Below are 57,671 nucleotides of genomic sequence, written 5' to 3'. Positions count from 1 at the left end.
TCGTTGACTAGAGCTATAAGTTGATACCGGATATTGAGGTTGTGCTTGTGATGGATCGACACCTAACCCTGGATCTTGGTAAAGGGTAATGCTAATGTGGCCTATAGTGCCGCAAGATGTGTTTCCAAGCCCCAATGCGCTAACATCTTCAACTACCCTCATATCTGTTTGATTATAGGGATTTTTCATGTTTGCAGCAATATCACCAAAACATGAGCCAGGACCGTAAGTGGCGGTTGGAGGTAAGTTTGGATCTAGACTTTGATATCCAGCCGCAGCATTTGCGAAGCTATTTGGACTGCAATTAGCGACTGAGGTAGTCAGACTACCGCTACGAGCGGCACCCTCAGCAGCGAGTGCTTTTAAAAAGTTTGCTGCATTAGCAATCGTGGCATTTCTTTTGGCGCTTTCCAAATACTTTTGGTAGCCCACAATACCAATCGCTGCCAAAACACCGATGATGGCAACGACTACCAATAATTCGATCAGAGAAAAACCTTTTTTTAGCGTCTCTGAATATTTTTTAATCACGTTCATGTTCCAACCTTCTTTAAGGGTTTTAAGGGGTTTATTTAGCTTAGTCTTCTATTAAACATGCTTATTTTTACATAGTATTTTTGACATTATTTGAAAATTTACTAGGAAAAACCCGCATTTTTTAACGCACTGATTATTTTCACAATACGAAATTTACTAATGCTAAAAAATAGTCCTATTTCTGACCTTAATCACCAAACTTTTCCGGACTTCCTAAATATTTTCTGTATGATCAACACTATTAGTAGGGATTTTTAGTATGATTCACACTATACCTAGTGGGGCCAAATCCGCCGCTTAACCTAAAACCATAAAAACTATTCATGAACCAGAAGTCATTTTCAGAATACGATAGCAAACTCAAAAAAACGCCTATTTTAGAAAAAGAGACTCAATCTAACTGGTTTGAATTTGTTTCACCACCGCAAACAAATCATATTCTTAAGCCAGAAGAGGCCACACTGGGACCGGAGAACATTCTGGTGATGCCCAATGGCGATCGATACTGGCGCATGCTTGAAAAAGACCTCATTAAGTACCAGGGACTCAGTCAAGAGCTGGCTGATTTAAGGGGCAGAATTTACGCCCTCACGGAAATAGTGGCTCAAGTTGAACTCAAGGTAAATCAAGCGGCTATAAGCCCCCAAGAAACAAGAAGGCGCCGCTCTGCAGAGCGTATTTTGCTGTGGATTCGCTCCACGCTACTCCCCTTCTAAGCACCCTGAGCTTTTTATACGCCTTAAGTAGACGTATAACTGCTCATCTACCTAGCCAACGGCATCGCCGGCATTGAATATCGGCAAATATAAAGCGACGACCAACATTCCAATCACTAGTCCGATGAACACAATCATCAAGGGCTCAATCACTGTCGTTAAACCTTTGACCACTGTTTCAAATTCTTCTAAGTAATATTTGGCAATCGAGGTGAGCATTTCATCCATACGTCCGGTCTTCTCTCCAACCTTAACTAACTGAGAGAGCTCAAGTGGAAAAACAGTTTCCTCTTCAAACAAAGCAGACAACTCTTTACCGGTAACAATCTCTTTGCTAATTCTTTGCATGGCTCCTACAAAGAGAACATTCTTAGTGGTCCTACTTGCAATACGCATAATTTCATCAATGCTAATACCTGCCACAAAGAGGTTCGCCATCAGTAAAGACATGCGCGCAATCGAGGCTTTGATGATGATGTTTCCAAATATAGGCAGTTTTAATAAAACTGTTGAGATCACTCTTTTATAAAGAAATGAGTATTTATTCAAAATTCCATGAGCTACATAAATTAAAAGCAGCCCAATCATTAATGCCAGCATATTCCAGCCATCTAGCATCCACGCACTAATATCCATAATGACCTGTGTAGGGCCTGGCAACTTAACCCCCATATTTCCATAGATGCCTACGAATGTGGGAACCACCTTAATCATCATAAAAGCAGCAATTGCTAGCGTGACAAGTACTAGCGTCATGGGATAAAACAAGGCGCTCTTAATGCCACTGCGAATGGTTTGCATACGTTCTAGACCCTCAACCAGTCTGTCCAGAAAGATGTCAAGTTTCCCAGTGACCTCCCCTGCCTCAATCATATTGCGATAGACCTCATCAAAATATCGAGGATATTTTCCAAGCGCTAAGGAAAATGACATACCAGAATTGACTGAATTGATGACCTCTTGCAAGGCTTTGGCAAAAGTCTTATTTTCAGTTTGGGATTGAATCAGAATTAATGAATCGAGAATGGGCAGTCCTGAGCGAATCATCGTTGCCAATTTTTTTGAAAACACTAACAACACCAAAGGGGAAATAGTATTAAAAAGGGAAATATTAAATTCTTTACCCTTCTTTCCTCTTGAGGGGCGCAATTCTTTAAGGGCAATTTCACTTAAACCCTTAGCCCGCAGTTCTGCCCTAGCTTTGGTCAGACTTTCTGCCTGAAAACTACCTTTGACTTTTTTTCTAACGCGATCTTTTGCCTGATAAGTGAAATTTCTCATGTCAGCAAGATTAACTGTCCATGTTCAGAGACCGTTGGAATTCCTCAAGCGAAAGGACTCCAGATTGAATCAATTGACGCCCAGTTTCTTGCAGCGTTTTAAAGCCATCCTTGCGAGCAACTTCTAAGAGCTGAGGGGCTTGATCGTTTCTAAGAATTGCCTCTTCTATGGCATTGGTATTTCTAAGTACTTCATAAATCCCTTGCCGACCCTTCACGCCAGTGCCCTGGCACATGGGACAGCCACTGCCTACCATCGGGGTAAAGGAACCAATCTCATGGTCATGAAAACCAACGCGTTTTAAAATATCTGCACTACCTGCCTTATCGGGAATACGACAATCAGGGCAATTTTTTCTGACTAAGCGCTGCGCAATAATCATCGTCAAAGCGGATGAAATCATAAAATTGGGAACGCCCATATTAACGATCCGCGATACCGTCGATACCGCGTCATTAGTATGCAAAGTAGACAGGAGTAGATGGCCCGTTAATGAGGCTTTAAGCGCAATATCAATCGTTTCTTGGTCGCGAATTTCTCCTACTAAGATCACTTCAGGATCTTGGCGAAGAAAGGCTCGCAAAATTGAAGAAAAGGTTAAGCCAATTTTTTCATTAGCCTGAACCTGACCAGCTCCTTCTAGGTAGTACTCAATCGGATCTTCTACTGTGAGGATGTTAATGTCCGGTGAGTTGATATGCTTGAGTGCTGCATACAAGGTAGTTGTCTTACCGCTACCAGTGGGGCCGGTGACCAAAATCATGCCTTGTGGTGATGTAATGGCTTCAATCACTTTCTGATAGTCATGTGGATCTAAACCGATACTATCTAACGATAAAGTCGAGTCCCCTGCCAGAATCCGCATGACAATGCGTTCACCATTTTTAGTGGGAACTGCACTAAAGCGAAAATCGATATCGTGATTCTTTTCATCTTTAATCGTAATGGCGCCATCTTGAGGTAAACGCTTTTCGGAGATGTCACAGCTGGCCATAATTTTGAAGCGGGCAGATACAGCGCCATAGTTTGCAAACAGATAATCCGAATAGTGGTCCATCACCTGCATGGCGCCATCTTTACGCATTCTCACCCGGGCGCTATTGCGAAAGGTCTCCACATGAATATCTGATACGCCATCGGCGATAGCTTCTTTTAAAATTTGATCACAGAATTCAACAACAATATCTTTATCATGGATATTCCATCGGGTTTTAAAGCCCCTACGAACTTGCCTGGCAGAATTAGTACTATTGGATACCTGCCCCTGAATGTGTGATTGCGCCTGATTAGAGCCGCCCACTGAATTACTAGCCTGATGAGGCTCTGGGTACGAGGAATCTTCTATATTTTTCTTGGTGACCACTTGCTCAGGCAGAGCTCTCCAAAAAGAAGATCGAATAACGCCATCAAATTCAGAAGGCTTAATAACGTAGAACTCGGGATTAAAACCCGATTGATCTTTAATCTCTGTAGCAAGCTTGAGATTGATGGGATCAACTACTGCGATTTTAATAAAGCGGTCTTCAAGGCCTAATGGAATCAACCGATGGTTTTCCATAAAGCTCTTTTTTAATAAACCCACTGTCGGCTCACTCAGTTGATCTAAATCTAGATTAGTACGTCGTAAATTAAAGCCTTTTGAAAAAATAGCAGAGAGCAATTCTTCATCACAATGGCCATTGTCAACACAATCATCTAATATGGAGCCCGCTTGACGACCTCCAGCCGATAACTTATCAAACTGTACTTGACTTAATTTTCCAATACTAATGAGCGCTTTTAAGGCTTTAGCACTGCTATCGTCAGAATACAAACTCATGATTTTCTCAATAGCTTATCGGGCTAAATTAGGTGAGCCTACTTTAGGTAAAAGCTTATCGTCCTTGGATAAATTTTTCTCATCGCTTGCCAAATTCTTATCTTCTTTAGCTGATCCAGGTGCATTAAAAGGAATTGTGTCGATTGGTAAAAAATAGATGCTGGAGTTGAGCTTCCCTAAATACACACCATCTTGGTTAATTTTGATCACCATGTATTCAGCTGCACCTAATTTCTCCCCTTCTCTGATTTTGAAGTTCGTTGAAATCAGCTTTTTAGGGTCATAAATCTGAGAGTCACTAAATTGACTAATAGTGGCAGAAGATAAGCCTATCAAAGCATTGCTGGTATAAGAAGGCTGCTCTTGGGAGGATGTGTACTCCTTCACCAAAGGACATTTGGTCACTGGGGGCGTCACATATTTTGTGAGGCGACCACAGGAGATCACAGCATGATCATAATCAGCAAAAGGGCCATAATCTATTTGGAATAAATTTCCGCCCTCCTTCCAGGAGGTTTTCCTGATCACAAAATTTGCGTCGATCAGAATTTTGTTAGCGGAAAAAAATTCCCACGCGTACTGTTTAGCATAACTTAGTTGATTAAAAGCCCCAAGCCTAATGTAGTACTGTAAAGGAGCCTCTCCCTTTTCAGGCATTGTCAAATAAGGGCCCACAATATTAGGTTTTTGGCTAACTGGCTTACTGGAAACTCCCACTAGGCGATAAGAGCTAACATCTGGAAGACTGCGCATATTATCGCCAGTAGTTTGTGCCGAGAATTTTGCCCTATTAGGGTTTTGTATATCTGGAATGTTAGGACTAAATATTTCTCCGTAAGCAAACGGTTTTTGTACGCCCCTTGAAAAAGGATCAGCTAATCTTACAGTTTGAGGTGATGAGTCAGCAATATTAGGCCCAATAGGGGTAGATTGGGCATACGTATTTTTCATAAAAAAAATACACATCACAAAAAAAGGATAGATGAGAGGTCGCATAACTTCTAGTTTTTCTCTTGATAAAAAGGCAAATTAATACCAACAACAATTGTAACGGTCGATTTATTGTTCTGCGAAGTCACCTTTTCAGATTCTATAATCACCCCAGGAACTAGATCTATTAATTGCTGACGAGCCGCTAAATAATTGAGATAGGCGCCACTCAGTTCTAATTTAATATAGTAGTAATTAATACCCAGCCTATTGGCATCATAAGGGATCGCCAGTTCGCTGTCTCCTGGCAAGGAGTGCACTCCGGCAGCATCAATATTAACTGGAGTGTTGTTTTTATCTACTTTATTTCTAGCCCCTGGCACAGCTTGATTGGTGGCTGGATTCGCAACTTGATTGGCAATGGGCTCTTTATTGGTTAAGACACGAGCCGCATCCTTTGCCCGGTCTGTACCAGGAGATGCCCCCTTTCCAGGTATTGCTGTTGGCTCTACATTCTTAGCTTCATAAACGGGGGTATTTGAAAATCTCGCAATGGAAATTTTTACAGTAATTCGATTATTTTCTAGCTCAGCAAGAAACTTAGTGACTAAGTCTTTGATTGAATTTTGATCGTACACTTGATCACGCAATTCAGTATAGGTTTGCTTTTTCTTTTCCAGAAGACCTCTTTGAATTTCAAGTGAAGAATTAATGCTATTTGTTTTATCAACAATATCTTGAATATTTCCAACTCGAGATTTAATCGAATTGACTTCAGATTTAAAAAATTTAAAGTCAGATAAAAATATCAAAACAAAACATAACAGGAGGATGCCAATTGCAACTAGCAATTGAAATGCATTAGAGCCCTTAGATTCTCGAATATATCGACTTTTAGAAAAAGTCTTATGTTGATTGATGCCAACAGTATTTAGGAGCTTAGAGAAAACATTACTTTTGAAGTATCTTGGTAGGGTTGGGCTTCGTACTGGAGCTTTCTTTTTTAATAGAGCCTGCTGGTCCAAATCTGGCTGAATCTCTACTGAGAACTTTGGCTGCGAAAAATCATTTTTTGACTCCGAAACAATGCGCTCTGACTCTAACCCATAAAATGATTTTAGGATCTTACGCGCCCTTTGTGATAGCGGACCTGAGAAGATTTTTTGTTTATCTACCATTACGGCCCTACCAATTCGACTTTAAAAGGCTTACCCGCTATTTTGAAACGGGTAATCAAGGATAGCGGCGTTTCTCGATCAACGACCATCCCAAGATTGGTAGCTAGTTCATTATCAGCAATCGCATTATAAAAAGCTTGTGCAGTTGCAGTGCTGGTGGCTCGTCCAGTAATACTAATGCTTGATGGAGTGACCGTAAAACTATCGAGCTCTACTCCAGCAGGAACAATTTTAGGCAACAAAGTCATCAATCTAGACTTAGAGGCACCTTTCTTGGTATTTAACAGTCCAGCAATGTATTCATCGTATTGCTTACTCTTCATTTGAATTGCATTGATCTCTTGCTCCTGCTTATTAAGAGCTTTATCAACTATTTGATAATCCTGCAATTGAGTCTGATTAATGATGTATGCAGGTAAAAGATAAATCACCATCCAGGTGGAAGCTAAAGCAACCATGCTTACTGTTACAAGGTGAAAATTTTTGGTTAATTTTGCAAGTTTTCGGTTATTGATAATGCGCTGGATATTGGGCTGAAGATTGAGTCTAATTAAATTGAGTGGGTCACTATCTTTATTTGTTAGAGTATTTTTTTGCATAGCCTCTTGTAGGCCAAGTCCCAAAATACTACTAAAAATAGAAGTGTTTTTAATGTTATTTCGCTCGGCCACGGGAATCATTTGGCCAATACTTTTAGATCCGGGGTATGACTTAAGATTACTTAAATTAAAATTGCGGCTCAGAAGCAATATCGTATTGTCATCTTTAGCCGATTCAGATACGACATAGATATTTCGTATGGGAGGAATACCCTCTTCCTCCTTCAGATAGAGAAATGCCTGCTTGAGTGCGTTTCCCAGTCGTGCTCCAACCTCATCCCAGAAGGGACCCTCTATCTCATCAATTTTTTCAATATCCTCTAATAAAACTTCATCTAATTCCGGGATATTTAATTTGGCATGTACCAAGCGCTCAGGACCAATCACCATGAGCTGAGAGCGTCCAGAGGCAAGATGTAAGATGCCAAAAAAGGCCTCCTTTTCAAGACGATCTAATTGACTAAAAAGATGGTTATAGATTGCCTGAGTTTCTGGAACAATCAGAATCGGATAGAGCTGAGCAGATAGCAAGAACTCAATACAAATGTTGATAGCTCTTTGATCAGCCCAAGTCGCATACATCAGTGAACTGCCCTCATCTTCTGCAGGGCCGGCATATTGATAACTAAATAAGGGAGATTTAAGGTCAAGAATTTCTGCATCAAATTCTTGCCAAAACGCCTTATCTTTACTATTGCTGAAAAATTCTTTTTGATCTACCTTAGTGCTCAAATCAAATGGAACCGTGAGCATCTTTAGATCCGCAATACTGCTTGCCAAGGAAAAAGCAACGTCATAGCCAACGAGGTCATGCTTTTTAACCAGTTCAAATAAAGAGGCTTGAAGCACTTCAATATCTACACTGGGTTTATTAGGATCAATCTTTTTAGGTAAGGGGTGCCAGATCAGCTTATGTATTGTGAGCTTGCTATCTTCATACGAAGTAACACCCCCAACCCACCCATCAACAGTTAATTTGAGGACAAAAATCTTATTAGGATGATGAATCCTACTTTTTATAAGATGTTTAACCTGTTCTATCAAAATATTAGTACTTCTTTTTTTGTTGGGCAATCAATCTAGTTTCATCTACATATTTTTGCGCGGAGATAAGGCGCTTTAAATAAAGCTCTTTGACAGCAAGCAAAGAATTTTCAATTTCAATTAACTGCTCTAGCTCGTCGTCTACTGGTGTAAGAAATTCACTGACTTTTTGAGGACTTGCAAAACCTTGAAAATGAACTGATTTTTCAATACTGCTATTAACGCTATCAGAGAAAATAAGAGGTCTATGATTTTTTTTTCGAAGTACTAGTAAAAAAATAATTAATCCAAGCGCAATTAAAATTCCTAAAAATATAAAAAATAAAGATTGGGATGAATTCATAAGAAAAGTTATCTAACAGAATTAATCTGAGTTTTACCCGCTACCGGCTCAATCACGGTAGGAGCAATAAATACCAATAACTCACTATTCCTGGTGCTTAAAGAATCAGATCCCATAATTAAACCTGTCAAGGCGCCAAAACCTGTTGTACCTGGTAAGCCAGTGGTGGCTCTACCGTTTGTTTCTTTGTACAGCCCGGCCAGAACGATGACATCACCCGGTGCAGACTCTAAAGTGGTAGCAATGCTATTAGAAATAGTCGGTGAAGTAATCGTTGGAGTTGAAGCGGTGTCATAAACTGTTTCATTAAAGTCAAAATCAATACTGACATGGTTATTATGATGATTTACCCGTGGCGTTACTTTTAAAACCAATGGAGCATTGAGATCAATCACATTTTGAGAGTTGGTAGTGACTGGTGAAGTTCCCGCAACAGTAGTTTGCTGAGTCAATATCTGGCGAACAACATTATCTCGATTGACTGTTGCAGTTTGTCCATCTTTCGCCAAAATTGTGGGACTCGATATTTTTCTACCAATATTATTCGATTCCAAAAGATTTAAAAATTGAGTTAAGTAACCCTTCCCAGGTATAAATTGACCAACAAATCCACCATCCGTTGTCGTATTTTTAACGCTAATGAGCCCATTAGTTCCTGTAGTTGGAAAGTTATTGGCGCTACCACCAACACCGCCCGAGCTATTTGGATTGGATGATTGGCCACCAATTTTGCTTTGAATTTCTCTTTGCCAATTCTTATCAACTTCAACCATAAAGACTTCAATCAACACTTGTTTTGATGTGATATCAAAAGTGGAGGCTAATCTTTTAGCGAGCTGCATCTGTTCGCGAGTACCAGTCACAATAATCCCGGTCGCATCCTCTTGAACCACCATCGCTGGTTGAGTACAAGCAGGTTTGCCGCCTGTAAGTTGACTTTGATATTGCCCAGGCATCTGACCTGAATATTGCCCGGGTACCTGACCTGGGTATTGAGCCGAAGGAGCTTGTCCTAAAGCTTGAGGCAATGGAGCGCCTGGATTTTGAGGGGTCCATTGGTTCAATGGGGGTTGTCCAGGCGTTTGCGCCGAAGGAGTTACACCCCCAGAGCCTGGATTTTGAGGGGTCCATTGGTTCAATGGGGGTTGTCCAGGCGTTTGATTTGCGACAGTTGGATTATTAGCGGGACGTACTTGGTTCTGAGCTCGATTATTTTGCTGCATTTTTGGATACTGCCCAGGCAAATAACCTAAAGCAGCATATCCCTCATCAACAACATAGCCTCTAATTTGCTCTGCGACATATTTTGGAAATTCTCTATAGACGTAAAGCTTTTCGGTATAAAACTCTTTACCAGGCTTAATACACTCATCTAAAGTTCCAAAATTCATGACATTTTCAGAAACCGCTTTTTGATCTTTCTTTTCAAATACATAACCTCGTAACTGAAGCTTAGTTTGACGATCAAAATAATCTAATTTAGCTTGAAGTTCAGAGCCATCCCTCATCATCCCTGAATGCAGTTTTCGCTGCGCCTCGGAGCTTGATTGAGAATTGGATGACTGTTGAATAGATTGAAAGAAGCTTGCTGCATTTTCATTCGAAAGTTTTTGAACCAAGTTTCGATAAAACCCAATAGCCCCATTCAGTCTATCAATATTGAGCTGATTATCCGAGGATAAAGTGTTAGCATTAATATCATCCCGAAGATTATTTTGTGCCTCTATTTTTGTTCGCAACTCATTTGGTGCGAACACTTTATACAAACGGGCCTCTCTGTCATAGCTTGCATTAAATTTATACTGCGCGACTAATTTTTCAAATAAAACGTCAGCCTGACCTTTAAGATCAGCCGTTATTAATGGTGACTTTTCTATAGCCTGAGCAGAAAAGATAATTTGGGCATTTTCTTTTTGCGCCAAATCTTCTAGCACACTTGAAAGTGGTGCATTGCGTAAATTCAACGCAACTATATTCTTAGTTTGGCTAAAGTTTCTTAATGCACGTTGTGCAGCCTGAAGCTGGGCTAGCATTTTTTGTTTTTCGCTTTGGATCAATAAGCGTCTCTGCTCAAGTCTTTCGGCGTCAATGTTGGCTCGCTCATAGTCGGTCAGCTTCTTTTTCTCTAGAGAACTGTTTCGCTTTACATCCTGCAAATTCAGAGAAGCTAAATAATCAATGAATTCTTTATCTTCTAAACTGTCAGGACCATATCGAAACCTCAGTAATACCGAATTAATCTTTTCAGAACCCTGCAATATAGCAATGCTCTCCAAGTCATCATCTTCTTCAATTTTGAGTCTATTTTGTTTAAATCGCTCCTTAGCCGAGCCCATATCAAAATCAATAGGCGGAGTTGAGCAAGCACTTAATAAAAAAATTGGTACAAAACTAATTGCTAGAAGGAGTGCCTTTAAACGCATAAGATTACTTTGAAAGTTTATCCCTAGTAATTTCATCGAGTTTTTTGGAAACAACATCCCTTGTGATTGCAGCCATATTTAATTCAAGCCACCTATCTATTGCTGGACGCAACATATTGGCCAAAGTTTTTTCAATAATGTCATCACTTACCTGACCCTCAAATTCAGCTCGAAAACGTTTAATTTCTTCTGCGATTAAAGTAATCTGACTCTCTGGCAGATGACCAGCGCTGAGTTGATCCAAATTATTATCTTGCTGCTTGGCCAATAACTGCGCAGCCATTTCAGCCTCATTAATTAGGCTCTGAATAGATTCACGAATTTCTTCTTTTTCTATATTCATAAGAGTTCCTTATTTAAGCTAAGAGTTGCCTTTGACCTACCAATACCGTACTAATCACTAAGTAGGTCCCAAACGGAATCGCTGAACCAAGCCCACTCTTTTTTCTCAAAATGGATGTAATCCCAAAGATTGCCCCAATCCAAGAGGCCATAACAAAAATGAATAGAACCATGATTGGATTAGTCCATGCTCCAATACCGGCTAATAACCAAGCATCCCCACCACCAAAACCATCTTTTTTTCTAAAAAATCGATACACCAGATTGCTGCCATAAATTAAGGCATAACCCAAAGCACCCCCTAAGATGGCATCAGTGAGCGCTGGAAGCGTTGAAACTGACTTTATGAGAATCCCTGACCCAATCAGGATCAGCATGGTGGGCATGTGCAGAACTTGGTCTAAATAATCAGTAAAAAAACAAATCCCTAATAAGCTATAGAAAAAACTCAGTGCCAAGGCATCGCCAAGGGGCAGGCTATACCAAACCATGGCTAGGAGCAATGCAAACCCCAATTCGGAATACAGATAGGCCTTATTCAGCATTAGCTTTGAGCAGGCGCAACGGCCTTTTTGAGATAGCCAAGAATAAATTGGTATAAGTTGTTGTTTTAAAAGAGTTTTATCACAGGATCTGCACCGAGACCTGGCAAAAAAAGGATCTTCACCAGCGACAATTCGCTGCGCGCAGGCATAGACGAAGGAGCCTAAGCAGGCTCCCAGTAAACACCCCAAAACAGCCATCAAGATAGGATTTGCCTGCAACACAAAAGATACCCTCAAATACGATAAATTAGACCTTTAGGGAATCAGTTTAGCGGAACTTGAGATATTGACTGTTTTTCTATTAAAACGCGAGCTAGGGTGCTTTAAGGCCTTATTTGGGGGTGCTAGTATTTAAGTGCCAATAGTTGGGAAAATGACCGCCTAGGGCAATATATTAAAACCAATGACAATCCCATCTTTTTCAGCCACTTTCCAGTCCTTACCAGGCCAATTGTCTTTGGCTAGACGGTTTATTCACGGCGCATTGGAAAAGCTCGAAATCCAAAATAAAACAGATATTCTGATTGCTGTTGGCGAAGCTCTACAAAATATCGTCCGTCATGCTTACATCAATACAAAGCCAGGGGATTTTTTGCTAACCATTACAAAGTTAGGCGATGTCATTGAAGTTGTTATTAAGGATGACGCGCCAACGAGCAATCCAGAGTTATTTATGCATCAAACACACTCCCCTTCGGAGTCGGGCGGTATGGGAATAGATCTGATTAAAAAAATTGCGCTGGAATTTAGAATTGATCCTCAGCCAGATGGGAACATCACGACCCTGAAGTTTCATTCATAGTGCTTCAGTTGTCTGAATTGATAAAAACTCCTCAATACAAATTCATGTATACCCGCTTAAAGCAAGGTTTAAGCATCATTGAGATACTGATCGCCATTAGCCTCATTGCTATCGCGATGCTCGGGGTTACGGGTTTTATACAAACCCAAAATATGAGCAGTATGAAATTGAGCATCAGCGCTAAAAATATTAAAGAGCAACGCTATCTAGAAAAACTCATTTGGGCAAAATATATTGGGGTACCTGGAGCGGATAGCAATTGCCAATTCATCACCAATGATTCTAATACTGTGACGCAAATTAGTCTCAGCCCAAATAAACAATGTAGTCAAAGCAAGTCGGACTTAGATAGCGCTACTGTTTTAGCAAATGTTTACCCACTCACGTGCAATTTATCTAGCGTAGCGCTAAGCTGCAGAACAACATCTTTGAATGCGGCGCAATCAGCTTTAGCAAAAAATGCACTGCAATCAGTTCCCGCTTTAGGTTCGGTGCTAGGGCCTACAGACATCAAGTGCCAAACAGCAGCTCAGGGACAAAATAATGATTCGGAAGTAATCACCGCCAATTGCCCACTAGAAAATGTCAACATTAGCCCGGCATTGCCAAACTATCTGTTAATTTTTCAAGGTACTTTAAAAAATCCTAGAAGCGATGGCTTTATAAAATACTACTACCCTGCAATTGACTATCAGAACTCTTCCTCCTGAACTAACTTTAAGCTGTTATTTTTCTGAGTTAAACGCCACACTGAAAGCGCGATATTTTCACCGCTAATATCGGATACGCAGGTGGTGATTTGAATTTGAGAGGGAGATAGGCAATCATCACACCAAACTAGAGTAAACACTTTCTTATTATTGGTAGAAGACTTCTGGCTGGCGAGTACCTGAGCATAAGCTTTACCAGTCGTAGGAGTAGGAGTGCACAGTGCATTTTGCGTAGCGTTAATATATCTAGAGCAAGCGCTACTTTCCCGTGAACACTGATCAAAGCTAGCTTGCGATTTAAATGTATCAAAGGCGTCAGTACTCGAAGTAATCAAGTGATTAATTTGCTGTGCTTGAGCCAAGTGTTTGGCGTAGATCACCGGCGCAATTTTAAATTTGGAACTGATTGAATCAGTCGTTATCCACTGCGATATAGCAATGGAAAAGATCACCACTATCACTAGTGCAGCTAAAATAGCAAAACCATCTTTGTTTTTTTTAAAATTATGAGAAATTGTAAACATTTAGCTCGGTGCGTACCAGGCATCTCTCTGGTAGAGACGCTAGTTTATATTGCCCTTCTCAATATCGTAATATTTAGTTTTTGGGGTGCTTATCAATTTTATCTAGATCAAACGAACAGGATCAATAAAGAATCAAACGAAAGCTATTCCAATAAAAAAATTGATCAGTCCCCTTTGCTCATTATTTTATCTGATCAATCTATATCGCTAGGATCGACGATAAATTTAAACACTTATGGCGGTAGCGGTCCTGGTAATGTAATTTATTCAACAACATCTCAAAATATTTGCAGTATTAATGGTGAAGTGTTGACTGCGATAAGCTCTGGGACTTGCATGCTCTTGGCTACCAAATCAAGTAGTCCAAGATTTAATGAAATTCAAGCCACTGCATCATTAATGATTAATCAATGATTTGTTATCAATAATAGTAAGATCTTGCAATGCTAGTACTTAGGTCGTAATCGTGTTTAAATTTTGTCATTAATACATCAATCTCTTGCGCACTAGGCTGGCCATTACCGAGCTCTATGAGAATTAACTTGCTCAATTGTGGGCATAGAGAATCGATAAAGCTTGGTGAGATATCAGCATCATTGACTAGTGATTGCATAAGAAATTCAAGATTTTCAGGATGATTAATATAGTTGGCTCGGTTTTGGGCCAAATAACTTTGCTCAGTTCCCCTAATGAGCTTGGCAATCAATTCAAAGTAATCTGATTGCAATTGATTAACTGGTGTATTCCTCAGCAACCTTATGGTCTCCTCTTCCTGACTGTGATCTAAGGAAGATTTATTAGCAGCGCCAACATGCCCAAAGTCATGGCAAAGCATGGTTAGCAATAGCAATAGCTTTTGAACATCTGAGAGATTTTTTAAATCTTGCAAATAAAAACCCATCGCCAGAATGGTATCGGCAAAATGCTGACGATTATGATAAGCAGGCTCTGTACCAAGCTTTTCCTGATGACTACCTTTACTCTCAACAAAAGCAATCATTTGCTCTGAGATTCTCAAGAGATTTTGGATTTCAGCATCATTTGATTTAGCTAAGATGCCAGCAATTGATTGCGCCTGATGAAAACTCTTAGCTAGAGAATGTTGCGAATATCTTCGCGACTCAATAACGCTTTGAAAGTGATGTTTTTTTAAATTAGACACTTTATCTTTGACGCTATATTAATAATGTCAGTAATGTGTTCATTACTGCCCTTTTACCTGATAGCCTGCTCGCATTACTCCAGATCCCTGACCAAGAGTAGTAGTTAGGGTTGACCACTTACCAGTTAAGCTACCTAGCGAGCCAAACTGGCCAATCATATTTAAGGTTGTTGAGCCTGGGCCAGCAGTGGTCCCCATGGGTAATTGTACGTTTTGAGCATTTGCTGCAGTTAAGGCACTAAAGTTCGAACTTCCAGAACTCACAATACTTCCAGTAGCGCCGTTAAAGTTGGCATAAGAAACGTTATAGGCGTTTGTCATCACAGATGTTGTGTAATTGAGTCCAACTGTTTGCGAGTTGATTGTTGCAGTAGCGCCAGTTCCACAGCTCGTATTTTGACAGGCCATCGCAATATTATTGGTACTGAAAGTTACGGTGCCTAATGGACCCATTCTGCTGTTAATAATGTCGCTTGCGGTATAGATGGTTGGAAATACTAAAAGTGCGTAATAGGTCGCAAAATCACTATTAATAAATTGCGACAAAGTACTAGCTGGGACTACAGTGCCTGGTGGCATACCAAAAGCTTTTACGATCCCTGCTGAAACTTCTGGGTTATTCGAAATAGCATCACTGAGTACACTAGCACTGAGCATATTGCTATTACCATTTAAAGCAGTTTGGGCATTGACTGCATTCGTAAAACTGGTTTTAAAGCTCTGAGCGGCCGCTGCACTTACATAACGACTAGCATCTACAGAATTAGCTAACTCAGCTGAAGATAGGCCTGAATTCGATTGGGCGTTTGATTGATTAGGGTTGTTTGAAGAGCTAGCTGCAGTCTGGGTATTTGACGCCGTATTACTAGATCCCACTTTTTGAGTAATCCCTTTAAGTGTCTCAATAGGTACTAGCGATGGACTAGAAAGATTTCCCTGGGCACCAACTTGTACCCCCCAACCAGATTTACTTAATGTCGCCGTTGAGCTAGCACCCTGATTAGTACTGGTGATGCCAACGACGCCATGCAATAAAACGACGGTAGAAGACCCATTGGGCGCAACTTCACCGGCAACTCCAGTTCCGCGCACCGCAATCGTCGCATTTGGAATTGAGACTTTCATAGCATCAGGATTGCCATTAGAAATCTTTCCCGAAACAAACTTAAATGCCCCGCGTTGAATACTGACATTCAACTCCGATTTATTGGGATCATAGACAAACTTATCAATGATCAAGACACTGTTGGGTCCGATATTGAAAACAGACTGATCCTTGAGTAGAATCTGCAGTCGGTTTTGGGAGCCAGTCTTAATTTCATCATTCAAATAAATAGGCTGGCCTGTTCCCGCGGTTCGCCCAATGATCTTACCCTCTAAAGAGATGGTTTTAATAGTTGCCGGCTCATTAGCCAGCGCTATGATGCCTGACTGTACTGGCATTTGATCTGCAAATGCGCTGCCCATCCAAATGAAAACAAGGAAAGAAAGGTAAATTACCTTAGAAAATAGGAGGCGATGATTTATTAAGCTCATAGTCAATTTCCCGCAAATTGATTGCCTTACTTTCCTAAAATTTTATATCCATTACCAACACCCATGTATGCACTACCGCTATTAATGCTGGTATAGACAGTGGCTAAGTTAGCCCTATTAGTCACATTTTGAAGCCCAACTGAAGTTAAAACGACATCCATTGCAGCGCTCACAGGGGCTGTAGAGACCTGACCTGATACAGGCAGACTAACAATTGTTGGCGAACTCCAATTGATTGCAGTTGCATTATTTGAACCGCTTACTGTTCCTGTATATCCATTGAAATGATTAAAACTAATGTTGTAGTTGTTCGTTACAGTTGAATTTTGAAAATTGAAAATAAATGCATGACTATTAATTGTTGCAGCTCCTCCGCCACAGTTCACCCCTGAAATACAACTCATTGCCACGTTGGTCGTACTAAATGTGACATTTCCTAAAGGGCCTAGGACCGTCGGGGTTGCAATCACTTGAGAAATAGTTTCATATGCAGTAAGCGTCTGAGCAGCTGTAAGTGCTGAGGCATAAGCACTTAAGGAGCTATTAGCAGCTGCCAATGCAGATGCAGATGCTTGATTTGCTGCTGTCTGAGCTGAGGTCACTGCATTAGTAGCAGCAGAATTGGCATTACTAGCAGAAGTAATCGCCGTATTCGCTTGAGTGCTGATGGTATTTGCTTGACTGACAATACTGGCTGCAGCGGTCTTTGAATCTTGAGAAGCACCTGAGCCATTAAGAACTAAATTAGCCTGGGTAGTTGCAGTATTTGCATATCCAATCGCCGTAGTAGCAGCTTGACTACTCGATGTCGAATTTTGAGAGGCGCTTGTTGCGCTTGTAGATGTTTGAGTTGAGTAATTGCTTGCTAAATTCGATGCAGAGGAAGCCGAAGCGGCGGCGGCAGCGGCTAATTCATTAGCGCGGATTGCAAGTTCAGGTGCTGTGCCAGTAACAGCGTTAGCTGCAATTGTCGCTTGATTTGCTGCAGTCGTTGCGTATGTCGATGCTAGGTTACCTTGAGTTGTAGCGTTACCTGCTTGAGTGACGGCACTAGTCGCTAAAGATTGGGAAGTACTTAAATAAGTATTTGCTGAAGAAAGCTGCGTATTTCCTAAACCAAGATTATTGCTTGCTTCCGCAGTGGAGTAACTTGTCGAACTTGCGCCTGCTAAGGCACTAGAGGTATTAACCGCTGTCGATGCGCTGTTTCCGATGGTAGATTGAATGGTGGAAGATGTTATAGGCGTACTAGTCGAAGCGATACTATTTGTTACCGCGGGAATAGCTACCGCCTCAGATGGCTGTGGAGTTACAACATTAGTGTTAGCACTTGTGCTTGTAGAAACCGCCGTTGCAGAAGAAATAGCAACTGCTTCAGATGCGACTGGAGTCGTAGTGTTGGCAGTAGAACTGGCAGTGCTTGTTGCCGGGGCGCTACTATTGGTATTAGTTTGCGTTGTCTGGGAAGACTGATTAGACGAGCCGCCTGTTGAATTGGCATTATTTTGGGCTGGTGCTGAAGATGAGCTAGATGCTGTTTGAGTAGTAGTTTGGTTTGTTTTTGAAGTTTGGATAATGTTTCGAGACACATCCGCAGGCAATTTCACTGGCGCGCTCACCACACCTGAGGGATTAATTTGTACCGCCCAACCTGATTTTGTTAAGGTTGAAGTGCTGTTATTAGCAGCGCCAGTAATATTAACAACGCCATGAAGCAAGATCACAGTAGCCGATCCATTAGGCTCCACTGAACCAGCTACTCCAGTTCCTCTAACGGCAATTGTGGCATTTGGCAAACTCACCTTCATTGCTTCTTCAGAAGAATTGGCAATCTTGCCAGAAAAAAACTTAAACGCGCCTTTTTTAACGGAAACATTCAGATCTGATTTTTGTGGATCGTAAACAAATTTATCAATCACAATCGTACTATTGGGTCCGATATTAAAAACGGTCTGGTCTTTCAGTAAGATCTGTGCCTTCGTCGTAGGGCTCGTATTAATTTCATCATTTAGATAAATTGACTGGCCCACTAGAACCTTCCGGTTCATCACAGGACCTGAAGTGGGCGTTGTTTTCACTGCGATCGGCTCCGAGGCTACCGAAATAATCCCCGACTGCAGAGGCATTTGATCGGCATAAGCACCCTTCACGATCATCAAGACAAGAAAAACCATGTATTGCATTTTCAAGCTCGAAGGGTGCATATTAATCAATTGCATGATTAAAAGCCTTTACTGAAAACCAACATATACTGCCTTGATTGGCTGGCATAGGTTTGTACATTCGAGCTTGAATTACTTTGCTGATAATTTACACTCATCGTTAAATCTTTGCGCTCAGGTCTTGTGAAATACGGGAGTGCTACTGTATATGAGCCACCAATACTGGCTGTTTGGATCTGTTTTTGAATCCCACTAATTGGGTCAACATCTGCATACTGATTGCTAAGATTACTCACAAATCCCGTGATCATGCCGTATTTAAAAAAATAACTAATGCTCGCTGACTCATAATTCATCATATAGCTTTCATAACTCACCTTGGCAGCATAGTTATAGTGCGATAGATTTGCCTCAGCTAACCAGTTAGCATTAATAAAGTATTTACCGCTCAAAATGTAGCCGGTCATCAAGTTACTTCTTGCGGCAGTTCCGGAATAGTTTTGCCCTTCTAATTGATTGTTATAGCCATAATTAAAACTACCATTGGCAAGGAAGTTCTCACCAACTGCTTTTTGGTAGGAGCTAGAAGCCCAATTACTATTCATATACCCCTTATTACTTAGAGTAGTTTGGGAACTATTCCAGCCTAAAGTAAAACGATCCGTGATATCGCCAGACTGATATGCAATTGTTCCTGTGTTGACCCCTAAATTCGCTAAGCCATAATTAATATCAGGGTTGGAATTTTGATATTGCTGGTTAAAGCGACTCAGCGTCACCACCATGGATTCATTCGCTTGATTTTCAAGAGAGCGCTCAAAACTCACCGAACCAAAATACATCAATGCTGTTGCATAGTTAGACGCATAGGATGGATTTGCAAGATCAAATCCTTGGATCGTCAAATATCTTGGAGAGCTTAGGGGGTTCATAGATCTCCCAATACCCCCCTGCAAAATACCGCTATATTTCCAAACTTTTTCGTCATACTCAAGAGTACTCAGCTCTGCCTTGGCAGCGTCCTTTTGCAATTGATTGGCTAAGGGATTGTCGATCACCTCTTGAAAATAACCCTTAGCCTCTACAGCATTACCTAAACGCTTTTCAGTTTGCGCCATTAGTAACTGAACTCTGGGCTCGTTAGGATATAGACTTAAAACACGATCTAAGGTAGCTGATGCGCCCTTAAAGTTCCCGATTTCGAGTTGCGCAAGAGCAAGCTCAACGTTTAGCGGTAAAGAGCTTGGATTTTGATAGACCTTCTCAAATAAGGCATCTGCTTTTTTTTGCCTACCCCCATCCAAGGGGGTAAATTGATCATTCGAAAAGTCTACTGAGCCAGGTGTTTGACTCTGCAGATTAACTAATGGAGCCGGACTTTGAGCCAATGCTGATCCAATGCCCACCATAAAAAATCCTACAAATACTTTTGCGAGGTAAGAGTGATGATGGGGTAGTGGATACATGAATCTAAAATTATCGATAAGACTATGCGTTGATCAGTAAAGTAAATTAGCTCACAAATTTTGCAGTAAAAGTATTGAGTACTTCAATCTTGCCTCGAATCTCCGTACTGCCCACTAAATTGATTTGCATGGATCTATTATTAAATTCTAGAATTTGACCGTCAATTAAACTATCGGAGACGATCAATATAGGTTGACCTTTTTCTTTAGTTAAGCTCTCTAATCGTGACGCAGTATTCACAGCATCCCCAAGAGCGGTATAGTTAAAGCGAAAATCAGAACCAAAGTTGCCAACCGTTATTGGCCCAGAGCAAATTCCAATACCAAACGCAATTTTAATTTCATGCGTTATGGGGTCAATGTTATAAATTTGAGAACGGATCAACTCTAGATCCTCTTGGATTCGACAGGCTCCATAAATTGCGCGAATTGTATGATTGTCTTGTTTTTCAGGCGCATTCCAAAAAGCCATGACTGCATCGCCAATGTACTTATCAATCGTGGCGCCACTTTCTATGAGCCTGGCCGTCACTTCATTCATGATGGTGCCAATCACCTTCACCATTAATTCTGGGTGTGGTTTAAGTTTTTCGGTTAAAGAGGTAAAACCTCTCAAATCTAAAAAAAGAACGCTTGCCTGTATCAGTTCTCCACCTAACTTGGGTGCGAGATCACTTTTTGAAATCCGCTTTACGACATCAGGTGGAACATACTGCGCAAAGGAGCTTTGTAATTTTTTTCTCAAACGCTCTTCGTAAAAAGACTGCAGAACATAGGTAATAAATCCGCCACTACTTAAAATCAAGGAGCTGGTTAAAAAATTAAATACAAATCCATGTTGAATAAATGAATAAGCAGAGATTCCCATTAGCAGCGTAAAGCTAATACTCACAATCATGAGGGAATACATTAATGGAACATGAACCACCGAATAACAAACCGCAATAGCAATTAACGCGCATAGAAAAAAAATCATTCGATCAAAAACCAAGTTGCTTGTAATGTAGCGTTCGGACAATATTTGATCTAAGGTTTGTAAGTGCATTAGCGCGCCAGGGATGGAATCTTCATTAGTCGTGGCATGCCGGTCACCCAAAGCCAATGCGTTAACCCCTAAGACCGCCAGATTATTATCTAAGCCAGCCACTGGTCCATCTAAAAATCGAGAAGCCGAAATTTGTTTAAAGCGTTGGGTATTGCCATGGTGGTACGGCATTTGCCCTTTCAAGTTGGTCTGCACAATAAAGTCGCCAGTCTTAATTAAAAGTCCATGTCCGCTATCAGTTTGCTTAATCACATAATTGCGGGCACCTTGGGCAACTCTCAGCATTTCCAAACTGAGGGAGGGAATTAATTGGCCTCGATAGTTTGAGACCATAAAGTTTTCACGAATAAGGCCACCCTCTTCAAGAGCATTGACAAACCCCAACCCAGGCGCACTTTTAATTGTTTTTTGAGGAAGAATGAGGTTAGGTGTTGACAACAGTTGCTCGCTCACATCGTTGGAGCTAACAAATAAATTACGGGGGGCAGAATGATCAACTTGCGCGCTAGTTTGCTCACTCTTGCCTAATGAAAAAGCAATCACGGCTGGTGATTGAGCCAATACTTCGTCCAATTTAATATCGCCGCTTTCAAATCCCAAGCTTTTCAAAGTTGCAACAGGTATATGTAAATTGCTAGCGAGCTGATTAGGGGAGTATCGATCCTCCTCCAGGAACAGTAGATCTACGCCGATAGCTGCAATACCGCTTTTTTTCGCATTATCAATAATTTTCGCAATGACCTGTCTTGGCCAGGGCCACTGCCCCAACTTACTTAATGAGTCGTCATCAATTGCAACGAGGATTAACCCAGTAGAGTTATCTGGATAATATTTTTCGTATGGGAAAGATTGAGATAGGAAATCTAAAGATTTCTTGCTCCCAAAATCATTCATGCCAATAATGTCAAAAAAACTCAGACTAAATAGAAAAATAGTGGCAATGAGCCCTACCTTTAAAGGGCTCATTTTCCGCTTATTCATATTGGACAAAAAGTTGATTGCCATAAACTAATCTGAACGGTTTGGATGAATCTAATAATGAAATACTAACGACTATGTCTAATGTGTAAATATCAGCCCTGTAGCCATGAAAAGCATACTAATTGACTGATTCTCGTAGAATACTGAAAATACCCTTTTATAACTAAAGGCGGACTTATTTTAACCCCATTAAATATAGAGATTCTATGCATTCTGTGACGTCCAATAAGCCATTTGACGACCTTCTTAGCAATCTCATTATTGGCATTATTCAACGCTATGCCCAGAATAGAAACCTAATTTTGGCGCTCAATTGGGCGCTTCCTATTATTTTGGAATCTATTCAGGCGCAGGCTATTTCCTTATTTCTAGCAAATAGCGATAAAACAAAACTTCAATGTGAGATCTGTATCGGTCCTGTAGATATCAAAGGATTGTTGATACCCTCCGGTGCAGGCTTAGTTGGAAAAGCCTTCACTACACAAGCAGGATCGCTGATTAAAGATGCTAAATCAGATACAAATCACTTTTCTGCAGTTGATCAAAAAACTGGCTTTGAAACCCACTCGATTCTGACGGTTCCCATTATTTCGGGTAAGCATTGTTATGGCTGCCTGCAAGCAATTAACCGCATGGACAATGGTCAAATTACTCAATTTGATGAATCTCATTTGGAGTCTTTTGAGAGGCTAGCCCTGATTCTTGGAGTGGCTTTTGAAAATCTATCTCTGACTGAGCAAATGATTAAAGATGCCTTAATTAAACGAGATTTGTCCACTGCTGAAGAAACACAGAAAAATCTATTTGCCTCCCTACAAAATATTGATGTCATTCATGGCTTGGTCGTCCCAGCGCGTAATCTATCAGGCGATTTTTTAGACTACCTTCAAATTGGCAATGAAATCCTTTTTTGTGAAGGTGATGTCTCTGGAAAAGGAATCCCTGCTGCCCTAACTGTGGCTAGATGCCTAGCATTATTTCGATACATGGCAAATGAGGGGCAATCGCCAGCCGCTATTGCTAAATCTTTAAATCATGAGATGTATCAAATGATCGAACGCTTTGAAGGTTCTACGGGGTTTGTAACGCTATTGATTGGAAAGTACGATCTACTGACAAAAGAAGTGGAATACCTCAACTGTGGACATGGCAATATTGTGATCTGTGATCCAAAATTAGAGATTGATACTCATGCTTCTTCACTACCTCCAATTGGCATTGTTCCTTCAGAGGAATTAGATTGGAACAGTGAACACATTCACTTAGAAGCAAAAAAAATATTTATATTTACTGATGGCATCCTGGAGGCGAGAGTCACAGGCACTAATGATGAGATTGGCCTAGCGGGAGTAGTTTCACTCATCAAACTTATTGGTGACTTATCCCCCAAAGAGGGTATCGCAAAGGTGCAAACTTTGTTTGCTGAAAATAAACTGCAAACCAGTGATGATGCAACCATGCTCATTCTGGGTGATTTCAACGCAAAGCAGCCTTATCGCTCCCAATAATTAACTTGCTTAGTACTATTACTGGCGCGCAATATTCCCACCAGTAATTTCATATTTAGCAGGGTAGGCGCAACGGGTTGACCACTGTAAACAAGGGCTTTTAGGTCTTTTTCTTCAATACGGATATTGCCATTACGAATGAAGGTGAGCAAATTTCTGGTGACAACTTCTGCCAAACCTTTTTGACTTTCAATAGCCGCTTGAAATACCTGAGTCGGCAAGAACATCATCTCGGCATCCTCAGTGATCACTACTGAAGCAGAGCGAGGCAAACCATCAATCAGGCCAAACTCTCCTACATATTCACCAGGGCTAACCGATTTAATTTCATTAAAGGTGTTGGTGCTGATATTGGCCAATCGAATCGTGCATTGCCCTTTTAAAAGAATAAAAAGGCCATTAGGCTCGTCCCCTTCGCAGAAAAGAAACTGTCCTTTTTTTCCCTCAACATTAGAAACTAGACCCATCAAGTAAATAAGATCGGTGCCACTCAGGCCATTAAAAAAGGGAATATCCTCGATTTTGATTTCAGCAGTAGGCTTTTGAGCAGGTTTGTTTCCTGCTGAAGTTGTCTCGCGAGTTGCAGTAGACGGAACCGGTGGTTTGTACGCGGGAGCATTCTTTTTAAGCTCTTGAAGCTTAATAATTTTATCCTTAGCCTGCAGATGCCCCATTTTGACAGCTAACTGATAATTTATGATTGCTTTGTCGTAATCGACAATTCCAGCTCGGCCAGTTTGATAGTAATGGGCTAGACTCAAAATAGCTTTCAGATGACCCATTTTGGCGGCCTTGTAAAAGTTCTGAAACGCATTACCGGGGCTCATGGGGCAACCCCAGCCAATATCTTGATATTCGCCCAACTTATAAATTGCTTCAGGATCGTTTTGCCTTGCAGCCCTGGAATAGTAAGAAAAACTTGTAGAGAGGCTGGCCTGAACGTTGCGGCCAGAAAAATATTCTTGCGCAAGTTCGATTTGGGCTTTCACGTCACCCTTATCAGCTTTGCTCTTTAAACGCTCAATTTTGCTAAAGTCAAACATGAAATATGCCTAAGATAGTTTTTCAGTATTTTAATTTAAGTGACTTGATTCATTTCTAGATCTCAAGTTTCTGACACAAGAAGCTCTTCAATTCTAAACTAGCACTCCAGATAATTGATTGAATTTATGGAATATATAGCCTATTTTCACAGTCTTATTATCAAGAATGCAAGCTTGGCCTTTAGGGATAACTTCGGCAATAGGCTAATTTAAAAGAAATACGCAGGCCCTTTTTCATACCTTGCCGCACTATTTTTTTCTTCGCAAAAAACTGGGGATATAACTAAATTCCTTCTCTTTTGGAATTTCGATCGTTTTTGGAGTTTGACTACTTTTGGTATTTCCTAAAATTTTTGATGGTTCAGTCCTAGTTTTTTGAATGCTATCCTTAGCTTGATATTTAGATGCGGGCTTTGAGAGAAATCTATTCGCAGGAACGATTAGAAAACTCATAAATTCTAGTCTGTCATGAACAAATTTACCTAAATTTAGAAAATTTTCTGCAATTACAGGATCAGCAGAGGTACATAAAAAACCCTCTTCATAGTAACGATCAATGCTGGGAATTCTATAAATTGGCGGCGCAATCGAGCAGCTCGTTAAAAAATCTAAACCACTAAATTTAGGGATCTCACTATGACTAGGATCAATGCGACTTGGAACCACAATAATGGATTGATTCATTGAGCGCAATTTATCCATATTTTTTTGAAAATACTCCAGGATAAAAATTTCTGTGCTGGCAACTTCAAGTGAAGTATCAGATGAAGGAACAATAATTAAATCAAAGTCCAATAAAAAATCATAGGGCAAACCAAAGGTCCAAGTTAAATCTGCAATAACAATATCTACCCCAGAAGAATGAGTATTTAATGCCTGTCTAGCTTCAATTAGACTCCAATTAGAGCCCTGTTTAAAGAACAGCTCTTTTTTGAAAACCTGGATATTTTGGTCATGAATCTTTTTTATTAAGGAAGCACCGCTACCCTGCCTATCGTAGTCAATAAAAGAGATTTTCTTTTGATGGTGATTAGAAAAATAGCCAGCTAAGTTTGAAGCAATAGTGCTTTTACCAACCCCACCCTTTTGGTTGGTAATGATGATTTTTACTTGTCTCATTTTTATTGGTTTTAGAGATGTTGATGTAAGCGCTTTATTTTTGGACTACTTACAGCAAATACGGATAATTTAAAGAATTATTATATATATTTTCTGTACAACAGAATCTGTGGGTATGCAATGGATGCTAAATAGCGTCAAAAGGGCAAATAGGATTGTGTAATATTCGATTTAAACATCCTCTAACTTGACCATGACAAACTCAAAACACCATTTTTTATCTATCAAAGATTTAGTACAGCTTGGAATCCTTATTTTGCTAAATGGAGCAATTTTCATTTGGCTACAGAGCCAATACTCCACCATTTGGTCCTGGGAAATAGTGAGCCTTCAAAACGCAGATAGCTTCGATGCAAAGCAATATGCTGTTCTAGCCCAATTATTGGCTTTTGGAATCACTATTGATGGGTTAGTCAGAATTCTCGTCGCAGATATTAATCGTAACAATAAGAAAATTTTTATCCCAAAAATCTTGATTCAAGTTTTCTCTATTTTGGTTTATGGCTTACTAGGGCTATTTGGAGCAATCAAACTATATGAGTTACCTGTTAAAAGCTTGCTTGCCGCCTCAGGCGTCATCAGCGTTATTTTGGCATATGCATTTCGAGAGATCATTTCTGATATTTTAGCTAGCGCACAAATTCAAATTAGTCGGATAGCCAGAATTGGTGACTGGGTTTCTTTAAAGCACGGTGAGGAAACAATTGTTGCCAAAGTAATTGACTTGGATCAGCAGATAGTTACTTTAAAAGATACAAGCCACACCACACGGCTCATTCGGAACAGCCTCTTTCTACAACAATCCATTATTAATTACAGTACTCATGGGAATGTAGCAGTAAGAAATGCTGAGATTGAACTAAGCAATCGATTCCCGCACTCGGAAATTATTCCCATCCTAGAAGATTCTCTAGAATATGTTCATTATCTAAACCACCATTATCACGGCGAATACAGTACACGCGTAAGGACCCTATCACAAGGTCATATGAAATTCATACTTGAATATCGATGTCATCCAAGTATTTCACTTAGTGAATCTAATCATTTCGTAATTAATGCTGCTGTACGTTTTTTAAAATCTGCTGGCTTTGATTTAACACCTTACCAAGCGCAAAAAAATTCAAATTTGGATTTACCGGATAAGACCCCTCACCGACTACTGCAGTTAAAGGAATTTGGTGTTCTTAAATCACTTAATGCAGAAGAGACTCAGAACTTAGAAAATAAGGCGAGATTTATCAGACTGAGCCCGCAAGAAATTCTCCTAAATCAAGGAGAGCTTAAAGACTCTATTTTTATAGTTACCGAAGGTAAATTAAGTATTGAATTATCAGGCGAAGACCCCGCAAAAGTGATTAAACTTGCTAAGTGCTGGCCAGGAGATGTGATCGGTGAAATGTCATTACTAACAGGTGAACGCCATACAGCCAGTGTCATTGCTCAAAGCAGAGTCATACTCATGTCAATTGCAAAATCAGACATTGAGCCAATTCTGAGAAAAAATCCGTATTTAACGCAAGATATCGTTGATCAAGTTCTTCTGCTGAAACAAGCAAATGAGAAAACCGTGCATCATAAGCCAGATCAAACTGAACGCAAAAATTTAATTAATCGCGTATTTCAATTTTTAGGAATGTAGCAGGATTAGTGTTATTCCAACTCTATTTTCCGGGCTTTACCCATTAAGAATCCTGATTAAAGTTGATGCTCCAGCTAACATTTAATTTCAACAGGATATTAGTGTAATCACCTAGTTGCATAAGCCTCTGAATTAATTATAAAATTTGCTTTTATTTAATATATTGGTGCATTGTGTCCCCAGTTGATATACGTTGCGCTAAGCAAATTGGTAAGTTATTGAGAAGCTCTCGAGAGACACAAAGAGCGAACCTTCAAAATATATCCAAACAATGTGGTTTAAGCGTAGCCTCATTGGTGCATATTGAAAATGGCAATTTTTTTGCTTTTGAAAATGATTTAGAAAAGATCTTGAGCTATTCCAATGCTTATGCACAAGCATTGAACATTAATATTAATACTCTTAGTGAAGCTTCAGATTTAGCCCCAATAAGAGATGCTCTTCAAGCAGATGAGGCTATTCCTCGATTCTTAATTAAGCAATCTTAATTGTCTAATTTTTACTCGTTTGAGAAAAAAATTTAACCCAGCGCACAATTTAAATATTTTGGTATGAGAAGCCACACTTTTATTCCAACAATTATTGGAGAAAGTTTTAAAAAAGCTAGGCATGCACAAGGGTTATCTGTGAGTGATTTGGCCAGTATGGCCACCCTCTCACAAAACCAAATCGAGCAAATTGAAAGCGGTGGTAATAAGAGTTTTTATTCAGAATCAATCAAAATTCAAAGCGCAAGGAAAGTAGCAAAAATATTAGGACTTATGGACCATGAGGCTTTTGAAACAAAAAATAATCAACAGCCTCAATTGCAACTTTCTGAAATAGAAAAAACAGAATCTGAAGAATCTTCCAAAGTTGACTTAGAAGAAACAAATAAAACTAACTCAGCTCCTAAGATTGAATCTAAGCATGCATTAAAAATTAAAAAAGAATTGAATGCAGAATTAGAAAAAGTAAGTTCTATTGGCACTCATTTACAAGAGCTAATAGCTGAAGCTGCACCAGATATTGATACAGATAAGCAAAAGACTATCGTATATCCTAAATTATTTACTTACCTTGGTAGCGCCTTAGCTTTGATCTTTTTAATAACTCAATACAACTCTCAACCTAAGGGTGGCAAGAATAATCCTGCCATTGCTCCAACTCCACCTTTAGAGACTCAGGATCCATCTCAGACAGAAGCTAAAAAAGAGATTGAGTCAGTAGAAACGATCAAAACACCTCCTATACAAATGACCGCTCCAAGAGAATCCCCAAGGTAAGTTCTGCGATTTATGTAGAGCCATTAAAACTTGTTTTCAATCTACATGTCGGGAGTCAATTTAATTAATTCTGTGTTAAATTGAGTCTGTCGGCGTTAAAACAGCTCTTTTAATCCGTTGGTTGCGAGTTCGAATCTCGCCCGACCCACCAAGCATTACTAAGCCTCGCTTCTGCGGGGCTTTTTTATTGCCTACGATTCCTTCAAAAAGCTCTTCTATGCTTGCTTTAAAACCATTTACTTACTTAGAAATTAGCATCAAATCTACTGAAATAAAAAATGCTGATAAGTAATTAACCCTTACTTTAGCGATCTCAGAAATGAGGTTGCTCTCTGCGCTGCCTCGTCATAGCTTGGCTTGTAATTCAATACATCAATTTCAGCAAACTGAGCTTTTAATACTGCCGCCCTACTAGCTATCTGACCAATAAATGGCTCAGCATGCTTTTTCAAGAACTTAGCTGCCTTTACCAATGCTTCCGGCTCACGCTCAATAACTAATGACAGATCAAATAAATCACGAGCAGCGGCCCTATCGCCTCGATGCCATAATTTCTTAGACACAATCTCTGCAGCAGTTTCTACCCGAATTTGCTGACCACCAATATTCCACATCTCAAATGGTAATTCCGTTAAGTTTGGAGATGCCACAAAGTCTATTTCCCCTTCTGGACGAATTAACTTAACGTAAGAGCTTTGATCTTCAACGTAGTCCGTGCTTACTGCTGCAGCTACATCGCTTAAGCGTGGAGTAACAAACCCTAAATACTGAGGATCTGGGACAAATATATCAATGTCCTTACTAAGACGATGCTGATAGCGAAGCATCAACACTGTGCCTCCGCCAAAAGTCCAGAATGGGTCAGGCGTTCCGTGATTCTGGATATCTTCAATAATCAAAAGCGCATGGGGCAGTAAATCTTTCCACACACCTTCAGGAAGCTCGCGCTCATTACTATTACTCATAGCTTAAGCCCAAGCCGATCTCGGTGAATGCATTTCATGCGCCCACCGATGAATATTTTTCCAAATGACTTTAGGTGCCACGCGATTAATCTTCGCCGCCTCCTCAACAGCAGACACAATAATTTCTAATGGTGCCTCGTCTAATAAAGATGCTACATGAGGATAAATTTTCTCAGGCAACACACCACATGCTAATGAACGTGATAAGTCACGACTTTGTAACTTTGTTCTGTAGCTCACACTTGCTGTCTTACTGGCCATATCCAGGCCGCGATGCTTTTGAAGATGCTCTTGGGTAATCACATCCAAACCCAGCAACGATAGCAAAGATAGTAATTTAGCTACGCCCAAATCATTCAAGCTACCTTTCTCTAGATGGTGGATAGTTGACCTTGATAGACCGCATAGCTTTGCCAACCGCTCTTGGGATAAACCCAGATCGGTTCGGCGCTGCCCAACCTTAAGACCGATTTCACGTAAGTTCATAAACATATTATAGCATAAATTGTGTAATATATTACACATAATTTGAATGGGTTTAATTTACTACTCCCCAAGACCTCAAGCTGCAGACAAAAAAGGTAAATATTTCTGAGGACGTCATTCGTAGGCGATATAACTCTGGCATCGAGAATTAACCCAAATATTAAAAAGCTCTAAAATTGTGGGTATTGTTAGATGGAGATAAAACTTCACCTGAGGAAACAGACCAAGGTTGACCATGACTATTACAAGCAAAGACATTCGTAATTCCTCGGATCCCGATATCGCAGGATCCTACTACGCTATGCAACGTGCTGGACAAGCTGCAATAGACCTGGCAATTCAAACCAATACTGCAATCGTAACTACCGTTGACGGGAAGATTGTTCGTATATCGGCTGCAGAGCTAATTAAGCAACGCCAGCTCGCCGTGTAAGCACCGTTAGTCGCGAGTTCGAATTCGCCCGACCCACTAGCTTTACTAAGCCTCGCTCTGCTGGGCATTTTTATTTTTAGAACCTCTACGACCTTAAGTTTCGCTAGAAAAAAAGGTACGCATTAATTTAATGGTTGAGTCTGACTTTTATCTATACTGTCATAACTCCAATAACATTCTTTTATCTCAAGAATTTAATCTCGTCCACAAACACTTTAGGCCTGTAATGAACTCCATTGATAATCGATTTCTAGAGTGGCTTGGCGTAGAGCTAACAGATTGTCGTCCGAACTACGCAGAGATGAAATTGATGATTACTGAGAATCACCAAAACAGGATTGGGAGGATTCAGGGCGGACTGATCTGCACCTTACTGGATGCTGTTTGTGGTTATGCCGGTCTATACGTTCCGCCAGGTGATCCCCCGCTACGCAATGTCACACTCTCTCTGACAACCAACTTTATAAGTTCTGCCGAAGGAAGCGTATTAGTTGCGAAAGGTTTTATAGAGCGACAAGGCCGCAGTATTTTCTTTTCTCGCGGCGAGGTCTGGCTCGACTCTTCCTTGCTTCTTGCTACAGGTGTTGGGACATTTAAGTATGTTCGTTAACGCTAGATTGCCCCAACCCTACCAGTACTAATCATCTACAAAAGTCTAGACTGCTTCACCCATTAAAAATAGAAACTGACTTGGTATTGATGTAAGCCTCTACCGCCTCATATCCACCCTCCGAGCCATATCCAGACTCTTTGATTCCACCAAATGGCATTTCAGGCCATGCTAGAGCTTGCTGATTAATCCAGAGCATACCTACCTGTAACTCTTGCGATATTTTATGTGAATTTTTCAGAGATTGCGTAAAAGCATAACCAGCCAAACCAAAAGGTAATCTGTTGGCCTCCTCAAGAGCTTCGTCTAAGTTCTTAAATGTACTGATACCTAGCATCGGTCCAAATGGCTCATCATTAAATACTTTTGCATTTAATGGAACATCTGCAAAGATGGTTGGCTTAAAGAAATTTCCAGCAGTACCAATACGCTCTCCGCCAGTAATGAGTTTTGCTCCTTTGGAAATCGCATCCTGGGTAAAGTCAGCCATTGCAGCTAAACGACGATCATTTGCAAGCGGGCCCATAGTGATGTCTTTATCTAGGCCGTTGCCAACCTTGAGCGCATCAACTTGTCTTAGTATGGCCTCCAAAAACTCATCTTTAACATTTTCGTGCACCAAAAAACGAGTTGGGGATATGCACACCTGACCGGCATTTCTGAACTTAGCTGATCCAGCTGCTTTTGCAGCCAACTGAACATCAGCATCCTCAGCAATAATTACTGGAGCATGACCCCCCAACTCCATCGTTGCGCGCTTCATGTGCAATCCAGCCAGTGCTGCCAATTGCTTTCCTACCGGCGTAGACCCAGTAAAAGTAATTTTTTTGATAATGGGATGCTTTATTAAATATTCGGAAATTTCTGCTGGATTACCGTATATCAATCCAATAACGCCAGCAGGTATTCCAGCGTCAATAAAGGCCTGAATCAGTGCTGCTGGAGAAGCAGGAGTCTCCTCCGGAGCCTTCACAATCATTGAGCATCCTGCACTCAATGCTGCCGATAACTTACGCACAATTTGATTGACAGGAAAATTCCAAGGCGTAAATGCAGCAACAGGTCCAACTGGAAACTTGAGGACCTGCTGTTGCGTGGAATGATTTCGGGCAGGCACAATGCGGCCATATACTCTGCGCGCTTCACCAGCAAACCAATCTATTACCTCAGCAGCCATCATTAACTCGGCCTTAGCCTCAGCAAATGGCTTACCCTGCTCCTGTGTCATTAGCACTGCAATTTGATCGACTCGAGCACGCAAATTTTTTGCAGCAAGCTCCATCATTTTTGACCGCTCTACAGCAGGGGTGTTACGCCAAATCTCAAAGCCTGATTGAGCTGCTAATACTGCCCTATCTAATCCCGCCCTATCAATACAAGAAACTCTTCCAATTTCAAGACCAGTAGCGGGATTAATAACCGGCAGAGATTTTCCGGTATCCGCATCACACCATTGCCCATTAATAAAAAGACGTGTATTTGAGTAGCTCATTTATTTAATCTCTAGATATTCAATATTTATTTAAAAAAACAACCTGTTTAACTTTAATCAACCTTACCAATGCGCTTAATTACATCGCCGATACGCTCAGCATCTTTAGTTAAAAAAGTATTGAATGCAGGAGCATCGCGATAGTCTATAGGTGCGCCCGCCTGGTTCATGTAATCAACAAATTTTGGCTCTACAACTGCCTTAGAAATTCCTTGTCGAATTTTTTTAACTAGATCATCATCCATTTTTGCAGGCCCAAATAAACCTACCCAAAGATAAAATTCAACATCCTTGTAACCAAGCTCGATTGCGGTTGGAACATCTGGTAATAAAGGATGGCGCTTGGAGCCAGTCACTAAAAGTGCTCGAAATTTTCCAGCCTTTATATGGGGCGCTACTACGGCTGGCACACCGGTTGAAGCATCTACCACTCCACCTAATAACGCAGTCAGTGCGGGGCCACCACCTGAGAATGGCACATGGCGTAATTTAATACCGGTAGAGTTTGCAAACATCTCCATTGGCAAGTGAAGAGCACTATACGCTCCAGAGGATGAATAAGTAATAGCATCAGGTCTTTTTTTTGCATCCGCCACAAAGTCTTGCGTTGTTTTCCATGGTGAATCGGCTGGAACAATCAGGACAACTGGATCTGCAACAATTAAAGCTAGCGGTGTGAAATTTGACCTATCAAAAGAGGCTGTTCTGCCAAATAATTTCTCTGACGCAGGAAGACTCAGAATTGCTGAATGCGTCGCTAGTAATGTATATCCATCTGGCGGGGCGTTAGCAACGGAAGTGATACCAATTGCTCCACCGGCTCCCGCCTTATTTAAAATCACAACTGGCTGCTTCCAAACCTCATAGAGTGCTTGCGCCATTGCGCGCCCTGCTTGATCAACTGCACCGCCAGGAGGAAATGGAACCACCATGCTAATCGACTTCGATGGATATTCATTAACCCGTGCAAATATCAAACTAGACGATAAGAATGTGCCAATAAACAGTAGCACTCCAATTAGTGAAGCAAACTTTTTCATCATTATTCTCCGCCTTTTTATACTTAATTTATAAATGCAATTCACCATCTAGACTGACTGCTCATCCATTGCAGAGATTACATTTTCTTGTGTCATCGGTAAATGACGTAATCTTATTCCCATTGCATTTGATACTGCATTTGCTATTGCGGCAGCGACTGGTCCAGTGACTCCTTCGCCCACTCCTAGAGGTGGCTCATCAGGGCGATTCATTAAGCTAATCTCTACCTGCGGTACCTCGCTGAAGGTCAGTATTGGATACTCCTCCCAATTAAGAGAGGTTATTCTGGTTCTATCAAACCTCACTTGCTCCTTGAGTGTCCAACTTGCAGACTGGATGATCCCGCCTTCAATTTGATTTAATACACCGTTAGGATTAATCACCAGACCGCAATCAATTGCAGCAAATACCTTTTTAACCTTAATTTTTTCCTCAATACAAACTTCTGCAATCACAGCGGCATAATTACCAACATTCTTGTACCGCGCAAAAGCTACGCCATAACCATGCGTCCCATCACCCTTAAAGCCAACTTGCCAATTAGCTTGGGTACTAACTGCTTTCAGCACAGCAATAGCTCTTTCATCCTTAAGATGGCGCAAGCGAAATTCGATAGGATCTAACTGAGCTATTTCAGCAAGCTCATCCATAAAAGATTCAATAGCAAAAATATTGATGTATGCCCCTAGAGCACGGAGAGCTGAGGTGCGAATAGGCATAGTCTGAATAGCATGATTAATTACCTTGCAATCTGGCAATTCATAGTAAGGAACCGCATTACGTTGACTGCCGCCGCCCATCGCAATCGGCATATCTACTGGTAACGGAGCTTGCATGCCCTCACCCATATGCCAAGCAGCTAACAGTCCTGGCTTTGACTGTCGACCTGGACGGCCAATATGACGATTACCCCAAATTTCTTCCTGCCATGATGTGATTTGACCGCTGGCATTTACCGACCCAGAGAGCTTGACTGCCATGGCGGGCCCAAAAGGCTCCCATGCAAACTCATCTTCACGCATCCATTGCACTCGGACTGGTACGCCATCAAACTGCAGTGCTAATAGGGCAGCATCTAAAGCAACATCATCGGCACCATTATGTCCATAGCATCCGGCACCCTCAGCATGTCGAACAATGACCCGATCAAGATCTAGGTTCAAAATCTTAGCCAGCTCATCTCTAAGAGCATAAATTGATTGACTATGCGACCACACTTCCAAGTAATCATCATGCCACCAAGCTAAAGCGCATGATGGTCCTATAGAAGCGTGAGCCAAATAGGGTCTAGTAAAAGTAGAGGTAATAAGAGAGTCTGAGCTGTTTAAACCCGTTGAAACATCCTTTAGGATTTCATCTTCAGATTTTTGGGTATACAAAAAATCTTCAATATCAGCCATGTCAGGAAGGACTGATTCCTCGCTCCACTTGCATTGATGTTGCATTGCGAGCATCGCTTTGATAGCCTGCTCCTCTCTTTCTGCCACCACCCCAATAAAGCTTCCATCTCGAATGACCTTTTTTATGCCTGGCATTGCCAAAACTGCAGACTCTTCGCAGGAGATCAATTTCGCATGAAATGATGGAGGGCGAACAATGCGGCCATGAAGCATTCCTGGCAAGATCATGTCATGCAGAAAAGCTGCGCCAGTAATCTTTCGTAAAATGTCCTTGCGCGGTAATGAGGATCCAATTAATTGATACTCACTTTGCTTTTTAGGAGCCGCCCTGGAGTTGGCGTCGACATCTAAATTAACATCTCCCAAAAGCTCCCAGTAGGATAGCTCTAAAGGATTGTTGTCGCTATAAATAACGCCATCTCTTACCTTCATAAGGCCTATCGGAAGATTCAATCTCGCTGCAGCTGCCTCCAGAAAAAGATGTCTAATTTCTGCACAGGTATAGCGCATACTCTCGCCCCCCTCCTGAATAGAGCGACTTCCTGAGGTAGAGGCCTCATTAGGGCTAATGGTGGTATCGACAGGCGTGACCTGAATACAGGAATACTGAACCCCCAATTCTTCGGCTGCAATTTGCGCGATAGCAGAAATAATTCCTTGCCCAATCTCGACCTTACCGGGTCGAATGGTCACAGTATGATCTTTATTAAAACTGACTCGCTGACTCAGTTTTGGGTTACTTGCCAAATATTGTGGCAAAAAAGACTGGGTTTGATTAGTCATTTTTAATACTCTGGTTTATTGCAACCACTTTTTGAATCGCACGAATAAATCGATTATGCGTTCCACAACGGCACAAATTTCGATCAAGCGCCTCTCGAATTTCTAATTCAGTTGGATTGGGATTCTGGTCAAGTAATGCTTTTGCAGTAATCAAGATTCCATTTACACAATAACCACACTGCATAGCTTGCTCATCAATGATGGCCTGCTGTAAAGCATGTAACTTATCAGGAGTGCCAACGCCCTCTATGGTTACGATATCTTTGCCAACACAATCCCAGAGAGGTACATCGCAGGAATGCATCTTTTGCCCATTAATCAAAACGCTACAGGCACCACAAAGTCCAAGACCACAGCCAAAACGCGCTCCAAACAGTTGCAAATCATTTCGCAGAATATAAAGAAGCGGAGTATTTGGCTCTGCAGCTATTGAGTAGCTCACTCCATTGACTCTGAGTACCACTAGATCCGTCATGTTCCCATTTCCCTAAAGATCTCCTCAGCATGGCGGAGACTACCTATTGCTAATGAAATGCTGCCAAAAAATTATTGCAGATTAAAAACTTTTGGGACGTCAACTTACTCAGGCTTAATCCCAACGTTTTTCAAGGCAATCCTCCAGCGCTCAACATCTCCTTTTAAAAAATTTCTCAAATAGGCTGGAGTTGCAGAGCTTGGTGGCACAATCATGGCATCCATCTCAGTGAAACGCTGAACCAAAAGAGGGTCCTTCAATGCAGTATTTAATGAAGCAACCAAACGATCAATCACTGGTTTTGGCGTATTTTTTGGGGCATATAGCCCATGCCAAACTGTCAACTGAAAACCAGGCATACCTGATTGGCTAAAGGTTGGAGTCTGCGGCAGGGAGCTGATACGCTCCTTTGTCGCAACAGCAAGGGCCTTTAAGTTTCCGCCTTTTATATGTTGAAGCGTGCTTGCAGGTTGGTCACAAATGACATCTACTTGACCAGCCAGCAGATCATTTAAAGCTGGGCCAGTACCTTTATACGAGATTGAGGTCCAGTCAGCAGAAAGAGAGGACTTCATCAAAACTTCACATAAGTTAGATGTTGATCCAACGCCTGCATTTGCAAAATTAAGCTTTCCTGGATTTGCTTTGATGTAATCAATTAAACCCTGCAGCGAATTAGCAGGAAAATCTTTTCGAGCCACCAATACCATCGGGACATCATTCACTACACCGATTGCTGAAAAATCCGTCTGGGGATCGTAGGAAAGTTTGGAGTACAAGGCTGGTGATGCCGCTTGAGCCATATTGTGAAAGAGGATCGTATATCCATCAGCTGGGGCTCTAACAACGCGCAAGGCGCCAATGGTGCCACCAGCACCGCCAGTATTATCAACTACCATAGGTTGCCCGAGATTTTTAGACATCGTTTGGGCTAGTATGCGGCCCATAACATCGGTTGATCCCGCCGGTGCATACGGCACAACCATGGTGATCTGCTTATCAGGATACTCAGCAAAAGCAACTGGTGAGACAGATAAAAATATACTAGTAAAAACTTTGATATGAAGTTTCATATTGCCTCCTCCAGCCAATTAATTATTTTCGATAGTTAAGACTGCGACTTAACAAAGCCGTACATAGCCGTGTGGTCTGCACTTTTACCCAATTGCTCGTCAGCTGCTTGAGCAGTTAAGACGCATTGCTTAGCTAGACTTGAGTAACATCCCATACCTTCAATAAAGCCTAGCGCAATCTGTAAGTCCTTACGCATCAAGGCTAAAGAGAAACCAGAATTAAAAGCCTCATTAAGCATAAAGTTCTCGACTTTATTCTCAGTAGTGTTATTTCTGCCGGTCGATGCGTTAAATACCTTATTTACAATATGAGGATCTAGGCCAAATTTTTCAGCAGCATTTAATGCTTCCGATGCTGCAATCAAACCAGATGCAGAGACATAATTATTCAATGCTTTTACCGCATGAGCTGCACCTGCGTCCCCAACATAAACGATGCTCTTGCCCATTTTTTCCAACAAAGGTAAGCAAGCATTAAAGTCATCAATTTCACCGCCCACAATAATTGCCAAGGATCCATCAACAGCCTTCTTGACACCACCTGAAACTGGCGCATCCACAAAATGGATTCCCATTGCAGCCAATTTTTTATTATTTTCTTTGGAAGAAATAGGACTAGAGGAGCTCATATCAATGAGATAACTTCCCCGCTTGAGTTTCTCAGCTACACCTAAGGTTGCATTGCCACCCCACAACATGGCGTCAATGATTGCGCTATCAGGCAGCATCAATATAGTGACATCAGATCCTTCAACGGCCTGAGCTGGGGAGCTTGCAAATTGAAACTGGGTAATTCCTGCAAACTTTTCTGCCACACTTGGATTGAGGTCAAAACCATGAATCTGATAACCCGCCTTAAGGAGATTGTGTGCCATAGGCACACCCATCAAACCCAAGCCAACAAAAGCAATCTTTGTCTCCGCTGGATTCATTAGATTCCCATTTCTTTAAAGATTTCCTTGGCACAACGAAAGCTATCGATTGCTGCAGGTACGCCGCAATAAATAGCCGTATGCAAGAAAACCTCCTTGATATCGTCCTTAGTCAAACCATTATTAATGGCACCTCTTACATGCAACTTGAGTTCATGTGGACGATTTAAGGCGGTAATCATGGCTAGGTTAATGATGCTTCTGGTGCGGCGATCTAAGCCCGGACGATTCCAAATCTCATTCCAGCAATACTCTGTTACCAACTCTTGCATTGGCATGTTGAAATCATCTGCATTCTTAATTGAGTTGTCAACGTAGTCTGCGCCCAATACTTCACGACGAGTTTTTAAGCCTTTTTCAAAAGATTCACGATTCATTTATAGCTCCTTAATAATTAGTGTGATTGGTGTTGTTGTGATTCTAAAAAACCAAGAGCTGCACTCTCAGCATTCAAAATATGATTTTTTGCGACGAGTTGAGCCCCCTCGGGATTACGTTTCGTAATACAGACTACCAACTCGTCAATCTCATCTAAACTTTTATGCAATCGATCTGGGTGCATCAAAGACATAGATCTAAGCAAATTCACTTGGGTTAGCAAACTTCCCAATATCTCCCGGACCAAGCTATTGCCAGCTCCCCCAAGCAATACCTCATAAAAACGTGCCTTACTAGCTATAACCTGCTCCCGTGAATTTGATTCACCGCCATGCCTCAAGGCCTTTGCAGCACTTTGAAGCTCCTCGATCTCCTGATCTGTAGCTAATCTTGCAAATTCATGGGCTGCATGACTTTCCAGCAAACTCCTTAAGGCATAAATCTCCCTAGCTTCTGAAAGTCCAATGGTTCTGACTGTGGGTCCGCGGTGGGGCGTATTGACTATCAGCTTTTCTGCCTCCAACTTACGAAGGGCCTCTCTTAAGGGGGCTCTACTGATATTCAGCATTTCACATAACTCACGCTCAACTAACTTCTGGCCGGCCTTAAATCTACCCGCGACAATCTCCTGTCGAATGAAATTTTCGACCTGAGAGCGCAGTGTTTCTGGCTTTAGCATTATTTTTCTTTCCAACATAGGGTCAATACTATTGATTGTATGACAATCTGTCAATACTATTGACAGACAAAATATTAGCATTAATAATATTTTCGCAACCACAAATACAACGGAGAATGAAATGAAAAAAGATCAAAAGATTGCCTCCCAACAAACACGTCGGGAAGTTTTAAAAGGTTTAAGCGCGCTAACAATCGCGAGTACATTTCCATCAATTGCGCTGTCACAAACTAAGACAGTCAATATTGGCGTGATTCTCCCTTTATCGGGCGCAAATGCACAATTTGGCATCAATTCACGTCAAGGCATCGAATTGGTTGCGGATGAAATCAACAACAGTGGCGGCCTCAAGAATCTGGGTGGGGCAAAAATTAATCTAGTGATTGCAGACTCCACTTCAACCCCAACCACTGCGGCGACAGTTGCACAACGCATGATTGCTGAAAATGATTGTTGCGCCATCTTGGGCGCTTTCGCCTCATCTCTAACACTAGCGATCTCGGAAGTCACTGAGCGTCGCGGAATTCCACTACTAACCATGTCTTATTCAGATCAGCTAACTGGTCGTGGATTTAAAACCGTTTTCCAAGTGACCTCTAAAGGCAGTGCAATTGGCAAGGCGCAATTGGATTATGCCGTTCAGCTAGCTGGTGGCACAAAAATCAATAAAGTAGCTATCTTGTACGAAGATACCGCTTACGGCACTTCTACAGCAACAGGCCTGCGTGCAGCAGCAAAAGCTGCCAATATTGAAATAGTGATGGATGAGGCTTATCCACTAGGCATCATCGACGTAACACCGTTAATCAATAAATTGCGAGCATCGAATGCGCAAATCGTATTCCCTGTCTCCTATTTGAACGATAGTCTTTTGATTGTTCGTGCATTACGTCAACAAAAAGTAAATATTCCGATTGTTGGTGGCTCCGCAGGCTATGTAATTCCAGATTTCTCACAAGCCCTAGGTGATTATGCTAACGGAGTGCTGTCTATCTGCTCGGCGAACTACGACTTGGATCCAACTCTGACTAATAAATACCGTAAACGCTATAACAGCTTCATGGTTCATGAAGCCCTTGAGCATGCTGTTGCATTAGACGTTCTTGTGCAAGCAATCAACATCACTAAAACTACTGCGCCTGAGGGCATTATTCAAGCTCTGCGGAACACCACTTTTACAGAGGGCTGGGCTAAGGCAATGACTAACGGCAAGGTAAAGTTTGATGACACAGGCCTGAATATTTATGCAGAGCCACTAATGCTCCAATGGCAGAAAAAGGAATTAGTCACAGTCTGGCCAAAGCCTTACGCCAAAGGTAAATTTATTGCGCGTAATGCGAGCTAAGCAGAGGCTCTGAATGTCATTTCTACAGGCTATTCTGGATGGCTTAATGCTAGGCGGGGTTTATGCAGTAATTTCAATTGGGTTAACCCTGGTTTTTGGGGTTGTCTCAATTGTCAACTTTGCGCAAGCCGAGTTTTTGATGGTTGGAATGTATGTCGCTTATTTTGCATGGCGATATCTCGGCTTGGACCCTATCCTAGGATCGCTTATTTCATTTGTTGTTGTATTTGCACTTGGCTTCTTTGTGCAGCAATTTTTAATCAGAAGAGTTCTCAAGGCTCCAGAGGTCGCTCAAATCTTCCTAACAGTCGGGTTATTAATTTGCCTAGAAAATTTAGCCTTAATATTTTTTGGATCTGAATACCGCTCTGTTCAAACCTCATACCAAAATGAGGCACTAGAGTTTTTTGGACTCATCGTCAGCATGCCATACCTGATTGCATTTATTGCCTCTGGTATTGCGGGTGGCTTCATCTGGTGGGTGCTAACAAAAACCTGGTGGGGGCGAGCAGTCAGAGCAACAGCACAAAATCCGATGGCAGCAAAACTCATGGGCATCAATACCGATCAGGTCTATCGCATTGCATTTGGCCTGGGTGTTGGCTTAACCGCATTTGGAGGAGCGATTATCCTACCTTACCTCACGGTATCACCGTCGGTAGGGGGTCAGTTTGGGGTTCTGATGTTCACCGTAGTTGTGCTTGGAGGCTTAGGAAATGTATTGGGGGCAGTAGTTGGTGGGATAGCGGTTGGAATCATTCAATCATTATCAGGTTTATTTTTACCGATTCAACTTCAGAACATCGCCCTCTTTATTATTTTTATTGCCACCCTAGCATTCAGACCAGAAGGTCTATTAAGAAAATCATCATGAATACTAAGTTTGGACAAAGGTATTGCGCCATTGCGCTTTTCATATTGCTCTGTAGTATTCCATGGCTACTCACAGATCAAGGCTATGCAATTCGTGTCTTAACACTCCTTTTACTTTTTGCAGCAATGGCGCAAAGCTGGAATATTGTTGGGGGGCTAGCAAATCAAATATCTCTTGGGCATGCAGCCTTTTTTGGTATCGGAGCCTACGCCTCCACTATTTTATTAATTAGGTTTGGTCTGTCACCTTGGCTTGGTATTTTGGTAGCAATGATTCTGGCTGGATTAACGGGTGGCCTTCTTAGTCTACCTATCATGAAATTACGCGGGCATTACTTTGCTCTTGCCACACTTGCATTTGGTGAAGTCATGCGCGCCATTGCCAACACTTGGAGCTCAGTTACTGGGGGGCCAGTCGGAATTTCTGTACCATTCTCACCAAATGCTGGGATCGAAATGATGCAATTTAAGTCGACTATTCCCTATTACTTCATCATGCTTGGCGCACTCACAATAAGTACCTTCATTTTTTGGAAAATTAGTCACTCGAAGTTGGGCTATGAACTCCGAGCAGTTAAGGCAAATGTAGATTCAGCCGAAGTCATCGGAATTGATACAACTCGCACAAAAATTATTGCCGCCGTCATTTCAGCGGCGCTCATGGGGGCATGTGGCGTCTTGTATGCTCAATTCAACTTCTTTTTTGATCCTGATTCCGCCTTCTCGCTTGTTGGAATCTCTATTAGGGTTGCCTTGATTTGTATCATCGGTGGAATAGGGACGATTTTTGGCCCCCTCATTGGAGCCTGCTTTCTTCTGCCTCTTGAGGAACTTTTTAATGCCTTTCTCTCTGGCAAAGGAGCCGGACATTCTCAGTTAGCCTATGGCGTCATTTTGATCGGCATCATCTTATTAGAGCCAAGAGGACTAACTACCTTGTTCAAGCAAGCTGTACAAAGGATTAAGGCATGAGGACCAAAGAAACTAATCATATTCTTTGGACTGAGAGTCTCACCCGTAAGTTTGGTGGATTGACCGCTGTGGGCAATGTGAACTTATCAGTAAAGGCAGGTGAATTATTAGGCCTGATTGGGCCCAATGGTGCAGGCAAGACTACCTTATTCAACTTGCTCATGGGGCTCACTAAGCCCACATCAGGAGAGGTTTATTTGGAGGGGGAAAAAATCTCTGGACTGAAGCCGCACCAAATTTGTAGATTAGGCATGGTAAAAACTTTTCAAAATGTTGCCCTCTTTCCAGAGATGTCAGTTTTAGAAAATGTACTTACCGGAGGTTTACTAAGAGCCTCGGTTGAGGAAGCCACTTCACTAGCTAAAGATAGTCTAGCTAAAGTAGGCATGCTGGAGATTGCGAATAAGAAAGCGGCGGATCTCACTTTTCCAGAAAAGGCGCTAGTTGAAATGGCGCGTGCGCTTTGCACTAGACCCAAAATTGTTTTATTGGATGAGGTCATGGCAGCATTGAATGAAACAGAAATGGATCATATTCTTAAGCTAATTAGGACTCTCAGAGATAAAGAGGGCATTACTTTTATTGTGATTGAACATCACATGCGAGCCATCATGAATTTATGTGAACGTATTGTGGTTTTGAGTTTTGGGCAAGTTATTGCAGAAGGGACCCCCCTCGAAATTAGCGCAGACCCAGAGGTTATTAGCGCTTATCTTGGTACGGATACGACTGCAACTGCAGGGGGGCTACATTGAGCCTGCTAGAAATTAAAAACTTAAAAGCGTCTTATTCTGAGGCCCCGGTTTTACACGGGCTCAATATTAAAGTTGAGGAAGGTAGTTTTGTCTCGGTTATTGGTGCCAATACTGCCGGCAAGAGCACCTTACTTAAAGCTATTTCTGGCTTGATGCCTATTGCTAACGGTGAAATCCTATTTGCCAATGAAAATTTGCTTAGATTGGCAGCTCATGAAATCCCTAGCAAAGGGATTGCACATGTCCCAGAGGGTCGCCATGTCTTTCCAGAAATGTCAGTTCTTGAAAACCTACTGCTGGGTGCTTATGTCCATCGACAAGATGCAAGCGGAATTCAGAGGGACTTAGACAAAATATTTGCCATGTTTCCAAGGCTTTCTCAAAGACAGCGTCAACGTGCAGGTACGCTTTCAGGCGGAGAGCAGCAAATGGTGGCGATTGGGCGGGCTTTAATGAGTAGGCCCCGCTTGCTACTGCTTGATGAGCCAAGTCATGGTCTTGCACCAAAGATTGTTCAGGAATTGCATGACGCATTACTAGCCATCCATGCATCTGGCGTGACCATGCTACTTATCGAACAAAATACCAAGCTTGCGCTATCTGTCACCAGCTATTCTTTTGTATTGCAATCTGGCTCACTTGCATTCGAGGGCCCCTCATCTGAATTATTCAATGATCCCCGCATTCGGGAAGTCTATCTTGGTATCTAACCTTTTTTAGTGAAATCATGTCACCTCATTTAATACAATCCACCCTAGAAAAATGTCTCAATATTCCTGAGGTAATGGCTGATGCACGTTATTCGGAATTCCAGTGTGTTCTAGAGGTGGTAGATGCGAAGGGTGATATCCAACAATTTGATGTCCTACCATCGCAAACTCAGCTTCCTTTAATCAGCCTAAGAGCCAGTGAGGCTACCTGGGAAAAGATATGGTCCTCAAATCCGCCTGTTGGATATCAATCAATTGGTGCTCTACGAAGACAAGTCCCTGATTTCACGATAACAGGTAAAGATATCCAGATTGCCCAGTCCCTCCCTTTTTTAGAGCGCTTGCTTGAAGCATTTAGAAATACACTGCACCCAATAGAATCAAACCATATTAATTGGGATGGTCTAGAAAACATCTCAGGCTCATATTTAAAAATTGGCCCAAAAAAAGACTACTGGATATATCAAGAACAAACTGGCACAACTGACAAGCCCGCCATTCTCATGCTCCATACGGCCGGCGCAGATTCAAGGCAATGGCATGGTTTAATGTGCAACAAGCAACTACAGGCAGAATGGAAAATGCATGCGTTTGATATTCCAGGCCACGGTAGATCTCCGCTCCCACCAGGGGTAGCAAATTGGAACTGGCGACTGACTGAAGCAGACTACCTGTGCTGGATTATTGATTACATGGATGCCGCCAACATTAGTAAGGCGATTGTGATGGGTTGCTCAATGGGCTCAGCAATTGGACTTGCATTGATTGCAAAATACCCAGACAGATTTATCGGTGGCGTGCTACTCGAAATGCCCTACCGCTCGCCAGGCCGACGCTCCCCATACCTCAACCATCCTCAGGTACATGGATCTAGACTTGCCGCAGCATGGGTTGGATCCTTGCTAAGTCCAAGCAGCCCTAAATCTCGTAAAGATTTTGCGACTTGGATTTACTCACAAGGAGCTCCCAGCATCTACGACGGAGACCTCGCTTTTTACAGTGACGATTTTGATGCTCGCAATCACACGGGCTCCGTAAATACTCAAAAAACGCCGCTCTGGCTCTTAACTGGTGACTATGACTACTCTGCAACGCCAGCAGACACTTTAAAAGTGGCCAATGAAATACCCGGTGCAAACTTTACCGAGCTTAAAGGTTTCGGACACTTTCCCATGGTGGAGAACCCTGAAGGCTTAATACCTTACTTACTTTCACCTTTAAATGCGCTTAAGAAGCTAACTACGAACCAGTGACAATAGGAGTGGAAATTTTAAAGGCTACAAAGGATCAACCAAAGAAACAATTTCCAAATCTTCGCGCCCCACTCGCTTATATAAATTCATAGTTAAAGGGTCATGTCCAGCAATTACATGCTTATCAGATTCGGCTAATGACTGAATAAGCTCATAACCCCTCAACATATCACTTACATCAGTGACTATTGGGAATGGTGAGCGATTTATAAAGTTTTCTAAGTAATGGGCTGCATCAGAGGTCAATACAATCCAACCTCTCTTAGTGTGAACCCGGACAATTTGTAGGCCACGAGTATGGCCGCCAACCCAGTGCACCTCAATGCCTGGGCGGAGTTCATATGCCCCATCATGAAAGCCAACGCGATCTTCAAAATTTGCATAAACCAACTCACAAATATCATGAGGATCATAGGCATGTCGGCAAAAAGCGTGCCGCATTTCTGGCCCCGTTGCGTAAGTCATTTCACGCTCTTGAATATGAAAACGCGTGTTCTTGAGAAGTCCAGTATTTCCTGCATGGTCATAGTGGGCATGCGTGATAATGACATCCTTGAGATCCTCTAACGGTATGCCAGACTCCCTAAGAGAATGAATAGGACAGCGCAAATAATTCCGCTTTCGTAGGGCTGCAGCCTCTTTATTAAATCCAGTATCTACGAGAATAGTCTCATTTCCACTTTTTAAAAACCAAACAAAATAATCCATATTGGTTGCTGCATCATGCGAATCATGAACAATAAAGTTTTCTATTCTACGTCTTTGAACTGTTGCATATCGGAGAGCATATGCCTCCCAAATTGGTCTACTCATTATTTGCCTCTACCTTATTAATACCTTCATATTTTGCGATGCAGATACACATTACTAAGTTATTTCACACATATTAAATCATTTCAAAAGCAGTAACTGATGATATTTTTTGGTTGCGATTTAAAATGAGACCCGAATCTCATTAATATAAAAGCCCCTGAGTGAATGTTCAGGGGATTTTTCTTTAGGCTGTCATTAGTCACTGCTCTCATAAGCTGCTAACTTTGCCTTTAACTGACGCTCCTCCTGAAACCGTTCCGTTTCATCTCGAATGATTGCCGCTATTGCAATAGCTTGTTTTTGCTCATCAAACAACATACTTACTGAAAATGCAATTGAAATAGAGCGTCCATCTTTATGAACTGCAGGGACTCTCAGTAAAGTATGTCCGTACTTGGTTTGTCCAGTCTGAATAGTATGAAAGTAGCCTTTCGAGTGACGCTCTCTGAAGCGCTCAGGCGTGATGATGCTAAGTGTTTTACCCAGAGCCTCGTCTGGAGTAAATCCGAAAATACGCTCAGCAGAGGCGTTCCAAAATAAGATTTTTTCATCTCGGTCAGAAATGATGACTGCTTCACCCATCTGTGTGACGAGCGTTTTGAAATCTAAGTCGACTGACATATAAATAGTCTTTGCTATTAAGTTGGATCAATATCAATGTAACAGTAAATGCCGCCTAAAAGTGACATAAAGGAGACTAGCCAGGCAGGCAAGATTGGCCAAAGGCTTTTATGATGGGATCTTGCGTTAATAACGAGGTTAATCTCACTTGTATTTCAGTAAATCTATTTTTTCTTTGTGGATGAAGCTCGGCTTATGTATAGGAGTAGCGATCGGCTGCTCCGTACTGGCGCAGCCTATGGAAAAAACTACTGTAGTTGGCTCCAAGCGCTTTACAGAAAGCTACGTACTTGGGGAGCTAGTTAATCAAACATTACGTGATGGTGGCGTACAAGCCATCCATCGGCAAGGCCTGGGCAATACTGCGATTGTCATTCAAGCACTGGGAACGGGTCAGATTGATGTTTACCCAGAATACACAGGCACCATACTGCGAGAAATACTAAAACGCTCAGAAACCCAAGCATCACTGAGTGAGCTCAATGTCTGGGTTAAGCCTAAGGGCTTAAAAGTAGCAATACCACTTGGTTTTAATAACACCTATGCGCTTGCCATGAGAGCAGAACAAGCAAGAACCTTGGGTCTTCAGCGTATTAGTGATATTGCAAACCTCAGCACTGAGCAGCAAGCCACTTTGCGAATCGCCTTATCTCCAGAATTTAAGACTCGGTCGGATGGCTGGTCTGCACTCGTGAAAAGTTATGGCTTAACAATGAAGCCTGGGAGAGTGCTAGAGCATGGCTTAGCCTATGATGCTCTCGCGCGAAGCGATGTCGACATTGTGGACGCCTACTCTACCGATGCTGCGATTGCGCAAAAGGATCTGGTTCTATTGGAAGACGATAGGAAGGCATTTCCACGCTATGATGCCGTCCTGTTAATGCGTTCTGATTTTGATGAAAAGCCCTTACAAAGCTTAGAGGGGAAATTAGATGAAGTCACCATGGCCAATCTCAATGGGCTGGCTGAGTCAGGCGTTAGTTTTGAAAAAGTTGCGCAGGTATTTTTAAACACCAGCGCAAGTGAACAACAAAAACCCTCTCAGCTCTCCCGATTTTTTAAGTTACTCTTTGGTCCAGATTTTTTTACTGCCCTACGTGATCATGTTCTGTTGGTAGCAATCTCCTCAACGATGGCCCTTTTTGTCGGAATTCCGCTAGGTATTCTGGCGTATCGACGACCTCGATATACGACTTGGATTTTAGGGGTCACTGGTATTTTGCAAACCATACCCTCGCTTGCACTGCTGACGATCTTGATTGCTCTACTAGATCAAATAGGAGCTGTGCCAGCAGTGTTAGCTTTATTTTTATATGGCTTGCTACCTATTGTGAATGCAACTCATATTAGTTTGAGAGAGGTGCCATCGAATCTCAAAGAAGCGGCGCTCGCTCTAGGTTGTAATGAATGGCAATTACTCATTTCGATCGAGCTTCCGTTTGCTCGGCCCGTCATCATGACGGGCTTGGCATCGGCAACCGTGATTGGGGTTGGTACCTGCACCCTAGCAGCGCTAGTAGGTGCGGGCGGATTTGGTGATCGCATCGTAGCTGGACTAGCCGTAAATGACCACGCACTCATGCTTGCTGGGGCTATACCAGCCGCTGTGCTGGCCTTGCTAGCTCAAATCATTCTGACACCTAAACACAAATCAAACAATATCTAGTATTTGACCAAACAAGGTAACTATTCATACCTTTAGTTGACTTACTAAACTCTTACTGGTGGTCTTTTATACTGCAATTACTCACCTAAATAGAAGATTTTCCTCAAAACACTCTATGTTTGAATCTTTCGGCGACGACTACCTTCTTTATGCACCACATCCACCTGCGTCGACTTTGGCACAGTGGCTTGAGGAGAGTAATGGCATTACCCGTCAAATTCTGAGTAATGTTTCGGTAGAAGATCAGATAGTCCCTCAGCTCAATATTCTGAATCCTCCGTTGTGGGAGCTGGGTCACTTAACTTGGTTTCATGAATTCTGGGTTCATCGCGATGGTCAAGAGAGTAGGCCATCATTCATGAAAAACGCGGATTACTTGTTTAATTCTTCAGAGATGGCGCATCAAGATCGTTGGTCTACGCCAATGCCATCCTTAGATAGCCTACTGGAGTACAACCACAGCGTCATTGAAAGAACTCAAGACTTACTGCGCACACCAATTGACAATAAAGTGGCTTACTTTATCCAGCTAGCGATCCTGCACCAGGATATGCACAATGAGGCATTTGCCTATATGTGGCAGACCATGGGGCGCTCTATGCCTTTTGCGCCTTTTACTAGCACGAGTCAGTTTGAAGCTAAAGCACAAACCTGGATTCATTTTCCGAAATCAACGATACAAGCTGGCTCTGAGAAGGGCTCCGGCTTTATTTTTGATAATGAAAAGTGGGCGCACTCTATTGATCTCCCTGCATTTGATATTGCAAGTACACCGGTCACCAATGGCGACTATCTAGAGTTTTTGCAATCGCCAGGCAATCTTGCCCAGTCCACACCTGTAGCGCCACCCCCTCACTGGAAAAAGGAAGGGGATGTTTGGCTGGAGCGAATCTTTAGTCAATGGCTGCCCTTCAATCATGAATCGGCTGCTCGTCACATTAACTACTTAGATGCTCAGCGTTTTTGTGAACACCATCAAGTGCGCCTACCTAACGAACACGAGCTGAGCCTATTAATGTCGCAAAAACAGGGGGCTTGGCAAGCATCTCATTTATGGGAGTGGACTAGTAGCACTTTTGCACCTTTTCCAGGATTTAGCGCTGATCCTTATGTTGAGTATTCACAGCCCTGGTTTGATGGCAGCTATCAGGTACTGAAGGGTGGCAGTCCATTCACCCCCGATCGCCTGAAAAGAGTGACATTTCGTAACTTTTATCAAGGCCATAGAAGCGATCATTTTTGCGGCTTTCGTACGTGTTTACTCTAAATTGAGTAAGCTCATGTTGTTGCAGTAACCACCACTTTTAATTTGAATTGTTAATACCTTATGACTACACCTTATAACGGCCGTCTTACCTCTTTATCTCATGGTGGAGGCTGTGGGTGCAAGATTGCACCCGGCGTCTTAAGTGACATCCTCAAAGCATCCCCGATGCGCAATCTACCCGCTGCTTTATTGGCGGGTTCTGACAACAATGAAGATGCTGCCGTTTATCAGATTAATGAAAATCAGGCGATTGTTGCTACGACAGATTTCTTCATGCCAGTCGTAGATGATCCATTTGAGTTTGGTCGGATTGCTGCTACTAATGCAATTTCTGACATTTACGCAATGGGTGCTCAACCCCTCTTTGCGCTTGCCCTACTAGGCATGCCAATTCAAGTATTACCTCTAGAAGTGATCCAGCAAGTGACTGCTGGTGGCGAATCCGTATGCAATGATGCGGGCATCATGATTGCCGGTGGTCACTCGATTGATACGGTAGAGCCAATTTACGGTCTCGTCGCTATTGGAATAGTTGATCCAAAAAAATTGAAACGTAACAGTGGTGCTCAAGCAGGCGACAGCATCATCCTCAGCAAACCTTTGGGTGTAGGCATTCTTTCTGCAGCACTCAAGAAAGAAGTCCTCTCTGATGCAGGCTACAAAGAGATGATTGCCCTCACAACCAAGCTGAACAAGCCTGGTGTTGCACTCTCCCAGTTAGATGGCGTACACGCCTTAACCGATGTCACTGGCTTTGGCTTGGCTGGTCACTTGCTAGAGATGGCAAGAGGCTCTAATTTAATGGCACAGATCCATTGGGATGCTATTCCAGTTGTCCAGGAAGCAATAGAGCATGTCAAAGCAGATATCTTTACCGGTGCATCTACACGCAATTGGGCTGGCTACGGTAAAGAAATTCAGCTCGCTGGCAACCTAGAACTTTGGCAACAAAATGTCCTTACTGATCCCCAAACTAGTGGTGGTTTACTGATTTCTTGTGCACCAGAGCAAGAAGCGGAAGTCCTCTCAATCCTAAATTTAGGCGGCTTTGCTAGCGCTCAGAAAATCGGTCAGTTTGTAGCAGGCACAGGCTTATCTGTTAATTAACTCCCTACCCCTCAATTCGAAATTACTAACATAGGAAGATATTTTTATGAAATCAATCAAAATGAATGCACTGAAGCACCTCATTGGAGCGTTGCTTGCTTTTGGTATTGCCGCTAGCGCAAGCACTCCTGCCCTAGCGCAAGAGGTACTGCGTATATCCGCAATTCCAGATGAATCACCAACAGAATTGCAGCGCAAATTCAAGCCCTTGGGCGAGTATCTTTCAAAAGAAACTGGCATGAAAGTGGAGTTCACGCCGGTCACCGACTACGCTGCAGTAGTGGAGGCCTTGGCAACCAAGAAGATTGACATGGCTTGGTTAGGTGGCTTTACTTATGTACAGACCAAAATTAGAACCAATGGCACAGCCAACCCAATTATTCAACGAGTGGAAGATGAGAAATTCACAAGTGTTTTCATTGTTCCAGCTGATAGTTCATTAAAAACATTAGGCGAACTCAAGGGTAAGACTATTGCATTTGGCTCACCGTCCTCAACATCCGGACATCTCATGCCGCGCTATTTCCTAATGCAAGCTGGTATCAATCCAGATAAAGATTTTAAAAACATTGCTTTTTCTGGGGCACATGATGCGACAGTCGCTTTTGTGGCCAGTGGCAAGGCAGATGTTGGCGCACTCAATGCCTCAGTTTGGGTAAAGCTGAATGAAACAAAAAATCCGAATGCACTAAAGTCAAAAGTACTCTCTACAACACCACCTTACTTTGATTACAACTGGACTGTTCGCGGAGATCTCGACTCAGTAACGGTAAAGAAAATTACTGACGCGTTTTTAAAGTTAGATACTAACAATCCGAACCATAAAGAAATCATGGATCTTCAGCGCGCAAGTAAATATGTCACCACGAAATCGTCAAACTATGACGATATCGAAAAAGCAGCTCGCTCTGCTGGGTTGATTAAGTAGTCTCGTGGGATTTTCCTTACAGCAGCTGAGCTTTGAGCACAGCAACGGAACGCCAGCACTCAGTCAAGTTTCATTAATGGCTCAGGCTGGCGAGTGCATCGCCGTGATTGGCCCATCAGGCTCTGGCAAGACCACATTCTTAAATATCTTAGCTACTGCTCTAAAGCCCTCGCTCGGAACCGCTGAGGTACTTGGAGAGAATCCCTGGAAACTCTCTAAGTCATCACTCAAGCGCTTACGCTCAAAAATTGGCTTAGTACATCAAGCGCCCCCAATTCCACTACGACAAAGAGTGATCACTGCCATTCTCGCTGGGCGACTGGGACAGTGGCCGCTCTGGAAATCCATTCTGTCATTGGTTTACCCGGTAGACATTGCGGGTCCGCAGTCGTGTTTGGAACGCCTAGACTTGACTGATAAGCTATTTGATCGTTGCGACTGCCTCTCTGGTGGTCAGTTGCAGCGGGTCGGGGTTGCTAGAGTGATGTATCAAGCACCGCAGCTCATCTTGGCCGATGAACCAGTATCTGCCATGGATCCGGTTCTATCAGACCTGACGATTAGCGTACTGATTGAAGAAGCAAAAAAACGCACTGCCACTCTTGTCGCTAGTCTTCATGCAGTCGACATTGCCCTGCGGTGGTTCCCACGCATTATTGGGATTCGGGATGGTCAAATCATTTTTGATCTACCCTCAAGTGAGGTCAGCGAACAAATCTTAAGAGAGCTGTATGCATCAGAGCTTGGAGGACTTCCAATTCAAGCCAGTAGCACCGCCTCATAATGCAAACATCTATTATTTCTAGAGATCCCGCAACACCCTATCGCTTCATGGGCTTGCTACTTGCCATCACCATCCTTTGGCCCATGCTGCAACTCGCTCAATTTGAGCCCAAGCTTTTAGTCGACCCAAAGAATATTCAAGTCATGGGTGACTTTTTAGTACAGTTTTTTCCACCCAATATTGAAGCAACTTTTTTATCCCTAGTCATCAAAGCTACTATAGAGACTTTAGCTATGGCTACCGCCGGGATTGCTTTAGCGATGGTGACAGCAGTACCGCTTGGCCTCATCATTTCTTATAGCCTCTCGATTTCACGAATTGGCCCTACATCCGATCATCAGTTTGCCCAAGCTATTCGGTTTCTGGCACGTTCCCTCATGCTAGTACTGCGCGGCATTCCAGAAATTGTGTGGGCGCTCTTATTGGTAAGGGTATTTGGCCTGGGTGCTATTGCAGGGGTTTTAGCTATCGCAATTACCTATGGCGGCATGCTTGCCAAAGTCTATTCAGAAATTTTGGAGTCTGGTAACACCTTACCTGCTCGCGCCCTCATCTTATCTGGCAGTAGTCGTACAGAGGCATTTTTGTATGGCTTACTGCCAGGCTCAGCGCAAGAGCTTGCCTCTTATACAGTCTATCGCTGGGAGTGTGCCGTGCGAGCCTCTGTGGTGATGGGCTTTGTCGGTGCAGGCGGATTAGGTCAACTAATGGATCAGTCCATGAAAATGCTCAATGGCGGGGAAGTCTCAACCATTCTGGTAGTTTTTTTGGGTCTCGTATTACTGGCTGACTACATCAGCTTAATCATTCGAAAGCAATTGGCATGATTGCTCCAATCAATACTCAGCCAGCTCGTCAATTTTGTCTTAAGTGCCTCTTAATGCTCTTGATTCTCTTTGGATTAACGATTGCTAGCCTTGTTTATCTTTCGCTCAACCCAGCCGACCTCTTCACACTTGAAGCATTACGTAATATGGCGCAGTTTATTGGGCGATTTTTTCCACCTGATCTCAGCGCTGATTTCTTAGAAAAAATTTGGCAAGGTATTTTACAAACGCTCGCAATTTCTGCTCTAGCAACTCTCATCGCAGCCACCTTGAGTCTCGGACTTTCACTTCCGGTGTCAGGCAGATTTGGTCCAACTGCAAAAGGACTCACACGCTTTATTTGTAACTTCTTACGATCCGTCCCCGAATTAGTTTGGGCAGCCCTTATGGTGCTGGCTGTTGGCCTTGGGCCATTTGCAGGAACTTTAGCTTTAACGCTCCATACCACCGGGGTTTTAGGAAGACTGTTTGGCGAAAGCTTAGAAAATCATCCCACGGGACCTAGTAACGCGCTAATGCTCAGCGGTTCTGGGAGAGTCACTAGCTTCTTATATGGCACGCTCCCCGGAATCGCACCTCAATTACTGTCATATAGCCTGTATCGCTGGGAAATGAATATCCGCATGGCAACGATATTGGGCTTTGTAGGTGCAGGCGGACTAGGACAGATGCTGTATTACGAACTCTCCTTACTTCGAGAGGCACAAGCATCCACCGTCATCATTGCAATGCTTCTCTTAGTTGTCTTCGTGGATATGGTTAGTAACAAACTACGTCGAATTCAGATGCACAACCAGGGCTAAGTTACCTGTTAATTCATCCTCATAGATAATCAATCGAATGAAACACACACTGGCTCAAGAATTACTTCAAAGTCTTACTGCTGATAAGCCGTCAATATCGCCAAAGTTTTTTTATGATGAGGTCGGCTCACATCTGTTTGATGTCATTACGCTTCTCGAGGAATACTATCCAACTCGAACAGAGAAATGGATTATGGATACCTATCGGCGTGAGATTGCAAATACAGTAGCGCATTGTGACGTTCTAGTGGATCTAGGGGCAGGCAATTGCGCTAAAGGTAGCCAACTTTTTAATAGTATTCAGCCAAAGCAATATCGAGCACTCGATATTTCAAAAGAATATTTAGAGGCCGCTGTTGCTGACCTACAAAAGCAGTTTCCTCAAATTGAGATGTCAGCTCATGCTATCGACCTTAGCTTGCCGCTAGCCTTTCCTGAACTTCAATCACTTCGGAAAGTATTTTTCTACCCAGGCTCCTCAATCGGTAACTTTGATCCCGAAAAAGCGGATCAGTTTTTTAGCAATCTTGCTCATGAGTGCTACGGGAATGGCGGACTCCTAATAGGCGTCGATCTAGTCAAAGATACTGAAACCTTGCACCTCGCTTACAACGATTCCTTGGGAGTCACTGCTGCATTTAATTTGAATGCCCTGCTCAACGTCAATCGACTCGTTGGCAGCAACTTTGAACTTCAGGATTGGGAGCACCACGCTTTTTATAACGTCTCCCAGTCCCATATTGAGATGCATCTGCGAGCACGCTCTGATGTTCAGGTGACTCTACCCGGCAATGGACGCCCAGATCACATTATCTCTTTTAAGGCAGGAGATTTAATTCATACTGAGAATAGCTACAAATACACTCAGGAAAACTTTGTAGAAAAACTTAGTCATGCCGGGTTCACTGAGATCCAATGCTGGACCGATCCAAATAAGCACTTCTTAGTTTGCTTTGCAAACGTCTAATAGATAATTTGCTTAATTCTTAAGTAGCGAAATCATCAGCTCTTGAATGGACTGCATCTCTCGCTCAGGGCTGACGAGATCTTTACGAATATCAATCTGTTTTTTTAGTGCAGAGTAAAAATCAGGCATGGTTTCAGCACGAGACAGCAAGTTTGCAAGTGTGGTCTCATTACCGACTGGATAGTAGCCTAGATAGTCATCCCCCAGCAGGCCTCGATTACCCGGAATATCCGAGGCAATCACTGGAACACCCAGCGCTATTGCCTCTGAAACCACATGAGCACCACCCTCCATCCGACTAGAGATCACCATCAGGCGACTCTGAGCAAGTGCCTTTAATGCATCAGCATGACTTACTTCACCAATCCATTGGTAATTCTCTAGAGTTTCGTTATACCCCTTAGCAGTAAGCTCCATTTGCTCATTCATAGCCATCCCTAAATGCAGGACACTGATCTTAGAATTGAACGGTATGAAAGGAAAGCTCCGGGCAATACAAAAAGGATCCTTCTCCTCTCGCAGGTGACCAATCACGGCTACCTGGAAGTCCGCACTCGGAACTTCATCGGGAATATCAACCCGAACTGATTGATAAATCACTCGGACTTTATCTCGCAGATGCTCTGGAATTGAATCCAAGGCTGAGGACTGTAAAACAATCAACTGATCCGCCACTTCCATTGAGCGCAGCACCTCAATATGGTCTGCCATATCTCGATACAAGTCAGTGCCCGTCAAAACCAAGATAATAGGCCGATTAGGATGCTGCTCATGAAACGCCATGATGGATGAATGGCTTCGATAGGCATGTAACGCTATCAGCATAGAGGCATCTTCACCTGACCAGGATTCAGTCACCACAACTTCATAGCCGAGCCTCTCCAAGAAATTCTGCCAGCGCAAGGCTGTGATCCGGTTTCCGTGCAGACTACCTGGTGGTGCCGGCGTGACGATTTCAATAAGAGGTTTGATGGTTAGCCTTTACAAAAGGTTTTTTGAGATGCCTCAATAATAATTGAGGCATCTCATACATGCTGAACCATCATTTGTAGGACTTTTTAATTAATGCGAGTTAAGCCAGTCTAAAAGACTGTGATTAAATTTATCTGCTTGCTCCATCAAGAAAAAATGGCTCGCATTTTCAAATAAGATCGTTTGCGAATCTTTGATACCACTACTCAGAATATGAGTTGCAGTTAATGAACAAATAGGATCACTTGCTCCTGCCATGATTAAAGTTGGCTGCTTGATTAGAGCTAATTGCGAGCTTGTATCATGGTTTTGACATGCTTCGTTCTGGCGAATGTAGCATGCTGGCAATCTTGTTTCACCACCAATTAAGGATTCAATCTTTTTCACTTGTTCTTGCTTGTGATTAAAGAAATCCGCCGATACAAAGTTTTGTACTGAGTGACGGGCATGGTCCGCCCAATTCATGCGCCATTCAAGCGCTTCCCGCATATTGAATAGAACGCGACGCCCTAAAGGATCCAAGATAGCGAAAGATGCGCACAAGACCAAGGATTTGACACGTTTAGGTGACATTAGTGCCATATGCTGGGCCACCGCACCGCCCATCGAACGTCCGACGATGTGAGCCGACTGTACGCCAAGATAATCCATCAGACCTAGAGTATCTTTTGCTAAATCTTGGGTACTAATGGGCTCATCCACTTGCGTGCTTTTACCAGCACCACGGTTATCGAAAGCAATAACCCTGTAATGATCTTTCAAGATTTGAATCTGACTAGTCCATGCACTGTAATCGCCGGCCAAGCCGTGAATTAAGACAACAGGAATACCTTCACCAATGTCTAAGTACTGAATATCGTATTCGCCGATCTTAGTAGTTTTTAGGTGTTCTTTCATTATCACGCTCACTATTCCACACTTAAATGACTTTGCAGTTCATTTTGCTTTTCACTAAAAAGTGCCTTAGTCCCAGAAAACACTACCTTGCCCCCATTGAGCAAAACAATATCATCTGCAACACTTAAAGCAAGACCGAGGTTTTGCTCAACCAACACAATCGAAATAAATGGCTTAAGCATCGCAATAATATTGCCAACCTCTTTTACGATTTGCGGGGCTAAACCTTCAGATGGCTCATCTAATAGCAATACTTTTGGATTAGTCATCAAGGCTCTACCAATCGCGAGCATCTGCTGCTCACCCCCTGATAAGCTTCCTGCAACCTGATTTTGACGCTCTTGAAGGCGCGGGAAAAACTGAAATACATCCTCAAGAATCCATTTTCGAGAGCTTCCGGAGCGAGGCGCTTGGTAGGCCACTTCAAGATTTTCTTTTACTGATAAGCTTGGGAAAATACGTCGCCCTTGCGGAACAATGCCAATACCTGCTTTACAAATCTTTTCAGGGGAGAGTTTTTGCAATGGCATCCCATCAAGCTCAATTAAGCCATTACGATCAGCCAAAAAGCCAATAATAGAACTAATGCAGGTTGTTTTTCCAGCGCCGTTTCTACCGAGGAGTGCAAGTACAGTATCTCTT

At 42.3% G+C, this 57,671-nt stretch carries 56 protein-coding genes (2 of these 56 running past the window's edge); 23 read left to right on the top strand and 33 right to left on the bottom strand.

Features of this window, described 5'->3' with window-relative positions; all coding sequences use genetic code 11:
- A protein-coding gene (locus FD977_RS10860; RefSeq protein ID WP_215306154.1) for a type IV pilin protein crosses the window boundary here: on the bottom strand, positions 1 to 537 show its 5' portion. It extends 84 nt beyond the left edge of the window; only the first 537 of its 621 coding nucleotides appear in the window; the start codon lies at positions 535 to 537; its stop codon lies off the left edge, out of view.
- A 323-nt stretch (positions 538 to 860) separates the two neighbouring features.
- Here FD977_RS10860 and FD977_RS02825 point away from each other — a divergent pair, with 323 nt between their 5' ends.
- Positions 861 to 1,253: a hypothetical protein gene (locus FD977_RS02825; protein WP_215306152.1), complete on the top strand. Its 393-nt coding sequence runs from the start codon at positions 861 to 863 to the stop codon at positions 1,251 to 1,253.
- 51 nt (positions 1,254 to 1,304) lie between these two features.
- Here the strand turns inward: FD977_RS02825 and FD977_RS02820 are convergent, their stop codons facing one another.
- The 9 genes from FD977_RS02820 to FD977_RS02780 form a co-directional block, all read right to left on the bottom strand.
- A complete protein-coding gene (locus FD977_RS02820; RefSeq protein WP_215306150.1) occupies positions 1,305 to 2,534 on the bottom strand; it encodes a type II secretion system F family protein in 1,230 nt (409 codons plus the stop codon).
- Between the two features lie 10 nt (positions 2,535 to 2,544).
- Positions 2,545 to 4,353, bottom strand: coding sequence for a GspE/PulE family protein (locus FD977_RS02815; protein WP_215306148.1), 1,809 nt, complete (start codon positions 4,351 to 4,353; stop codon positions 2,545 to 2,547).
- Between the two features lie 15 nt (positions 4,354 to 4,368).
- The gene (locus FD977_RS02810) at positions 4,369 to 5,349 is read right to left on the bottom strand and encodes an SPOR domain-containing protein (RefSeq protein WP_215306147.1); all 981 of its coding nucleotides are present in this window, start codon (positions 5,347 to 5,349) and stop codon (positions 4,369 to 4,371) included.
- Between the two features lie 5 nt (positions 5,350 to 5,354).
- Positions 5,355 to 6,461 carry a hypothetical protein gene (locus FD977_RS02805; protein WP_215306145.1) on the bottom strand — a complete coding sequence of 369 codons (1,107 nt, stop codon included), beginning with the start codon at positions 6,459 to 6,461 and terminating at the stop codon, positions 5,355 to 5,357.
- Positions 6,461 to 7,909: a PilN domain-containing protein gene (locus tag FD977_RS02800; RefSeq protein ID WP_215306143.1), complete on the bottom strand. Its 1,449-nt coding sequence runs from the start codon at positions 7,907 to 7,909 to the stop codon at positions 6,461 to 6,463. The genes FD977_RS02805 and FD977_RS02800 overlap by 1 nt, the downstream gene beginning before the upstream one ends.
- A gap of 199 nt (positions 7,910 to 8,108) precedes the next feature.
- Entirely contained in the window at positions 8,109 to 8,447 is a 339-nt protein-coding gene (locus FD977_RS02795; protein WP_215306141.1) for an LPXTG cell wall anchor domain-containing protein, read from the bottom strand.
- Between the two features lie 8 nt (positions 8,448 to 8,455).
- Complete coding sequence (locus tag FD977_RS02790) at positions 8,456 to 10,870, bottom strand: hypothetical protein (protein ID WP_215306139.1); 2,415 nt, start codon at positions 10,868 to 10,870, stop codon at positions 8,456 to 8,458.
- Between the two features lie 4 nt (positions 10,871 to 10,874).
- Positions 10,875 to 11,213, bottom strand: a complete 339-nt coding sequence (locus tag FD977_RS02785; RefSeq protein ID WP_215306137.1) for a DUF2497 domain-containing protein — start codon at positions 11,211 to 11,213, stop codon at positions 10,875 to 10,877.
- A gap of 13 nt (positions 11,214 to 11,226) precedes the next feature.
- A complete protein-coding gene (locus tag FD977_RS02780; RefSeq protein ID WP_251369569.1) occupies positions 11,227 to 11,955 on the bottom strand; it encodes an A24 family peptidase in 729 nt (242 codons plus the stop codon).
- A gap of 205 nt (positions 11,956 to 12,160) precedes the next feature.
- Between FD977_RS02780 and FD977_RS02775 the strand changes: the two genes are divergently transcribed.
- Together FD977_RS02775 and FD977_RS02770 are read left to right on the top strand one after the other, a co-directional pair.
- Positions 12,161 to 12,559, top strand: coding sequence for an ATP-binding protein (locus FD977_RS02775; RefSeq protein WP_215306134.1), 399 nt, complete (start codon positions 12,161 to 12,163; stop codon positions 12,557 to 12,559).
- An 8-nt stretch (positions 12,560 to 12,567) separates the two neighbouring features.
- Complete coding sequence (locus FD977_RS02770; RefSeq protein WP_215306132.1) at positions 12,568 to 13,269, top strand: prepilin-type N-terminal cleavage/methylation domain-containing protein; 702 nt, start codon at positions 12,568 to 12,570, stop codon at positions 13,267 to 13,269.
- Here the strand turns inward: FD977_RS02770 and FD977_RS02765 are convergent.
- The 6 genes from FD977_RS02765 to FD977_RS02740 all read right to left on the bottom strand — a co-directional run bounded on the left by FD977_RS02765 (position 13,251) and on the right by FD977_RS02740 (position 22,130).
- A complete protein-coding gene (locus FD977_RS02765) occupies positions 13,251 to 13,793 on the bottom strand; it encodes a hypothetical protein (RefSeq protein ID WP_215306130.1) in 543 nt (180 codons plus the stop codon). The two genes, FD977_RS02770 and FD977_RS02765, sit on opposite strands and share 19 nt — an antisense overlap.
- Positions 13,794 to 14,214: 421 nt before the next feature.
- Positions 14,215 to 14,955 carry a hypothetical protein gene (locus tag FD977_RS02760; RefSeq protein ID WP_215306128.1) on the bottom strand — a complete coding sequence of 247 codons (741 nt, stop codon included), beginning with the start codon at positions 14,953 to 14,955 and terminating at the stop codon, positions 14,215 to 14,217.
- Positions 14,956 to 14,997: 42 nt separating this feature from the next.
- Complete coding sequence (locus tag FD977_RS02755; protein ID WP_215306126.1) at positions 14,998 to 16,491, bottom strand: FecR domain-containing protein; 1,494 nt, start codon at positions 16,489 to 16,491, stop codon at positions 14,998 to 15,000.
- Positions 16,492 to 16,517: 26 nt separating this feature from the next.
- The gene (locus FD977_RS02750) at positions 16,518 to 18,710 is read right to left on the bottom strand and encodes a FecR family protein (RefSeq protein WP_215306124.1); all 2,193 of its coding nucleotides are present in this window, start codon (positions 18,708 to 18,710) and stop codon (positions 16,518 to 16,520) included.
- Positions 18,711 to 18,712: 2 nt separating this feature from the next.
- A complete protein-coding gene (locus FD977_RS02745; RefSeq protein WP_215306122.1) occupies positions 18,713 to 20,119 on the bottom strand; it encodes a tetratricopeptide repeat protein in 1,407 nt (468 codons plus the stop codon).
- A gap of 46 nt (positions 20,120 to 20,165) precedes the next feature.
- Positions 20,166 to 22,130: a CHASE2 domain-containing protein gene (locus FD977_RS02740; protein WP_215306121.1), complete on the bottom strand. Its 1,965-nt coding sequence runs from the start codon at positions 22,128 to 22,130 to the stop codon at positions 20,166 to 20,168.
- A gap of 221 nt (positions 22,131 to 22,351) precedes the next feature.
- On the opposite strand from FD977_RS02740, the gene FD977_RS02735 reads away from it, so the two are divergent.
- Entirely contained in the window at positions 22,352 to 23,653 is a 1,302-nt protein-coding gene (locus FD977_RS02735; protein WP_215306119.1) for a GAF domain-containing SpoIIE family protein phosphatase, read from the top strand.
- On the opposite strand, the gene FD977_RS02730 is transcribed toward FD977_RS02735, so the two are convergent.
- The gene (locus FD977_RS02730) at positions 23,638 to 24,696 is read right to left on the bottom strand and encodes a cyclic nucleotide-binding domain-containing protein (RefSeq protein ID WP_215306117.1); all 1,059 of its coding nucleotides are present in this window, start codon (positions 24,694 to 24,696) and stop codon (positions 23,638 to 23,640) included. The two genes, FD977_RS02735 and FD977_RS02730, sit on opposite strands and share 16 nt — an antisense overlap.
- A gap of 249 nt (positions 24,697 to 24,945) precedes the next feature.
- Entirely contained in the window at positions 24,946 to 25,815 is an 870-nt protein-coding gene (locus FD977_RS02725) for a ParA family protein (protein ID WP_215306115.1), read from the bottom strand.
- Positions 25,816 to 26,008: 193 nt separating this feature from the next.
- Here FD977_RS02725 and FD977_RS02720 point away from each other — a divergent pair, with 193 nt between their 5' ends.
- The 3 genes from FD977_RS02720 (at position 26,009) to FD977_RS02710 (ending at position 28,722) form a co-directional block, all read left to right on the top strand.
- Entirely contained in the window at positions 26,009 to 27,457 is a 1,449-nt protein-coding gene (locus tag FD977_RS02720) for a mechanosensitive ion channel family protein (RefSeq protein ID WP_215306113.1), read from the top strand.
- A 173-nt stretch (positions 27,458 to 27,630) separates the two neighbouring features.
- Positions 27,631 to 27,945, top strand: a complete 315-nt coding sequence (locus tag FD977_RS02715; RefSeq protein WP_215306112.1) for a RodZ family helix-turn-helix domain-containing protein — start codon at positions 27,631 to 27,633, stop codon at positions 27,943 to 27,945.
- Between the two features lie 63 nt (positions 27,946 to 28,008).
- Complete coding sequence (locus FD977_RS02710; protein ID WP_215306111.1) at positions 28,009 to 28,722, top strand: helix-turn-helix domain-containing protein; 714 nt, start codon at positions 28,009 to 28,011, stop codon at positions 28,720 to 28,722.
- A gap of 299 nt (positions 28,723 to 29,021) precedes the next feature.
- On the opposite strand, the gene FD977_RS02705 is transcribed toward FD977_RS02710, so the two are convergent.
- Together FD977_RS02705 and FD977_RS02700 are read right to left on the bottom strand one after the other, a co-directional pair.
- Positions 29,022 to 29,687 (bottom strand): nucleotidyl transferase AbiEii/AbiGii toxin family protein, encoded by a 666-nt coding sequence (locus FD977_RS02705; protein ID WP_215306110.1) that lies wholly within the window; start codon positions 29,685 to 29,687, stop codon positions 29,022 to 29,024.
- Positions 29,688 to 29,690: 3 nt separating this feature from the next.
- Positions 29,691 to 30,173, bottom strand: coding sequence for a helix-turn-helix transcriptional regulator (locus FD977_RS02700; protein ID WP_215306109.1), 483 nt, complete (start codon positions 30,171 to 30,173; stop codon positions 29,691 to 29,693).
- A 235-nt stretch (positions 30,174 to 30,408) separates the two neighbouring features.
- On the opposite strand from FD977_RS02700, the gene FD977_RS02695 reads away from it, so the two are divergent.
- Together FD977_RS02695 and FD977_RS02690 are read left to right on the top strand one after the other, a co-directional pair.
- On the top strand, positions 30,409 to 30,606 hold the full coding sequence (locus FD977_RS02695) for a hypothetical protein (RefSeq protein WP_215306108.1): 198 nt from the start codon (positions 30,409 to 30,411) through the stop codon (positions 30,604 to 30,606).
- A 226-nt stretch (positions 30,607 to 30,832) separates the two neighbouring features.
- Entirely contained in the window at positions 30,833 to 31,216 is a 384-nt protein-coding gene (locus FD977_RS02690; RefSeq protein WP_215306107.1) for a PaaI family thioesterase, read from the top strand.
- Positions 31,217 to 31,271: 55 nt separating this feature from the next.
- On the opposite strand, the gene FD977_RS02685 is transcribed toward FD977_RS02690, so the two are convergent.
- The 8 genes from FD977_RS02685 to FD977_RS02650 form a co-directional block, all read right to left on the bottom strand.
- Positions 31,272 to 32,708 carry an NAD-dependent succinate-semialdehyde dehydrogenase gene (locus FD977_RS02685; protein WP_215306106.1) on the bottom strand — a complete coding sequence of 479 codons (1,437 nt, stop codon included), beginning with the start codon at positions 32,706 to 32,708 and terminating at the stop codon, positions 31,272 to 31,274.
- Positions 32,709 to 32,761: 53 nt separating this feature from the next.
- Positions 32,762 to 33,751 carry a tripartite tricarboxylate transporter substrate binding protein gene (locus tag FD977_RS02680; RefSeq protein WP_215306104.1) on the bottom strand — a complete coding sequence of 330 codons (990 nt, stop codon included), beginning with the start codon at positions 33,749 to 33,751 and terminating at the stop codon, positions 32,762 to 32,764.
- A 45-nt stretch (positions 33,752 to 33,796) separates the two neighbouring features.
- Complete coding sequence (locus FD977_RS02675) at positions 33,797 to 35,932, bottom strand: molybdopterin cofactor-binding domain-containing protein (protein WP_215306102.1); 2,136 nt, start codon at positions 35,930 to 35,932, stop codon at positions 33,797 to 33,799.
- Complete coding sequence (locus tag FD977_RS02670; protein ID WP_215306100.1) at positions 35,925 to 36,407, bottom strand: (2Fe-2S)-binding protein; 483 nt, start codon at positions 36,405 to 36,407, stop codon at positions 35,925 to 35,927. The genes FD977_RS02675 and FD977_RS02670 overlap by 8 nt, the downstream gene beginning before the upstream one ends.
- 104 nt (positions 36,408 to 36,511) lie before the next feature.
- On the bottom strand, positions 36,512 to 37,480 hold the full coding sequence (locus FD977_RS02665; protein WP_215306099.1) for a tripartite tricarboxylate transporter substrate-binding protein: 969 nt from the start codon (positions 37,478 to 37,480) through the stop codon (positions 36,512 to 36,514).
- Between the two features lie 35 nt (positions 37,481 to 37,515).
- Positions 37,516 to 38,412 carry an NAD(P)-dependent oxidoreductase gene (locus FD977_RS02660; protein ID WP_215306097.1) on the bottom strand — a complete coding sequence of 299 codons (897 nt, stop codon included), beginning with the start codon at positions 38,410 to 38,412 and terminating at the stop codon, positions 37,516 to 37,518.
- On the bottom strand, positions 38,412 to 38,789 hold the full coding sequence (gene pcaC / locus FD977_RS02655; RefSeq protein WP_215306096.1) for a 4-carboxymuconolactone decarboxylase: 378 nt from the start codon (positions 38,787 to 38,789) through the stop codon (positions 38,412 to 38,414). The genes FD977_RS02660 and pcaC overlap by 1 nt, the downstream gene beginning before the upstream one ends.
- 17 nt (positions 38,790 to 38,806) lie before the next feature.
- Complete coding sequence (locus tag FD977_RS02650; RefSeq protein WP_251369524.1) at positions 38,807 to 39,469, bottom strand: GntR family transcriptional regulator; 663 nt, start codon at positions 39,467 to 39,469, stop codon at positions 38,807 to 38,809.
- A 121-nt stretch (positions 39,470 to 39,590) separates the two neighbouring features.
- On the opposite strand from FD977_RS02650, the gene FD977_RS02645 reads away from it, so the two are divergent.
- From FD977_RS02645 to FD977_RS02620, 6 genes are read left to right on the top strand one after another with little or no spacing between them, the layout of a single operon-like run.
- On the top strand, positions 39,591 to 40,814 hold the full coding sequence (locus FD977_RS02645) for an ABC transporter substrate-binding protein (RefSeq protein ID WP_215306092.1): 1,224 nt from the start codon (positions 39,591 to 39,593) through the stop codon (positions 40,812 to 40,814).
- A gap of 13 nt (positions 40,815 to 40,827) precedes the next feature.
- Positions 40,828 to 41,688, top strand: coding sequence for a branched-chain amino acid ABC transporter permease (locus FD977_RS02640; protein WP_215306090.1), 861 nt, complete (start codon positions 40,828 to 40,830; stop codon positions 41,686 to 41,688).
- Entirely contained in the window at positions 41,685 to 42,659 is a 975-nt protein-coding gene (locus tag FD977_RS02635; RefSeq protein WP_215306088.1) for a branched-chain amino acid ABC transporter permease, read from the top strand. Before FD977_RS02640 ends, FD977_RS02635 begins: the two co-directional genes overlap by 4 nt.
- Entirely contained in the window at positions 42,656 to 43,414 is a 759-nt protein-coding gene (locus FD977_RS02630) for an ABC transporter ATP-binding protein (protein ID WP_215306087.1), read from the top strand. The genes FD977_RS02635 and FD977_RS02630 overlap by 4 nt, the downstream gene beginning before the upstream one ends.
- The gene (locus FD977_RS02625; RefSeq protein ID WP_215306086.1) at positions 43,411 to 44,124 is read left to right on the top strand and encodes an ABC transporter ATP-binding protein; all 714 of its coding nucleotides are present in this window, start codon (positions 43,411 to 43,413) and stop codon (positions 44,122 to 44,124) included. Before FD977_RS02630 ends, FD977_RS02625 begins: the two co-directional genes overlap by 4 nt.
- 17 nt (positions 44,125 to 44,141) lie before the next feature.
- Positions 44,142 to 45,377: an alpha/beta fold hydrolase gene (locus FD977_RS02620; RefSeq protein ID WP_215306085.1), complete on the top strand. Its 1,236-nt coding sequence runs from the start codon at positions 44,142 to 44,144 to the stop codon at positions 45,375 to 45,377.
- Positions 45,378 to 45,401: 24 nt separating this feature from the next.
- On the opposite strand, the gene FD977_RS02615 is transcribed toward FD977_RS02620, so the two are convergent.
- Complete coding sequence (locus tag FD977_RS02615) at positions 45,402 to 46,190, bottom strand: N-acyl homoserine lactonase family protein (RefSeq protein ID WP_215306084.1); 789 nt, start codon at positions 46,188 to 46,190, stop codon at positions 45,402 to 45,404.
- 195 nt (positions 46,191 to 46,385) lie between these two features.
- Positions 46,386 to 46,811 (bottom strand): PAS domain S-box protein, encoded by a 426-nt coding sequence (locus FD977_RS02610; RefSeq protein ID WP_215306083.1) that lies wholly within the window; start codon positions 46,809 to 46,811, stop codon positions 46,386 to 46,388.
- A 238-nt stretch (positions 46,812 to 47,049) separates the two neighbouring features.
- Between FD977_RS02610 and FD977_RS02605 the strand changes: the two genes are divergently transcribed.
- The 8 genes from FD977_RS02605 to egtD all read left to right on the top strand — a co-directional run bounded on the left by FD977_RS02605 (position 47,050) and on the right by egtD (position 55,160).
- Positions 47,050 to 48,477 (top strand): glycine betaine ABC transporter substrate-binding protein, encoded by a 1,428-nt coding sequence (locus FD977_RS02605; RefSeq protein ID WP_215306081.1) that lies wholly within the window; start codon positions 47,050 to 47,052, stop codon positions 48,475 to 48,477.
- 115 nt (positions 48,478 to 48,592) lie between these two features.
- Entirely contained in the window at positions 48,593 to 49,744 is a 1,152-nt protein-coding gene (locus FD977_RS02600; protein WP_215306079.1) for an SUMF1/EgtB/PvdO family nonheme iron enzyme, read from the top strand.
- Between the two features lie 60 nt (positions 49,745 to 49,804).
- On the top strand, positions 49,805 to 50,851 hold the full coding sequence (gene selD / locus FD977_RS02595; protein WP_215306077.1) for a selenide, water dikinase SelD: 1,047 nt from the start codon (positions 49,805 to 49,807) through the stop codon (positions 50,849 to 50,851).
- A gap of 61 nt (positions 50,852 to 50,912) precedes the next feature.
- Positions 50,913 to 51,779 (top strand): putative selenate ABC transporter substrate-binding protein, encoded by an 867-nt coding sequence (locus FD977_RS02590; protein ID WP_371743119.1) that lies wholly within the window; start codon positions 50,913 to 50,915, stop codon positions 51,777 to 51,779.
- A 4-nt stretch (positions 51,780 to 51,783) separates the two neighbouring features.
- Positions 51,784 to 52,563: a phosphonate ABC transporter ATP-binding protein gene (locus FD977_RS02585; RefSeq protein ID WP_251369523.1), complete on the top strand. Its 780-nt coding sequence runs from the start codon at positions 51,784 to 51,786 to the stop codon at positions 52,561 to 52,563.
- On the top strand, positions 52,563 to 53,390 hold the full coding sequence (locus FD977_RS02580) for an ABC transporter permease (RefSeq protein ID WP_215306074.1): 828 nt from the start codon (positions 52,563 to 52,565) through the stop codon (positions 53,388 to 53,390). The genes FD977_RS02585 and FD977_RS02580 overlap by 1 nt, the downstream gene beginning before the upstream one ends.
- The gene (gene phnE / locus FD977_RS02575; protein ID WP_215306073.1) at positions 53,387 to 54,193 is read left to right on the top strand and encodes a phosphonate ABC transporter, permease protein PhnE; all 807 of its coding nucleotides are present in this window, start codon (positions 53,387 to 53,389) and stop codon (positions 54,191 to 54,193) included. Before FD977_RS02580 ends, phnE begins: the two co-directional genes overlap by 4 nt.
- Before the next feature lie 37 nt (positions 54,194 to 54,230).
- Positions 54,231 to 55,160, top strand: coding sequence for an L-histidine N(alpha)-methyltransferase (egtD, locus tag FD977_RS02570; protein WP_215306070.1), 930 nt, complete (start codon positions 54,231 to 54,233; stop codon positions 55,158 to 55,160).
- 12 nt (positions 55,161 to 55,172) lie between these two features.
- Here the strand turns inward: egtD and senB are convergent, their stop codons facing one another.
- From senB to FD977_RS02555, 3 genes are all read right to left on the bottom strand, one after another.
- Positions 55,173 to 56,114: a selenoneine biosynthesis selenosugar synthase SenB gene (gene senB, locus FD977_RS02565; RefSeq protein WP_256442660.1), complete on the bottom strand. Its 942-nt coding sequence runs from the start codon at positions 56,112 to 56,114 to the stop codon at positions 55,173 to 55,175.
- 108 nt (positions 56,115 to 56,222) lie between these two features.
- A complete protein-coding gene (locus tag FD977_RS02560) occupies positions 56,223 to 57,029 on the bottom strand; it encodes an alpha/beta fold hydrolase (protein WP_215306068.1) in 807 nt (268 codons plus the stop codon).
- Between the two features lie 11 nt (positions 57,030 to 57,040).
- Positions 57,041 to 57,671: the 3' portion of an ABC transporter ATP-binding protein gene (locus FD977_RS02555; protein ID WP_251369521.1), read on the bottom strand. The gene runs 116 nt beyond the window's last position; only the last 631 of its 747 coding nucleotides appear in the window; the start codon falls outside the window, past its right edge; it ends in the stop codon at positions 57,041 to 57,043.

It is taken from the genome of Polynucleobacter sp. AP-Elch-400A-B2 (genome assembly GCF_018688355.1).
Taxonomy (GTDB): Bacteria; Pseudomonadota; Gammaproteobacteria; order Burkholderiales; family Burkholderiaceae; genus Polynucleobacter.
Note: the sequence above shows the minus strand (reverse complement) of the source record. Positions and strands in the feature narration are given on the sequence as shown.

Excerpts from the sequence above, each read along its gene's own strand:
- FD977_RS02825 (WP_215306152.1), top strand. The coding sequence starts at position 861 with ATGAACCAGAAGTCATTTTCAGAATACGATAGCAAACTCAAAAAAACG.
- FD977_RS02820 (WP_215306150.1), bottom strand. The coding sequence starts at position 2,534 with ATGAGAAATTTCACTTATCAGGCAAAAGATCGCGTTAGAAAAAAAGTC.
- FD977_RS02815 (WP_215306148.1), bottom strand. The coding sequence starts at position 4,353 with ATGAGTTTGTATTCTGACGATAGCAGTGCTAAAGCCTTAAAAGCGCTC.
- FD977_RS02810 (WP_215306147.1), bottom strand. The coding sequence starts at position 5,349 with ATGCGACCTCTCATCTATCCTTTTTTTGTGATGTGTATTTTTTTTATG.
- FD977_RS02805 (WP_215306145.1), bottom strand. The coding sequence starts at position 6,461 with ATGGTAGATAAACAAAAAATCTTCTCAGGTCCGCTATCACAAAGGGCG.
- FD977_RS02795 (WP_215306141.1), bottom strand. The coding sequence starts at position 8,447 with ATGAATTCATCCCAATCTTTATTTTTTATATTTTTAGGAATTTTAATT.
- FD977_RS02790 (WP_215306139.1), bottom strand. The coding sequence starts at position 10,870 with ATGCGTTTAAAGGCACTCCTTCTAGCAATTAGTTTTGTACCAATTTTT.
- FD977_RS02785 (WP_215306137.1), bottom strand. The coding sequence starts at position 11,213 with ATGAATATAGAAAAAGAAGAAATTCGTGAATCTATTCAGAGCCTAATT.
- FD977_RS02780 (WP_251369569.1), bottom strand. The coding sequence starts at position 11,955 with ATGGCTGTTTTGGGGTGTTTACTGGGAGCCTGCTTAGGCTCCTTCGTC.
- FD977_RS02775 (WP_215306134.1), top strand. The coding sequence starts at position 12,161 with ATGACAATCCCATCTTTTTCAGCCACTTTCCAGTCCTTACCAGGCCAA.
- FD977_RS02765 (WP_215306130.1), bottom strand. The coding sequence starts at position 13,793 with ATGTTTACAATTTCTCATAATTTTAAAAAAAACAAAGATGGTTTTGCT.
- FD977_RS02755 (WP_215306126.1), bottom strand. The coding sequence starts at position 16,491 with ATGAGCTTAATAAATCATCGCCTCCTATTTTCTAAGGTAATTTACCTT.
- FD977_RS02750 (WP_215306124.1), bottom strand. The coding sequence starts at position 18,710 with ATGCAATTGATTAATATGCACCCTTCGAGCTTGAAAATGCAATACATG.
- FD977_RS02745 (WP_215306122.1), bottom strand. The coding sequence starts at position 20,119 with ATGTATCCACTACCCCATCATCACTCTTACCTCGCAAAAGTATTTGTA.
- FD977_RS02740 (WP_215306121.1), bottom strand. The coding sequence starts at position 22,130 with ATGAGCCCTTTAAAGGTAGGGCTCATTGCCACTATTTTTCTATTTAGT.
- FD977_RS02735 (WP_215306119.1), top strand. The coding sequence starts at position 22,352 with ATGCATTCTGTGACGTCCAATAAGCCATTTGACGACCTTCTTAGCAAT.
- FD977_RS02730 (WP_215306117.1), bottom strand. The coding sequence starts at position 24,696 with ATGTTTGACTTTAGCAAAATTGAGCGTTTAAAGAGCAAAGCTGATAAG.
- FD977_RS02725 (WP_215306115.1), bottom strand. The coding sequence starts at position 25,815 with ATGAGACAAGTAAAAATCATCATTACCAACCAAAAGGGTGGGGTTGGT.
- FD977_RS02720 (WP_215306113.1), top strand. The coding sequence starts at position 26,009 with ATGACAAACTCAAAACACCATTTTTTATCTATCAAAGATTTAGTACAG.
- FD977_RS02710 (WP_215306111.1), top strand. The coding sequence starts at position 28,009 with ATGAGAAGCCACACTTTTATTCCAACAATTATTGGAGAAAGTTTTAAA.
- FD977_RS02705 (WP_215306110.1), bottom strand. The coding sequence starts at position 29,687 with ATGAGTAATAGTAATGAGCGCGAGCTTCCTGAAGGTGTGTGGAAAGAT.
- FD977_RS02700 (WP_215306109.1), bottom strand. The coding sequence starts at position 30,173 with ATGAACTTACGTGAAATCGGTCTTAAGGTTGGGCAGCGCCGAACCGAT.
- FD977_RS02695 (WP_215306108.1), top strand. The coding sequence starts at position 30,409 with ATGACTATTACAAGCAAAGACATTCGTAATTCCTCGGATCCCGATATC.
- FD977_RS02690 (WP_215306107.1), top strand. The coding sequence starts at position 30,833 with ATGAACTCCATTGATAATCGATTTCTAGAGTGGCTTGGCGTAGAGCTA.
- FD977_RS02685 (WP_215306106.1), bottom strand. The coding sequence starts at position 32,708 with ATGAGCTACTCAAATACACGTCTTTTTATTAATGGGCAATGGTGTGAT.
- FD977_RS02680 (WP_215306104.1), bottom strand. The coding sequence starts at position 33,751 with ATGATGAAAAAGTTTGCTTCACTAATTGGAGTGCTACTGTTTATTGGC.
- FD977_RS02675 (WP_215306102.1), bottom strand. The coding sequence starts at position 35,932 with ATGACTAATCAAACCCAGTCTTTTTTGCCACAATATTTGGCAAGTAAC.
- FD977_RS02670 (WP_215306100.1), bottom strand. The coding sequence starts at position 36,407 with ATGACGGATCTAGTGGTACTCAGAGTCAATGGAGTGAGCTACTCAATA.
- FD977_RS02665 (WP_215306099.1), bottom strand. The coding sequence starts at position 37,480 with ATGAAACTTCATATCAAAGTTTTTACTAGTATATTTTTATCTGTCTCA.
- FD977_RS02660 (WP_215306097.1), bottom strand. The coding sequence starts at position 38,412 with ATGAATCCAGCGGAGACAAAGATTGCTTTTGTTGGCTTGGGTTTGATG.
- pcaC (WP_215306096.1), bottom strand. The coding sequence starts at position 38,789 with ATGAATCGTGAATCTTTTGAAAAAGGCTTAAAAACTCGTCGTGAAGTA.
- FD977_RS02650 (WP_251369524.1), bottom strand. The coding sequence starts at position 39,469 with ATGCTAAAGCCAGAAACACTGCGCTCTCAGGTCGAAAATTTCATTCGA.
- FD977_RS02645 (WP_215306092.1), top strand. The coding sequence starts at position 39,591 with ATGAAAAAAGATCAAAAGATTGCCTCCCAACAAACACGTCGGGAAGTT.
- FD977_RS02640 (WP_215306090.1), top strand. The coding sequence starts at position 40,828 with ATGTCATTTCTACAGGCTATTCTGGATGGCTTAATGCTAGGCGGGGTT.
- FD977_RS02635 (WP_215306088.1), top strand. The coding sequence starts at position 41,685 with ATGAATACTAAGTTTGGACAAAGGTATTGCGCCATTGCGCTTTTCATA.
- FD977_RS02630 (WP_215306087.1), top strand. The coding sequence starts at position 42,656 with ATGAGGACCAAAGAAACTAATCATATTCTTTGGACTGAGAGTCTCACC.
- FD977_RS02620 (WP_215306085.1), top strand. The coding sequence starts at position 44,142 with ATGTCACCTCATTTAATACAATCCACCCTAGAAAAATGTCTCAATATT.
- FD977_RS02615 (WP_215306084.1), bottom strand. The coding sequence starts at position 46,190 with ATGAGTAGACCAATTTGGGAGGCATATGCTCTCCGATATGCAACAGTT.
- FD977_RS02610 (WP_215306083.1), bottom strand. The coding sequence starts at position 46,811 with ATGTCAGTCGACTTAGATTTCAAAACGCTCGTCACACAGATGGGTGAA.
- FD977_RS02605 (WP_215306081.1), top strand. The coding sequence starts at position 47,050 with ATGGAAAAAACTACTGTAGTTGGCTCCAAGCGCTTTACAGAAAGCTAC.
- FD977_RS02600 (WP_215306079.1), top strand. The coding sequence starts at position 48,593 with ATGTTTGAATCTTTCGGCGACGACTACCTTCTTTATGCACCACATCCA.
- selD (WP_215306077.1), top strand. The coding sequence starts at position 49,805 with ATGACTACACCTTATAACGGCCGTCTTACCTCTTTATCTCATGGTGGA.
- FD977_RS02590 (WP_371743119.1), top strand. The coding sequence starts at position 50,913 with ATGAATGCACTGAAGCACCTCATTGGAGCGTTGCTTGCTTTTGGTATT.
- FD977_RS02580 (WP_215306074.1), top strand. The coding sequence starts at position 52,563 with ATGCAAACATCTATTATTTCTAGAGATCCCGCAACACCCTATCGCTTC.
- phnE (WP_215306073.1), top strand. The coding sequence starts at position 53,387 with ATGATTGCTCCAATCAATACTCAGCCAGCTCGTCAATTTTGTCTTAAG.
- egtD (WP_215306070.1), top strand. The coding sequence starts at position 54,231 with ATGAAACACACACTGGCTCAAGAATTACTTCAAAGTCTTACTGCTGAT.
- FD977_RS02560 (WP_215306068.1), bottom strand. The coding sequence starts at position 57,029 with ATGAAAGAACACCTAAAAACTACTAAGATCGGCGAATACGATATTCAG.